Source organism: Cohnella faecalis (assembly GCF_003570905.1).
Taxonomy (GTDB): domain Bacteria; phylum Bacillota; class Bacilli; order Paenibacillales; family Paenibacillaceae; genus Cohnella; species Cohnella faecalis.
The window spans coordinates 115343-171830 of sequence record NZ_QXJM01000037.1 but is presented as its reverse complement, the minus strand read 5'-3'; the positions used below and the strand labels follow the sequence as shown (position 1 = coordinate 171830).

Sequence of the window (56488 nt, the reverse complement as noted above, 5' to 3'; positions counted from 1 at the left end):
GGCGAGCACGTCGGCTTGATCGGCGCCAACGGCGAAGGAAAATCGACGTTTATGAACATCATTATGAACAAGCTGGAGCCGGATGCCGGCAAGATCGAATGGGCGCGCAAAGTGCGCGTCGGCTATCTCGACCAGCACTCCGTCCTCCAACAAGGGATGACGATCCGCGACGCGCTCAAGGGCGCGTTCCGTTACTTGACGGATATGGAGGCGGAAATGAATCAGATGTACGAGGAAATGGGCAATGTGACGCCGGAAAGGCTGGAGGAGCTGCTCGAAGAGGTCGGGACGATCCAGGATCTGCTCACGAACAACGACTTCTACTTGATCGACGCCAAGGTCGAGGAAGTCGCGAACGGACTCGGCTTGTCCGATATCGGGCTCGAACGCGACGTTCACGATCTAAGCGGAGGCCAGCGCACGAAGGTGCTGCTCGCCAAGCTGCTGCTGGAGAAGCCGGACATCCTGCTCTTGGACGAGCCGACCAACTACTTGGACGAACAGCATATCGAATGGCTGAAGCGTTATCTCCAGAACTATGAGAACGCCTTTATTCTCGTCTCTCACGACATTCCGTTCCTGAACAGCGTCATCAATCTGATTTACCATATGGGAAATCAAGAGCTGAACCGTTATGTCGGCGATTACGACACGTTCCTTCATCAGCACGAAGCCAAGAAGCAGCAGCTCGAATCGGCTTACAAGAAGCAGCAGCAGGAAATTGCCGATTTGAAGGATTTCGTCGCCCGCAACAAGGCGCGCGTCTCGACGCGCAATATGGCGATGTCGCGCCAGAAGAAGCTGGACAGCATGGACATTATCGAGCTGGCGAAAGAAAAGCCGAAGCCGGAGTTCCGCTTCAAGGAAGCCCGTACGAGCGGGCGGCTTATCTTCGAAGCGCGGAATTTGGTTATCGGCTACGGCGAGCCCCTCTCCCGCTCTCTGGATCTCAAGATGGAGCGCGGCCAGAAAATCGCCCTCGTCGGCGCGAACGGCATCGGCAAAACGACGCTGCTCCGCAGCATCCTCGGGGAAATTCCGGCGCTGTCCGGCACTGTCGAGCGAGGGGAAAACCAGTATATCGGCTATTTCGAGCAAGAGGTCAAGAGCGGCCAGGACGAGACCTGCATCGAGGCGGTATGGAAGGAGTTTCCTTCGTTCACCCAATTCGAGGTGCGGGCGGCGCTGGCCAAGTGCGGGCTGACGACGAAGCATATCGAAAGCAATATCTCGGTGCTCAGCGGCGGAGAAAAAGCGAAGGTCCGTCTCTGCAAGTTAATTAACCGCGAGACGAACCTTCTCGTATTGGACGAGCCGACGAACCATCTGGACGTCGACGCCAAGGATGAATTGAAGCGGGCCTTGCAAGCCTATAAGGGCAGCATCTTGCTCATCAGCCACGAGCCGGAATTCTACCGGGACGTGGCGACCGATATTTGGAACTGCGAGGCTTGGACGACCAAGGTGTTCTAGGGGGCGCGCTTCGGCAGCACCTGAACGTACTGGTCGGACAGCGTCATAAGCTTCATCACATAATCGTAATCGCTTCGATACTGGGCGATATCGCTGACGGGCTGCAACGTCTTAAGCGATATCGCCTTTCCGTCGTCGAACGACTTGCCCGGTATGAACAAGACATCGTCGTTGAAGAACGAGCCCGTCGGCAAATAATAGCGCATGCCGAGGACGTTGCGATCGATGTTGAGCAAATCTTGCCCAAACGCCGTATATTTGTCTTCCTTCAGCGACACGCCAAGCAGATTGGCAAGCGTCGGCATAATGTCGAGCTGCCCGCCTACGCGGTCGATCACTTTGCCGTTCTTCTCGCCCGGCACCCGGATTAACAGCGGGACGTTGAAACGGCTGACGTTCGGCTCGTACGTTATGCCGAGCTCCTTGCTGACCATCGCGGCGTCGTTATCCTTCGGCTGCAAGCCGAAATGGTCGCCGTAAGCGACAAGCACGGTATTGTCCCACAGACCGTTTGCCTTCAATCGGTCGATCAAAGTTCCAATGGCGTAGTCGGTGTAGTTGACAGCCGCAATATATTTGCCAAGCTGAGTGCCCTTCAAGGAATCCGGCAGCTCAATCCGCTGGCGATCCTTCGGCACGTCGAACGGAAAATGGCTCGACACCGTCACGAATTGCGCGTAGAATGGCTTGCCGGTTTTGGCTACCTCGGTCAGCTTCTCGACGCCTACACGGTAAAGCTCTTCATCCGATGCTCCGAAGCCGTTAAAGTTGTCGTTCGTATAGTACGGCTTGTCGAAGTAATGGTCGAAGTGGAGCGCCGGGTACAGCTTGTTGCGATCCCAGAACGTCACTTCGTTGACATGGAACGTATCCGCCTCGTAGCCGCGCGATTCCAGCAGCCTTGGAAGGCTTGGCAGCTCGCGGTCGCCATAGCCGGTCGACATAGCGACTTTGCCCGTCGGATAAATCGAAGTGTTCGACATGAATTCCGCATCGGACGTATTGCCTTGTCCGATCTGCTGAAAAACGTGCGGGAAATAGAAGCTTTCCTTCATAAGGCCGTTCAGCACCGGAGTCACTTCTTGTCCGCCGATGGATAGATTGATCGGAAAGTTCTGGAACGCCTCCATCTGGATGACGATAACGTTGCGTCCTTTTTGCGTGCCGAAGTAGACCGGCGGCTTCTCCGATGGAACGGTGTACGGATACGTTGCCTTCAGCTGCTCGATCTGCTCCGTCAACGAAGCCGGCGTCTCGTCCGATACGGCAATGCTCTCTTGCTTGGACTTGATCGCCGCCGAAATCTCGTAATTGATAAAGCCCTGGTTTTCCGCTGCGGCCAGCTCATTGTCGATTTGGAGGCCGCTTTTAATAAAGAGAGCCGAGAACACGATGCCCAGAATGCCTGCGACAATCGTGCCCTTCTTCCATACGGCCCGCGCGGCTGGAAGCTTCCGGTTGTTCAACCTCAGCAGAATAGCGCCGACCAGCGCGAGAACAATGTCCGCGAAGAACAAATAGTGCGATAGCTCGATCGTCGCCTTGACGCTGTCTTTGATTCCGGCCACCTGGTTTAATTCCATCAAAGCGGTATAGGTCGGAACCGATCCGAAATGCGCAAAATAGACGGATGAAGAGAACAACAACAAGGAAACGATAAGGTTAACGATCCAAAATACAATTCTTTTGGAACGAACCGGGGTAAGCAGCTCCGCCACGCATAACAGCACGACGATAGCCGCCAAATCGGACCCGAGCCTTCCCCATGCGACTCCTTCGAAGAAGAAGTAGCGGAGGAGCAGCATTTTCAGAAGAAGCAGTATTGTAAACGAATATAACGGTGCGCCTTGCACACGGAATCTGCGATTGCGTTCCGTAGGAGGCGATTGATTCGCTTGATTGTGAAGCGGCAGTCGTTCCATAATAAGTTCCCCCGTCTCTCTATATATGGTTGTTTCGTATTTCGTTTTTTGACATTTCTCCATGTTAGCACATTCGAGCCAACGAGAAAACGACGCGCAAGCAACTGCCAAGGGAAACCGAAGCATTCCAACGGCTGGAATAAACAAAAAAAGCGTTGATACAGAGTTTACACTCCGAACCAACACTTTTACAAATATAACATTACGCGCGCGATTTCCCCGGACGGGTCAAAGACGGGATCGTCCTGCCATTCTCGGAGCTCGAGATAAGCTCGGTCAATCGCTTGGCTCTCGTCTCTTCCTTCTTCGCGCTTATGATTTTCCAGACGGCCGCCTTTCGGTACCAGCCCGCTTGCGCTTCGAAGAATGCCCATGCCTTCTCGTTAGCGCGAAACAATCGCTCGTCCTCTTCCGCGAGACAGACATTTTCTTGTTCGAACGAATAGATGCCGGATTTGCTTTCCGTCCTCTTCGAGTAAGCGGACAGCCCCGCTTCCGTCATTCGTCCGAGCGCAGTCAGCTCTTCCACTCTCTTCCTATTGACGGCGCTCCAGATGCTGCCCGGCTTACGCGGTGTGAAACGAATCTTGTAGCTCTCTCCGTCGATGGATTTGCGCAAACCGTCAATCCACCCGTAGCAGAGCGCTTCGTCCACCGATTCGGGCCATGTGACGCTTCGCTTGCCGGATCCTACCTTGTAATAACCGAACCATTGCTCGCTTGCCTTGTCGTGATTGTGCTCCAGCCAACGCCGCCACTGTTCCGGCGTCTCAAAGAAGAGAATCCGCTCGTCCACGTTCGCGCCTCCTTAGCCTGCTCGGCTGCTAAATCGTCGGCATAACGTTGCCGCCGTTAACCGGTATGAAGGCTCCGGTAATAAAGCTCGCGAGATCGGAAGCAAGGAAGACGACGGCGTTCGCTATCTCCTGGTCGGTTCCTCGGCGGCGGAGCGGCACGGCGCTCTCGTAGCCTTCGCTGCGTTCCGTGTGGTTCTCCCGGTCGCGTTCGCTAATCGTCCAGCCCGGTGCGACTTGATTGACCGTAATGCCGTGCTTGCCGATTTCCTTCGCGAGCACGCGATACACTCCGTCCATCCCTCGTTTGCCTGCGACATACGCCGATTGTGTCGGGTCGTTCTGCATGGCGCATTCGGTATTGATGCCGATAATTCGTCCCCAGCTTCTCTCGATCATTCCCGGTGCGAACGCTTTGGCCAAATAGACGCTCTGCATGACGCAGGATTCGAACTGGCTGACGTAATCTTCCGGTGCCTGCTCAAGCACGGAGGTCCACGCATATTGAACGACCGCATTGGCGATAACAATGTCGACGGGGCCGAGTTCGCCTTCCGCCTCGCTCTTCATCGCAAAAATCGCTTCCTTCTTCGTAATATCCGCACGGACGATCGCGGAATGGCGTCCGAGCGAGCGAATCTCGTCCCGCAGCTCCAGTGCCTTCTCTTCGTTGCTGTTATAATGGATGACGACATTCGCTCCGCACTCCGCCAACGTCCGAACCATAACCCTGCCGAGCTGTCCCGTTCCGCCCGTCACGAGCGCCGTTTTCCCCGACAAATCGATATTGACCATTGTGCCGCTCCTCCTCTTCTTAGTCCCTCTCGTAAATCGAACCCGAACGGCTGGCGAAAAATTCGGCGTATACTTTCTCCGCATAGGCATCCGTCATTCCGGAGATATAGTCGGCAACGAGCCGTTCCCACGTCCATTTGCCCTTGTGCCGCTCATAGCTTTCGAGCCAGTCCGGCGGAATGATCAGTCGTCCCGTCTCGTAATCCCGGAAGCTCGTCCAGAGACGCCCCACCATCACTTCGCTTCGCTTGTGCAGGCGTTGAACCCGAAAATCTTTAATTAGCGTTACCCAAGCAAGCTTCTTCAGCACTTCCATCGTGCGCAGAAGATCGAAATCCTGCTGCCCTTCCCGTACGAACGTCACCTTCTTCCAGCTCTTCGCCGGATCGTCGATAATGCCGACCTGACTGGCGAATTTGCGAACCCAACGGGCCTTCATCTCGCGCCGCGTTCGCGACGGTTCCCGGCCGCATTCGTCATAGATGGTCGCCCATTGCTCGTAGAACACCTGAAGCACCTGCTTCACTTTGGCGTTCATGTCGACCTGCTCCCAGCTCGTGCCCGTATTCGTCTGATCGCTTACGATTTCGTGGATGACGTGCTCGACGAGCCGATCGTCTTCGAAGAAAGCCCGGTCCATCTGAATTTTACCCGCGCGGATTCCATCCTCGAGATCATGAGTGGAATAGGCGATGTCGTCGGACAAATCCATCAGCTGCGCTTCCAGCGTCGCGCAGCCTTCCGGCATGCCCCACGTCTGACGAAGCTGGGAGATCGCCTCCCATTCCATCCGGTACAGCCCTTTGATTCGTCCCGGCTCGTCAATACAGTAAGGATATTTGTTAATTCCGAGCAGTACAGCCGCCGTCAGATCAAGACCGAGGTCGCTTCCCGCCCGTTTCTCCAAAAACATAAGAATTCGATAGTTTTGCGCGTTGCCCTCGTATTTCAAGGCATGCTCCGTCTGAAGGAGCTCGTTGAGCACTTCTTCTCCCTTATGTCCGAAAGGAGGATGGCCGAGATCGTGAGCTAGAGCGGAGCATTCGACGACTTCCGGCTCGATCATGAGACCGGGGTGCTCCTTCCGCGCCAGAAACGGATCCGTCTTCCCCAGTCGGCGGGCAAGCTCGCGTGCGATTTGCGACACTTCCAGCGAATGGGTCAGACGAGTCCTGTAATAGTCGCCGGAGCCCGCACCGAACACCTGGGATTTCCCTTGCAGTCTGCGAAAAGCCGGGGATTGGATCAGCCGCGCGTAATCCCTCTCGTATTCGTCCCTATCTTCGCTGGCGTGCAAGCTTACGGCGTCATGCAGACGCATTTTGCGAATGTTCATCGTAGAGTGTCCTCCTGCTGTCGTTGCGCCATACGACCTTTGCGCCGTTCGTTGCAAAGCGCGATTCGTTACCTAAATTAATTAACGGCATTAATCATAAATGAACCGATCTTGCTTCTCCTCTTGCATCCGCGAGTCCCTGCCCTGCCGATTGAAGATCTAATCGGTTCTTTTTGTTTCATTTATTTTACTACAAAACATGGTAAATAGGTACGGATAGGAGCTTCGCAAACCGGCAGTAAAATTCGCGCGAACTTCGATACGTTCCAACTCGTCATCCTGTATAATAAGAGCAACTACTAAACCGTATTCGGAGGCTGTCTCATGAGTCAGGATATGTCCTACACGACCGAAGAAATCGCGAAGCTGCTCAAAATATCGAAGCTCACCGTCTACGATTTGATCAAAAAAGGGGAGCTCCGCTCTTACCGCGTAGGCAAACAGATGCGGGTCGATGCTTCCGATCTGGAGCAGTACAAGCTAAGAGCCAAGGGCGGTGCGCTCCCTGCCGCTCCCCGCCCTATTTCTCAAGCGGCTTCGGGCGGTCCCGTCAGACAACTGGTCATTACCGGACAAGATATCAGCTTGGACCTTTTGGCCAAGCATCTGGAAAAGCAGGCGAGTGACGTTCGGCCGCTTCGTTCTTTTGTAGGAAGCATGGAGAGCTTGGTGGCGCTGTACCGGGGAGAAGCCGATATCGTAAGCGCTCACCTGATCGATGGGGATACCGGCGAATATAACGTCCCCTACGTCAGCAGATTGCTCACGGGCCACTCCTATCTGATCGTCAACTTGTTGATCCGTACGGCGGGCTTCTACGTCGCTCCGGGAAACCCCCGAGGCATTCAAGGGTTTCAGGATCTGGCGAAGCCGGGACTGCGTATCGTCAATCGGGAGAAAGGCTCCGGCGCACGCGTCTTGCTGGACGAGAAGCTGCGTCTTCAACGAATATCTCCGTCCGTTCTCGACGGATACGAGCAGGAAGAAAGCAACCATATGGCCGTCGCGGGAAAAGTAGCCTCGGGAGCCGCCGACGTGGGCATCGGTACCGAGAAAGCGGCCCTCATTGTCGGCAAAGTCGACTTTATCCCTCTCGTTCAGGAACGAGTCGACCTCGTTATGCTCAAGACGCCTCGAAATCTCGAATGGATCGAGGCCGTGCTCTCGATATTGCGCTCGGAAGCTTTTCTGGCGGAGTTAGGGGCCATATACGGCTACGATCTGTCCCGGACGGGACAGATCGTAGCCGAGACGTAAATGAAATTATTGCGGCGGGCGGAATTCGAGGAGTCCCATCCGCTGCACTTCCTGCATATGAATTTCGGACAATGCCTCCAGCATCGTCATCCCATGCTCCGTCACCTGAATAAAAACGCTGCGCCCGTCCTGGGGATTGGGGAATTTCTTTACGAGCTCAAGCTCTTCGCAGCGCTGGATGAGCTCAACGCAAGCGTGCTGCGTAATTTGCAGACGCTCGGCCAATTCGGTCGGAGTCGCGTAATCTCTGCCCGGATAGCCTTTGATGGAGAGCATGAGCTGGTGATATTGCGGAGTAAGTCCCTGTGCGCGCGCCGCCTCTTCGCTGAACCGAATAAACTTCCTGATCCGATATCGAAAGTGCGCCAACGTTTCGTATATATACTTCGGAAGCCGTTCCGTTTCCTGTTCGATTCTAGTGTGCTCAGACACGTTGCCACTCTCCCATAAGCTTGTCAAATTCGAATTAGTCGAACCATTCCGCGTATTTGCCGTAACCCTCTTGCTCAAGCTTATCTTTAGGAATGAATCGCAACGCTGCCGAGTTAATGCAATAACGCTGCCCCGTCGGCTCCGGCCCGTCGTCGAATACGTGACCGAGATGCGAATCCGCCTCCCGGCTGCGTACCTCTACCCGGAACATCCCATGTGAAAAATCCTCGTGCTCAAGAACGCCGCTCTCTTGGATCGGTCTCGTGAAGCTAGGCCATCCGCAGCCGGCGTCGAATTGATCCTTCGAGCTGAACAAAGGTTCGCCGGACACGATGTCGACGTATAAGCCCTCTTCCCGATTATTGTAAAATTCGTTGCGGAATGGAGGCTCGGTTGCGTTGTTCTGAGTTACCTCGAATTGAATCGGGGTCAATCGCTTGCGAAGCTCCTCCTTGTCCTTTTTCGTGTTCCAATGACTTTTGATGAACGCATCGCGGCCCGAGCCGCTCCGGTAGTACCGATAGCGCAGAGGGTTTTTCTTATGGTAATCCTGATGGTACTCTTCGGCGGGATAAAAAGCGGACGCCGCTTCGATCGCGACCGCGATCGGTTTGTCGAATCGGCCAGAAGCGTCAAGCGCCGCTTTGGATGCTTCGGCTTCTTCGCGCTGGCTTTCGTTATGAACATAAATAACGGGCCGATACGAATGGCCGCGGTCGTGGAATTGTCCTCCTGCGTCAGTCGGATCGACGGATCGCCAATAGATATCCAACAGCTTTGAATAAGGAAACAAATCCGGGTCAAACTCGATTTGCACCGCTTCGGCGTGTCCCGTCGTTTCCGAGCATACTTCCTCGTAGGTCGGGTCGACCTTATGTCCGCCCGTATAGCCGGACACGACACCGTGTATACCGGGCAATTCCTCGAAAGGAGTAACCATGCACCAAAAGCAGCCTCCTGCGAACGTTGCCAATTGTTTCATTCTCGTCACCTCGTCTATTTCGATCCTTTTCTCTATTGTAATGAAAAAACACTCCCTGTTCCAATAGAAAAAGGAGTGTCCCTTTATTGTTGCTTACTACCGCTTCGAATAGCCATTCGCCAAAAGCAGCATAACGAAGGACAGCAGCACCATCGCAATGCACCAAGCCCATGCCAGATCCTGCTTGCCGCCGTCGATAGCCACGTAAATCGCTGTTGGAATCGTCTGCGTCCGATGCGGGATATTTCCGGCGATCATTAGCGTTGCTCCGAATTCGCCCAGCGCGCGGGCAAATCCCAATATGAAGCCGGCGACCAGAGATCTCGATGCGAGAGGTGCCGTCACGTATCGGAACACTTGCCACTCGTTCGCTCCAAGAACTCGCGCCGCCTTTTCCAGCTCCGGGTCGACGTCCTCGAATCCGGCCTTCATCGTCCTATAGGCCAGCGGAAAAGCGATGACGACGGCGGCGATAACCGCCGCAATCCAGGAAAATACGATCGGACTGTCTACGAACCATTCGTAAGCTTCCCCGATCCAGCTTCTTCGCCCGAGAAGCATAAGCAAGAGGAAGCCGATAACGGTCGGCGGCAGGACGAGAGGCAGCAGCAAGACGGTCTCCAACAGACTTTTGCCCATGAAGCGGCGTTTCGCCATCCATCGAGCCGTCGCTGCCGCAAGGACGAATACGAGTATACTTCCGATAAGGGAAACTTTAAGCGACAGCCATACGGGGGCGAAAAAGTCGTTCCAATCGATCGCCATGCCAAAACCTCCTACGCCGAAATAGGCTAAAGAATATTTTAGCATAACGACTAGTCGTCGAACCAGAATGAAATATATCTAAATATAATTAGTTATAACTGTTTATTCTCATCATAATTCGACAATTTCATAATGCTCCACCGTCGGAAATGGATCGTAATAGTGGTGAAGCAGCTTTTTCCACTCTTGGTATCGCTCCGATTGGCGAAAACCAATCGTATGATCCTCTAATGACTCCCACTTAACCAACAATATATATTTATTCTCATGCTCCATACATTTCTGAAGCTCATGACCGATATATCCCTTCATGGAAGAAATAATCCGCGACGCTTGACGGAAGTCGGCTTCGAACGAAGCGCTTAAGCCGGGCTTGACCTGTAATGAAGCGACTTCGAGTATCATGTGAGACGGCCTCCCCGTTCTTTTTTCATTTCAACAAAATGAAAATTCCGAAACCGAGCAAAATAACACCCGACGAATAGTTGATTGCCTGCATGAGCCGCGGACTCATCATCCTTCTAAAGAAGCCTACCGCCATACACAGAACGAACCACCATGCAGCCGAGCCGAGGAACACTCCCGCGACTAACGAAACGGCAGATCCCCCTTCCCCGCCTGCATTCATTCCCGAAAAAACGGCAATAAACGAAAAGACAGTCATCGGATTCGATAGCGTTAGAAGAAAGGTCGTCGCGAAGGTACGAACGAATCCGAAGGACGAGGCCGAGTCCGTTCCGGCTGTTGCCGTCGGCTTGGATCGAAACGTCGTTATTGCCAAATAACACAAGAAAGCGCCGCCGAGCCATTGAAGCCAAACCGAATGGTCAACCAAAGCCGACGTTATGAACGACAGTCCGAATGCCGCGACGCTTCCATAGATAGCATCGGCGGTCGCGGCGCCCATCCCGGATACAAAGCCCATCCTTCTACCTTGATTAAGCGTCTTTCGTATGCATAGTATTCCAATCGGCCCCACAGGAGCCGCGATAGACAATCCCAGAATGAAGCCTTCAATAAGCGAATGCATGCTATCTTCCCCTACAGTCTGGAATTCCAGGTGGTTACGTCTTAGGCTCTGAAAATCGCAGCAGAATGTTATTGGAACTGGCTAATATGCAAAATAGCGCCGTTCTCGATGTCGGAGGAGGCTATCACGCTGAGCAGCTTATCGGCCGCATACTCCGGCGTTAGCAGCACTCCTTCTTCTTTGAGCGCAATAAATCTCTCAATATCGCGAAAATACTCCTTGCCCGTCGAGCGGATTTCCTGCTGCATCGCCGTATCGACCACCCCCGGTGCGAACGAAACGACTCTAACGGGGTATTCCTTATCCTGTTGTTCAACCGCGGCGCATCTCGTATACATGTCGAGGCCCGCTTTGGCGCTGCAATAGCTGCTCCACCCGAAGTAAGGCTTTTTTCCCGCTCCGGATGAAATATGAACGATTTGCTTGTCGGCCCGAATGTCGGCGGCGAGTGCGATGAAGCTGGAGGACAAAATCATCGGAGCGACCAGATTAATCTGGTTATTCAAAATGATTTCTTCGCTGGAGCAGCTTTCAATAGGCTTGATGGGAGCGAGTATGCCGGCGTTGTTAATGAGAATGACAGCTTCCGCGTTTTCCTTATCGATCTTTGCGAAGATCGCGCGCATGACCGCTTCGATCTCGTTCGATCGGGACAAATCGAAGCTAATGTAGTTAAGCTCCGCTCCGCGATCTTCTGCAAGCTTCACGAGCCTCTCGTTCGCGCCTCTTGAGATGCATGTAATATGGTTGCCGGAAGCGATTAGCTTCTCTGCAATAGCCTCTCCCAGTCCCCGGGACGTTCCCGTTACGATGTAGTACTTCATCCTGTCACTTCCTAGACCATTAGATAATGTTTATTGTCTTTCATTTTCCTGCGGACATACTTCGCTGCCCGCCATACTATTATAGCCAAAACAAGAAGAACTCCGAGAGGAATCAGTTCCACAGCCAGCATCGGCATGGTAGCGAACAAGTAAACCGAAATTTCATACAGAAAAAAGTAGTCGACCACGCCTATTACGAATACAGTGAGCAGGATGTGCTGAATCTGCTGATAGTAATGCATCAGCGTAAAAATGAATCTCTTGAAAAAACTATGCAGCCACATTCATTACCCATCCCTTCGAAATTAACGATGTTCAAGCCTGTAAATCCTTCACATAGACAGCCGTCCCTGCGATGTAGATGCACATTCCATCATGCTCGCTTCTGATAGCCTCGACACCCACTCTTCCTTCCTTGCCGATCTCTTGCCCTTGCTCGACAACGAATGCCGCCGAAGGCAGCTCGGGATTCATATACTCCAGATAGTAAGCCCCCATTACCCCGGACGCGGTACCTGTAACCGGGTCTTCAATCGTACCCGAAAAAGGCGATGAGAAATGTCTGGCATGCATTCGAGCGTCCGTGCTATAGGTTTCCAAGCAAAATGGGTGTACGGAAGCTTTCGGCAGCTCGGTCAGCAGCTCTGGGAACTTTTCGTTTTGCGGCTTCATTTCCCTAAAGCTCTGCAAGCTCTTGATCGGAACCAACAAGGTCCAAGTTCCCGTGCTTCCATAAACGATTGGCAGGCTTGAATCCAGCTCCCGAACATCGAGCCCTATGGCGTTGGCCAGCTTCTCCCTATCGCCCTGGAACGGCAGAAATCGCGGATTGTCTTGCTTCATCTTAATCGTCCAGCTGCGATGAACGCCTTCCGTTTCCGTCAGTTCGATCGGCAATACGCCAACGTTCGTCTCGATCGTAAGCCGTTGTGCATCGCCCAGTTTTCCTCGCGTTTTCAAGGCGTACACGGCAGCCATCGTCGCGTGCCCGCATAATGGGATCTCATGTCCTGGCGTGAAATATTTGAGCTTGACTGTTGCCTGCTCCGACCGAACCACGAACACAGTTTCGTTAAAACCGATATCGAAAGCGATCCGCTGCATATCTTGTTCGCTCAGATGATCCGCATCCAGTACGACACCTGCCGGATTGCCTTGATTCGGGTACATCGAAAAAGCATCGTAATGATGCACGATCGTTTCGTTCATACGAGACACTCCCATTAGACAGCCTATCCTCTCCGATTATTGGGAACGCTAACGGTTGAGTAGACTCCTTCATAATAGATAAGACCGTTCAATTGCATTCCATAGGCACAGCCGCCATCAATTCCGATTTTACCGTCTCCGAACCATACATCCGGCGATTGCTGCAGCTCGACCGTTCTCGTATGACCGAAAATGACGGTCTTGCCGACAGACAGCTTGGCTTGGTGGAACTCCTTTTTGATGTACATAAAATCGTGCTCGGGCTGATCTCGCCAATTTTTGAAATTGGGATTCAGCCCGGCATGAACGTAAATATGATTTCGATCTTCATGAAAAAGAGGCAGCGAGCGAAGAAAATCGATATGTCGGCTGTAGTTGTGACTGACATGAGCTCTAGCCGAACGAATAACTTCGGGATCGACGACTTGGTCGCCTGTCAAATCGCAATAGCTTTGAAGCGTCTGTATACCGCCGTGCTCCAAAAACTTAGCCGTCAATTCCTCGCTGTCGGCTCGAATCAAGTCCGCGAATCGTTGATCGTGGTTGCCCCTCAATGCGACAGCTCCGTCATTCTCTACCAATTGCATGACTCTCTCGACGGACTCCTTACTCTTCGGTCCTCTGTCCACGTAGTCGCCCAGCAAAATGAGATCGTCAGCTACGGGATTGTAGGATACGGCTAACAACAGCTCATCCAACTGGTCTACGCAACCGTGGATGTCGCTCACTATAAGTGTTCTCCTCATCCCCATGCTCCTTACTTACGTCGGGTAGGTATATCGATAGTAGCTGATTGGCAGTTCATGAAATTGTTCTCCGTCATCGGCAATTACGAATGTGTTTTCCCCTTCCGAGCCCCACCATTCGATACTTAAGGCCAAACCATCCGAGGTTTTGGCTGCAAATAGTAACGAAAACATGTCAGGCGTCACTTCCCCGCCATCATCGACTCGCCATACGGAAATTTCATCCTTTGTTTTCGCCGGAAAGTCGTTGAATAGGAGCTTATCCTCTCTTTGCAGCACTAAGCTGAATAACATATCGTCGCCCTGTCTTTTGAACTTGACCAAAAATAACTTCTGACTGTCGGAAAATTGAGCGATCTGCCAGATGTTAGTGATTGGCCTTTGCTTTTTGGCCGATATTTCTTTAGCTATCAAGCTGTCATTTTTTAGAGCATCTTCCGTCTTCTTAATCGGAAGCAGCGCTTTAAGATCGAAATCGTTTTCATTGATTAGAAAATACGTCTCGTTAGGGGTCGAGCTTCCTTCCTTAACGTTAAATATGTAGCCGGCCATGTTCTCAAAGTTGTATGATGTGTCTCTACCGCTGCTCTTGTCTATGTTGCCTTTTTGATAGGTTGCATACTTTACCGACAAAACCTTGCCGCTCTCGCCGATCGCTTTGTTCCACTTGGACATGGCGGCCTCTTGACCGACGCCCAGCCCATGAACGATTATGGACGTGCCATCTGCATTCGTAAAGCCAAATACCCCTTCCATGCTCTCGGTGTCGATAACATGAACAGGTTCGGATACAGGGGTTTGAAAAGAACCTAAAAAGAGACTGAACAATAAAAACAAAATGGCCCCGATATTCATAGATAGCTCGCCTCGCTCAATAGGTTTCTTTTGAGAATAATACGAGTCAAAATCAACTCTCGTTGCGAGTGCACTTTCCCTATTTCCAACTATCTATCATTATCCTCTGGCAGACTCATCTCACTCTCGTATTTTTCATCGCTTTTCTTGATTGTACAGGACGACGTCAACTATATTCGCCGTATATCCCCCGTTTCGTGAAGCGACTTACCAAACCTACCGGTCGAAGTGCGCCATTGCGTAATAACGCCCGCAATTACCTTCTTCACCTTCTCCTGCCTCCCGATGCTAGTCCAGATGAACTTCCATATCCTTGCTCCTCATCGATTCAAATAACCATTTTATTTGCTTCTCCGTGTTTCGTTCGACGGATAATTCGGGCAAGCTGTCTTCAGGAAAAAAATCGACCTGCAACGTTTCCATTCCGGATTCCATTTGGCCGCCTATGATTTCACAAAGTACGAATATCTTATAAACATGCCACGGAGATGGCGGATGGTCGTGAAACTTCTTATCAAAAATTCCTAACAGCCTTACAGGCGTCACATCGAGTCCGGACTCTTCTTTGACTTCCTTCTTGACGACTTCCTTCGGCGACAAACCAATATCCGCCCATCCGCCAGGCAGTGCCCAAGCGCCATCCAATCGTTCCTTGACCATTAGAATTTTGCCGTCGCGAAATACGACTCCCCTAACATCCACCTTCGGAGTCGCATAACCTTTTTCGTTAGCGAACAGCTCTCTTACCTTATCATGCTCAATCCCCGAATATTCGCTTAAGATTTCGATACTTAAGCTCCGGAGAAGCTCAAATCGCTCCAAATCATACATATCCTTCGAATATTCCAGACCGGCCTGGCTAATAGCTTGAATCTGCTTGGCCCACTCCAGCCATTTCAATTGCACGAGCTGCCTCACTCCTTTACGTTTCGAACGTTTTCTCCCACCGTCTTCCGAGACTATTCAACATCTCTTGCGATTTATCCCTTCGTTTCCAATCCGCTCATTGCCGGTTTTAGCAAATCTTTATCAAGCCTCTTGCTGTTGTTTCGCTTCCAGCTTCTTGATGAATCGGTATCCCGTTATTTCAAAGCCCATCTGTTTATACAATTCATGAGCCGGCTTTCTTTCCTCTTTTATTCCGCTAGTCAAATAGAGAACGTTCATTCCTTCGCGAACGGACCATTCTTCGATAAAATGAAGCAGTTTTTTCCCGAAGCCTTGCCCTCGACACTTTTGCTTGACGACCAGGCATGAAATATACGTAAGGAAATCGTCCGTCTCGTAATTGTACAGTCTCTTAACCCCAATCATTCCGATGACTTCGCCCGAGAGAGAAGCTACGAACGTATGGGCTTCCGGATCGGCTGTCATTCTGTCCATTCTTCGTTCCATGTCCGAGATAGAGGTTGGATACCCCAGTTCGGCCATCAACTCTACGAGAGCTTCCAAATCGGACGAACCGTAAGCGCGAATTTGCAACGTACAACCCCCTCCTTTTCAACAAGTCAGCTTTATTTTTCTGAAAAAGCAAGTCCTTTTGTCCTTAGCGCTTGACGAAGCAGCTCGACTGCCTTCGGGCCTATGCCGTGCAATTGGTTGAGCTCCTCTTCGCTAAGATGAGAAATCTGTTCCAAATTCCTCAGGCCGGCATTGGCCAGCGCACGCTGCGCAGGCTTAGCCAGCCCCGTTGGAAAATCGCTGTCAGGTTTATTATGCGTTATCTTAGTCACTTCGTTCCCCCCGTTAATCGGACTAGCCGATACGATACGCCCAACACACCATTCGTGTAAGTTCTCGCGTCTACAAGCTGGAGCGGCAACGGACTGTCTAAATCATCGAAAAGACGCAGACCCGTTCCTGCCACGACCGGGCAAATATTAAGATTGAGCTCGTCCAGCATCCCCAGTCGGAGCAGCGACCTTACCAATCTCGGACTCCCAGGAATTTGAATGTTTTTTCCGGGCTGCTCCTTGAGCTTCGCGACCTCTTCGGCGAGGTTGCCTTGGATAAGCGTGGCAGGCTGCCATTCGAGATTGTCGGGCGTATGGGACACGACATATTTGCGCGAACGATTCAGAAAACAAGCCATCGGAATATCGTCGCTTTGATGCTGCCAAAATTGCGCCAGCAGCCGGTAAGTTCGCGGACCTAACAGCACCGTGTCCGCCTGTGCCACGCCTGCGGCAATACGCTCGGCCATTTCGGCGTTGCTCCATTTCTTAGGCGAATTCGCCGGCGAATCCACAATACCGTCCAGCGTTATGAATAGTCCTGCAACGAGCTTTCTCACTCTTATCTCGCCCCTCGGCCGTTATGACCTACCTCGTTATAACGGCGTTAATTTGACTTTTGTGATGCTCATCATGCTCAATAAACTCCTCAATAATATAGATCAAGCTGTAAGGACGTCCTGTATGAGGGCAGACGCTTACTCCGTTAGAAGTTGTAGGCTTATCGATGAATTCAAGGGAATTCAACAGCATCTCGGATAGTTTTTCTCGTGCGGAGTTAAATTCCTGGAGGATGAGACTTCTCGGTTTATTCTTAACATACGCGTAGCCCGCTTTATTGAACGTATCGAAATCGGGAAACTCCATTCCCCCTCCGTTCTTGACAGTAGGAATGACTGTTTCTATCAAGTAGTTATCCCAATTCAATAGATGCCCGATAATTTCCGCTACGGATGCCTTCCCTTCCGCTATCGGTTTATTCCAAGTGGAGTCGTCGAATTCATAGCCGAACCAGTTATTCGTATAGTTTTCGATGATTTGATGTGCTTCGCTTCTTTGATCTTTCATATACAGGCCCCCAGCTCTCGGATTCTATTGCACCGTTACCTTCTTCGATTGCAAATTCATCATTAATAACGGGTCTATACTATCTTTATTGTTAGAGCTTAATAATGAAGCCCGTTTTTAAACCCTTTACAAATCCGGCACTTTCATAAAACCGGTGAGTTTCTTCTTTTTTCGATCCTGTCAATAACATGACTTTATAACAATTGTGCTCTCCCGATAGCTCTATCGCCTTATTCAATACAATTTTTCCAAACCCTTTCCTCCGATGGTCGCTATGAGTAACTACGTTCTCAATGAGTCCATAAGGTCTAGCATTCCTCGTAAGATTTTTTAGAATATTCAGCACGCAGGAAGCCAGCAATTGTCCATCCTGTTCCAGTACAATAATTTTCATGCCACTATCGCCCAAAATCTCTTTCCAGAGCGCTTCAAGCCGATCGTCATGCTCTAGTTCCGGGTCTTGATCATGCAGATGCTTGTACAATTCAAGCAGCTTTGGCAATTCGTCTTCTTGAATGATTCGAACTGAATAGGCAGACATATTGGTTGCACTCCTATGAATCTATTCGAGATTTCATTTCTCTAAACGTTCGCTATGATACGATTTGTCATTTTGCTCCCTTACCGCTCAAACTGGCGCGATGCCCCTCGAAATCTCTTTTCAGGATGGCATACATCTTTTGATTAACGTACTCTCCTTTTATTTTCAGTTGCTCCCTAAGAATCCCTTCAAAGTTCATGTCCAGCTTTTGCATGACTCTCTCTGATCCTATATTGTCCTCATTGCATCGGGATTCGATCCGATTAACTCCCAATTCCTCGAAGCCATACTCTATGATGGCTCTTGTCGCTTCTGTCATTATTCCTTGCTTCCAGTACTCCCTTGAGACAACAAACCCTATTTCAGTGGAATCATGAGTATGATCGAAACGAATAAAACCGGTTCGGCCGACGACCAATCTATTTTGTTTATTATGAATAGCCCAATGATAAGCTGTTTTCTGCTCATATTTGTTTTCGAGTTTGTCCAAGTACGCTTTCGTATCCTCGACGGTTTCATGGAAGCTCCACATGGTGTGCGTTGCGATGAGAGGATCTGAGGCAAAATGAAAATACTCGTTGGCATCTGCGGGCTGCAATCTTCTTAAGATCAATCGCTCCGTTTCCAAAACAGGCTGAGAACTAAACAGATAACTGATGTTCAAGATGGCCCCCCTCTTGGCTTCGTCCAATTCACTGCTAACATCCCATAAATAATGTGATCTACATAGTAATCATATAGCCACTCAGCTTGTCGCGATGTACCTTCGTTCGCAAATTGAAGCCGCTCCGGGATTGCTCTACTTTTGGCATTCAAAACAGCGGCTCTGATCTCTACTCGATTCAGGGCCAGATCATGAAAGAGGTAATCGATCAGCGCTTGACATGCACGGGTCATTAAACCGCGTCCCTGAAATTCCTCGGCCAACCAATAACCGATAGAAGTCTTCTTATTGGCCCAATCGATATAGTGGAGACCTATGCAGCCAGCTATCCGATCTTTGTAAAAAACACCTAATTGGAATCCGTTGTTTTCTGCAAATAAATGCAAAGACGATTGGACAAAGCTTTTCGTCTGCTCTATGCTAATCGATCCGTCTACCCAAGGCAGCCATTCTCTCAAATATGCTCTGTTCTTATCTATCAGGCCGAATAGCTCATCTACATAGCGGTGATCTAGCATTTTCAATTGAATATCATCGTTAATTTTATGACTTAGCAGGGAGATCCCCCCATTTCAATTCATGAGCATAGGCTTTGGAAAAGACCGTTCTGTTAGGTCTGTTTTATCTGTATCGATCGCTTACTTTATTTCCCATAAAGAATGCTGTAGTAAGCAGTCCGGCTGAAACAAACAGATGAATCCCCCAACCAATGAACGGCAACCAACTAATCGGTGAGCTAATGATTGCCGCTAGGCTAGGAACCTTAGGTGCTTTTTTATCATAACAAATGGAGAATGTGACTACATGAAGTAAAAAAGTCGCCAGTAAGGAATAAGGAAGGTACTCCCAAATAAGCATATTGCCCAAAAGGGGATCCCCAGCAATAATTCATAGATTCCGGATGCAATTAATAAGGCCCTGGCGAGTTTCATCTTCTCCCCCCTTATGAAGAAGTATTAATTTGCTGTGGAACATGATTTTCCAAATCTCCATCTCCCAATATCGATATCGCCTATTGAGCGAGCAAAACGATTCCGATTGTTATCAATATGGAAGCTATTATCCGACTTCTTCCTTGCGATTCTCGCAACATGAATACCCCCATGAGCGTTCCAAATACGGTTCCTATCTCGCGCATCGGCGCCAACTGAGACACTGGCAAAATTTCTAATGCTTTCAAAAATAAAATATAACCGCCTGGAGCTAGAATTCCGCCTAACATAATGGTTTTCCAATTCACAAGCCATTCCCGCTTAAGTCCCTTTGATTTCAGTGCCATAAAGGTAAGAATCAACAAATTGCCTACATTGGTTGCTTCATTAAGCGTAATCGCTGGAACATATTGAAGAGTTACTTTATCCACTACCGTATAAGAAGTAATCATGATACCTACCAGAAATGCCAAAATAATAGGTCCCGACAAAAATTCTCGATGGTCTTTGAATTTAAAACTTCCACCGAGGAAAATTCCTACTAGAATCACAACGATGCCGCTCCATCCCAACATCTTTAGATTCTCACCCAATATCAATACGCCAATGACTGGGACTACCAATGGACTAATCCCTCGCATGATCGGATAAACCTGCGACAGATCGCCGATCGTATAGGCTTTGGCAAGCAATAGAACATACGCTCCATGCAAAATCATGCTCGCTGCCATTAACAGCCAGCCATTCGCCGGCAGTGATTCTATCGTCCTTGCATCTATCCACGCCAAGGGTAAAAAAAGCAACACGGCCGCCCACTGACAGTACCACAAGAACACGATTTTATTAATACTTTTCTTCGCAAACAGATTCCATATCGAATGAATGAATCCAGATAATATTACTAATAAAATAGCTAATATGGCCATCCAATTGCTCTCCTCCGAAATTACGCTTCAGAGTACTTAACTAGCTTTCCCGGTGCGAATTTCTTTTCGATGATGGTTAACAACTGCTTGCCGAGACTTTCCGTCGACTGTAATAATCCCGATTGATAGGCTTGATCAAAATATTTCGCCATTACGAATTCCCGCTCGTTTTTTCCTCGGGCAACAGACTGCAATTCGGTGTCGACCATGCCCGGATCAACGGCTATTATTTCAATGGGATGTTCACGCATCGATTGCTCTAGGCCGACACATTGAGAAAACATGTTTATTCCTGCTTTAGCGCTGCAATAAACGCTCATTGCAGGGGCTGGATAAGTTCCCGAACCTGATGAAATATTAATAATTTTTCGTCTAATTTGATCGTTGTCCGACCGCTTGATGAAGCAAGAGGTCAGGATCATCGGAGCGACTAAGCTAATTTGCAAGTTTTGGTTGATTTCCTCTACTTCGCATTGATCAATTGCGTTCAAGGGCTCAAGCATAGCAGCATTATTAATAAGACAGATCATGTCTGCGTTATCGGTATCGATTTGTGCGAAAATGCCGTTCATCAAGCTCTCAATTCCCATGATATTGCTCAAGTCGAATGGGTAATGGGAATATTTTTTGTACGAATCTAACGTGTCCGAATTGCCTCTTGAAATTCCATAGACAAAGCTGTCGCTTTCAAGAAGCAATCGCGCCAATTGTTCGCCGATCCCCCTCGATGTCCCGGTGATAATGAAATGGCTTCTATTCATCTAGATACCCCCAGCTTTATCCCTTCTTATTAGTCGATTGATTTGAGATAAGGACCAGAACGGCGCCCACAACCAAAGTTACCAATGTTACTGTGATATAAAATAATACTTCATCCTATTCATGTACGCGATGTACCAATCTGGACAACATAAATAATTCTATTAACAAGGCTGCGATCCATAGGTACACCAATCCGGATTTAGCATTCATCTTGTCCTGTCCCTCCTAGTTGATCTTCTCTATCAAGAAATTCATAAAAGATAATTCGATTGCCAAAAGGATCAGTCACAACGCATTCTTCGCTTTGCCACGGGGTCTTCTCAATTCCGGTCTTGAATACGGATTCTTCTTACTTATCAGTTGTTTTTGAAAGGATCTAATGCCCTTTACTCCAATCCGTATGGCAGCTCCCGGACAACAGTCACCATGATGCTCGCTTAGATGAAGCTTAATCCCACTCTTCGAAAGTTGCATGTAAAGAGGCATACCGGGCTCAAATCGGTGCTCCCAATCGAGATGGAAGCCAAGATAATCCAAATAAAACTCTTTCGCCTTCCGTTCATCGAATATCCGCAATATCGGAATGATTTCTTGAAGCATGATTCGACCAAGCCTCCCATTTAACTACTCAAGACATCGTACCCGGCTTTCGATTCACTAGTCTCTTAGGGGCAACGCTGCTCCAAGCTTTATAAATCAATCCTCTTGCCTCTTCGGGCTCTACTTGATTAATGTTCATATGCATATAACTCAACTTAGCATAGGCATCCGGTATACGATATGTCGTCGGGTCTAGTTCCGTATAGATGGCTCGGTCATCCCCTATTGTTTTGACGGTTAAGGTGCGACCATCCTCTTGCAGTACGACAAAAATCTTGTTTTTAATTCGAAACGAAGGCTTGCCCCAATGCTCCACTTCTACCGTTTCCGGCAACGTTAGAACATAACTTCGAATTTCGTCGACTGATATCATTAGGAAGTTCCTCCATTTCCGATTATCCACCCTCACTGAAATCATTACGAAGCTTTTCGATCCATTCCGCATTCCCTTTTACTTTGATCATACTATCAAGAAGCCATTTCTTTGACTTGGTATCTTTAACTCGCCCTCTGTAAACTCGAAAATCATGTTCGTCTTCTTCTCTCGTACTTAAACTTTTAAATAAAAGTTGCCATGCCGGATTTACGTATAATCTTGGTAAGTGTCCTCTAATAAAGTCGCTAATATGCATATTAATTTCTCTATTTTTTCTGAAAATAACTTCTTCTTTTCTGCGTTCCGTTAATAGAATTTCTAAAAACTCGTCCCCCTTGAATAGATGCAAACAATATCTCGGAGGATTTAAGTCACCTAATTCGTTTACACGTTCCAGACGATGTTCGCCAGGTACTGCAACATGAACGTCCCATCCCTGAAAATGCTCAAGAGCATACTCAACATCTTCTCTAAAGATACAGATATCCATATCTTTATGATTTCTAGTTTTTTCACCTACTGCTAGGTCAATCGACCAACCCCCGGCAATAAACCATGGTCTAGTAAATGTCTTCATAACCGATTCAATATTATCTAGAACAGGCGAGTTGATTACGTCCGTCTCTTTTACTCCCACGTAAGTGTACCCCCCTTAATTTCGAAGCAGATCGATTTATCTTCATTATCTGAAATGCCCGGATCGATCCAATCTCAAACGAAAAGCATTGCAACTAAATTCGCGATTGCCTTAACCGCTATAAAAACCAAGAAATATACTATAGCTGCTTTCCATTTTTTCTTGAATTTTTTCGAGAAAAAGGCAACAAAAACAACCGTCATTATCAGAATCCATATCGAATCTTTAACTAACTCAACTTTAGTCAATTAGAGCTACCTCATTTTTCAAAGTTAATTAAGTCTTTCAAAGTCCTTCAATTCTGTTTTCGTTTGAATGTAACCTAATTTTCTTAGAATCGACTCTGTGAATGAATTAATTTCAGCTATTGGTTCTTTGAGTGTAAAATAACGCAGTTCAAGTCCCTCATCGTCATTTATGGTAGGTGTGCCTTCTACATCTATCGCTTCATAGACAGCCAATACATTATAAACTTCGTCTCCATGCGGATATTTGTAATACATATCCGCTCCGGAAAAAACGGTTATAAACTTAAAGGCTTTTGCTTTTAACCCAGCTTCTTCGAACAACTCACGCGCGGCTGCTTCTTCTAATGATTCCCCTGGTTCCAGTGCCCCGCCGATCGTGCCCCAGTCCAGACTGTCCGTGCGCCTTTGGAGTAATAAGTGTCCCTGTTCATTAAAAATTAGAACACATGCACCGACCATAATAAGAGGACGAGTTCCAACAAATTTTCTTAGTTCCATAATATATCCCATTGGATTCTCCAAATCTCCTCTACAGAAGTTCTGCCATTCGATTATGATTCTACCCTCTTTACAAATCTATATCCCGTTACCTTAAATCCCTTTTTCTTATAGAACTCATGTGCCTTTGTCCGTTCTTCTTTAGAGCTTGATTCGATAAGCTCCATTCTCTCTATCAGATGAAATATACCGACGAATTTCTATCATTAGAAATCCTCCCTTTCTACCATTCAACAATTATTAATTTATCCCACTGGCCTTTCCAACGTCTGACCTTATCCTCATAAATCTCTTTTGTGATCTGTGCTTTATTCGGTCTAACAATCATTCCAAACAAATCTTCAAGCCCAAACGGAGCATACACGTCCCAATCGCTACCCGATATTCTCGCTCCTAATGCAGTTGCCGTAGTTGGCCATGTATTTATCGCGTCTTCCAGAGATCGGTATGGTTTTATTTCATATCCAAACCGATCCTTGTACCAAAGATGCACTCGTGCCTGATTTTTCACATCTATTTTGAAAGGCAATTCAGAAAACAATCGTTCCACTTCACTTTTCGTTTCTTCTTCTCTTTGCTCCGATAAGTCATCATCAAAATAAACAAAGTCAATATCCTTAATTCCATAGGACAGTGGCATTCCGCATAAGTGATTCCATACCGTTTGAGTGATACAACCAGCACCTATGTAATAGTGATTGATTTTTAGTTTTTGGACTTGATTAAGAAAATCGTATACCAATTTGTTTTGTTCAATAATTCGTATTAAATATTGCTCCAAATGATCTGAACTAAAATGAGTCATGAAATGGCTCCCCGCTCCTTCTTCAACACTAAGTTTCGAAGCCCGTTCTCAGTGAACTCTTGTTCATAATATTCCTCCAGCTCATATTTTCGCGAGAGCTGCTTCTCTGACCATTTATGAACGGGACCCGTTTCCTTGAGGAGATCCCTTTTGGCCAACCGCGAAGACAACTCTTCCCAGAAGCTATCATCGTCATATTGTTCAACGACGGGCATCATCCCATCTTCAAAGAAGCTTGTTGTATAGTAGCTATTCGTCCGCTTATCCAACGCAATTATGTCCTCGGATTTGAACATTTTCGATTGCTTGTAGAGAAGCTGTTCCAGCTTGATGTAATCCTGGTTCATCTCTTCTTCCGAAAGCTTTGTTGCATTAGCGATCCATGAGCCAAGGTAAACGAGTTCTATCAACGTGCGATACTGCTCATCGGATAATTCGATAGATTTAGGCATAGAATTCACTCCTTATCTTCATTGTTAGCCGATTTTTTCCTTGATGGAATTGTATCCCATTTCCCTTCTGATGGCACTAAAGATTTCCTTAATTTAAGACGTTCAAAACAAACATACAAAAACCACCAAACGCAAGGTTCCCCTGTGCTCTCTTGGTGGCTCAACTAGTTTTCCTTCAAAAGTTTATTAATGATTCCAAAAGTCCTCTCGGTACTTATTTCCCAAATGTTTTTTCCATCTTGCTGTAGCGTTGTTTGTGCCCCACGAATTCGTAGATCCATCCGAATCCGGTATGACAAGTCGTACAGAACAAACGAATCGCCGGTACGTGCAGAAAGGATTTCCTCTTGAAGACTGACAGATGGCGTACGGTTCGCGTCCCATTGGTACCTTTGCGAATCACGTGCTGCACCGACAGGCAGATCGAGCAGCTTTGAAGAAGGGAGACGGGAGTGGCGGCGATATGAAGTTCATTGTGATCGACAAACAGAATCTGGCTTACGTGTAACTCTGGTATGTTGAGAAGTTCGTTGATATACTGGGTTTGCATCTGCTTATTCCTTTTGTTGTGGTTGGGGAATTACAACAATACAGGAGTGGCAGGAATCAAGTAGACCGATGAATTCCCGGATCGACTTTCGTCTAAATAAACGAAGCCATCAATGACAACGAACCAATTTGACGATGAGGTGTTTAAAAATGGCATTAATGTCCACATTCACGAGCTTCAATCTGCCTGTAAACAACGTAGAACAATCGAAGGCGTTCTTCACCGGACTCGGATTCGAGCTCAACCCGCAATTCCCCGAGAATGAAAAGTCGGTAGCCATCGTGATCGGCGACAACCTGCAGGTCATGCTGCTCACCAAAGAACTTTTAAAGTCGCTCACGCAGAAGGAAACCGTTGATACGGAAAAGTATGCGCAAATGACGATCGCATTGGCCTTCGAGAGCCGAGAAAAGGTGGATGAAATCGTGAATACTGCGGTCTCCTTGGGCGGGAAATCGTACGAAGAACCTGAGGATTATGGATTCATGTATCATTGGGCCTTCGAGGACTTGGATGGCCATATGTGGGCAATCAACTACATGAACACGGATGCAGCTCAAGGTTAAGGATAACGGAGAGCGCACTAATACTTGGATTAACAAGGGAAGATGCCGGGCACCTTCCCCGGCGTCTTCATAGGCTTTGAAATTGTCCATAATCGCTTGCCAGCCTGCTTGCTGGAGCTCGACGGGGTTGGAGCTTTCCGCGTCGAACGTTTCAATGACCTTCGTCTCATTCCCTTGATCGACGAAAGTAATGTCTCGGTACCTACTGGAGTGCAATCGGCATCGCATGGGGACTTAGCCGTCAAGCACTGATTTTAAGGTTGAGCCATCTTTTTCAATATATTTGTAGTATCCAAGATGATCTAATTCTTCGATAAGCGGTGTTATATCAGTCCGATCGAATCGTTTGCTTTTATTGATGGATGTTCATTTTGTATAACCTACAATTTGAATTCTTCTCCTTCTTTCTTCTCTTGAATACATGAACCACCCAATCAACAGAAATGGAATAGAAAACACAAGAATAATGCCAACTCTCTTAAAGCCGTTAAAAAGCTCTTTCGTAAAATCATTAACCAAACTTATCGTAATCTGCTCTTTGACTTCATCAATCGTTTTTATCTCAACGCTATATTTTCCTTCTTCCAAAACTTCAAAGCTGTATAGCGACTCACCTTTAATATCGTCCAACGTGAATGATGTTGAGGATTCCTTTACGATCTTCAAGACCTTACCGTCTCTTACATCGGATATTTTCACAGATATTAATTCGTAAGGATCGTTGAACTTATTTTCCCTTTTTAACTTGATAATCCCTGCATCATAAACTTTTGAACTGTATTCGTAAAACAAATCGTATCTTCCCGGTGCTAACAATACTTCTTTCGTATCAGGTGCAATTATCTTGACTCTGCTGCCGAGAGAATTATTATTCAAAAAATCGATTACGGTATAACCAATTCCAGAAACAATAATTAAACCACCGAGGATAAGGAAAAAATACTGACGAATGTATGGTTTCATTAATAACTCCTAGCAACATTCTTTCTCAAATATCGTAAAAGAGATGTTCTTAATTTATAAAAAAACCATGTAGTCAATAATGATTCTGTTTGTTTATGGGTGGAAATCTTATTGATGTATTCAAAGTCTTCTTTACATACACATAATCTAAGCATTGGCTTGACCTCTTGCTTGCTGACCCATTCATCAAAATAAATTTTAGAAGTGCTTGTTAGTTCAAAAGTTTCTGAGAGCATGAAATAAATCATCCCAGTAGTCCATGGGTTTCTATCCAATGTTTGCTTGGTTAATGAAAAGAAGTAGTACCTCTTTTTACTCCTTGTCTTAATGCACCCGTTTCTAAAATTGCTTACTAACTTTCCTCTATCAAAAACAGCATAGAAAATTGGCCAAATACCATCTTTGCTAGCAAAGATGGCGTCAACCAGCTTGCCGTTGTACAAGGTTTGCCTTCTGGTTTCAAAACTTTCAATTCCCATGTTATTAGAACCGTGAGCTACCGCGTTTTTTTGTTGAATGATGTAATCAATAAAGCGATATTTGGGGAACACAGAATTGAAATTTACTAATCCACCGTTTTGATGAGCTTCAGAAAACATGAGCTCAAACTGATTGATCTCCTCAACAGTAAAAGCTTTATCCGATCTTTGATAAAAAAGCATACTCATAAGGAAAGAAATCATTGGCAATCCCCTTATTCATTGCATACTTATTATTCTTTACATACTTACCCATTTATCATCCTTTGTCGGATTGATCCTGGTTCCCCTTAATTCTAAGGACGGGTAAACCCGAATTATGAACCATTTAGTAATCGGGGTGCCTTAAACTAAGCGTTCAACCGCTATTCGCCGCGAATAGAAACCGTGATTGTCTTAAACCAATCTCCGGCCGGTAGCGTCAAGAAGTTTGTGTAGTAGGTTTTTCCATCGGGATGATGGACATGATTTTAGGTTTTAGAGTTGGCGGAGAGCGCAGCTCAAGCGAAGGCGCGGGAGATTGGTTTTTGTGGCGCTACTCCTCGGATGTTATCTTGTCCGAATATCGTGCCTCAAACATCTCGGTTAACTTCTTCTTCACTTCAGGATCTGCAAACCCACGTATGGCGCGACTTTCGTTACGTTCGTTGTAGTCGATTGCCTGCAAGTAAACGATCTTCTCTGCCGCATCCATGTTCGTTAAACTATTCATCGGCTTGAGTCTCTTGCGGATTTCCTTATTCATCCGCTCGATTGGGTTGGAAGTGTAAATGGCTTCCTTGATGAGGCTGGGAAATTTGTAAAAGGTCAGCAACGTAGGCAGTTGCTCCTTCCAAAGTTCCATCTCTTTTGGATACAATTTGCCCCACTTTGCGTAAACCGTGTCGAAGGCTGCTAATGCAAGATCTTTGTCCTCAGCCGTGTAAACCGTTTTGATATCCTCGATAACTTCCGTTCGATGTTGCACCCGGATTTTTGGGAAAGTAGCACGGACTTTGTGCACCACACAATGCTGCACGTCGGCTTTCGGGTAAGTCTCGCGGAAGGCTGCTTCAAGCCCTGTCAGGCCGTCAAACACGCCGAGCAGCACGTCTGTCGCCCCGCGTTTATAAAGATCTTTGAGTACTTCCCGCCAGCCATTTGAACTCTCTTGGCCGCCAATGTAGAAGCCAAGGATTTGCCGGTGACCATCTTCGTCGATCCCCATCGCAAAGTAAACGACTTCGCCACTTACGGTGCCGCGTTTGAGTTTGACGTAAAGACCGTCGAGATAAATAACCGAGTAACGTTTTTTTAGCGGGCGCTGCAGCCAGATTTGAATGTCCTCCAACACTGTCGCTGTAATATTACTGACGGTCGTAGGCGAATATTGGCTACCAAACATGCTTTCAATGAAACGGGCGACGTCTCGTGTGCCCATACCGCTTTTGTACATCTGAATAACAGCTTCCTCTAGCCAACCATCTCGGCGCTGATACGGCTCGAATACGCTGGTTTGGAATTGGCCATTACGGTCACGTGGTACCTGGAGATCTTCAATGTGACCATACTTCGTGTGGAGGGTGCGCGTGTAATAACCGTTCCGGCTATTACGCTGATGTTCTTCCTGCTCCTCCAACATGTGTTTGATTTCAGCTCGCATGATCGTCTCAATGTTCTGTTTCACAAACTGTGTGACAAGATTTTCAAATAGATCGTTAAGCATGTTTTCGGGTATAGTAGTCATCGAGTAGGGCTCCTTCTTGGTGGCGTCGTAACCCCGAGAATACCCTACTTTTTTTTGTTTTGGTAAGACTCCAAAACATGGTACACAAACAATTTTACGTCATCCTCCGGCCCGTCATCCGTCACAAATAGTAACTGTGGGTATCTTAAACCAAGCGTTCATCCGCCATCCGCCGCGAATAGAAACCGTGAGTGCCTTAAACCGAGCGCTTGCCCGTCATCTGTCACAAATAGTAACTGTGGGTGTCTTAAACCAGGCCTTCATCCGCTATCCGCCGCGAATAGGAACCGTGGGTGCCTTAAACCAATCCCCCCCCCCCGTCATCCGTCACGAATAGTAACTGTGGGGCTTCAACAAACTACTTACCGTAAATACTCGTTCAGTTTATTCACATTATTTGTGACTAATAAGATTTCTCTGCCCTTCTTTTTAAACAAGACATAGAACGGTTTAGCACTTATTTCTACTCTTTCATCAGGAACATTTAATCCATACCCATTGACTAAATGATTTGGATCTTTTATTTCACTAATATATTTTTCGGGTACTTCACCATAAATTGTAATGGTATAGGAACCATCCTTTTCAACATAGCTTGACAGAATAACAAAAATAATAAACAAAACGAAAATTCCTAAACCCAAATTGTAAAGGTACCTATTTACCTTGCTCTTCATTTACTCTCCGCCTATTGTAAGATGTTGGGTTATAGGGGTAACCAATCTCACTCCAAGCTTTTAATGAAAGCTATGACCCTGCCCGCTTCTTTAAACCCAATACTTGTATGGAACTTATAGCTGATCCTATTATCTATACTAATGTCAGAGCCAATCTGTTTGCAGCCTTTGTCTCTCAACCATAGCTCTCCAGCATTTAATAGCATTCTCGATATTCCCATTCTTCTATAATCAGGTTTTACATATATTCCTTCTACATATCCCGTCGGACTAAACTCCGATCCTTCAACATAATCTGATCTAATGGACAGATGTATAAAAGCAACAGCTTCACTACCGATAGAAAACAATAACACCTTATTTTTTTCCGAATGAAGGTTGATCAGGAAATCTGCTTTTAGGTTCTCAAAATCATTTTCCGGCCATAAATCCAGCGCCATACTAACCAATTCGTCGATGAACTGCTCATTGGCTTCAATGATGGATCTCATTTGTTCACCTGCTTTGAGTTTATTAACTCCCATAATCTTAGAGATTCTCGGCAAGTATCTTCAACCGAAAATTGCGATGCTCTAAAAAGCGTTTCATATACTTCTTCAAAACAAACCTCTCCGCTACCTTACCTATCATTCCAAACGGAGCTTCAAAAACTAATATATCCTTCATTAAAGTCATTCCATTGCGTTCCTCGAATAAATGCTCATGCCGTAAGCTTTTAAACGCTCCGTTCATCATTTCATCAATAAAATAATAAGGGCTCTTCATTTCCGTTATCTTTGAAGTCAATTTCTGCCTAATGAAAAAGTGTGTAGCTTGAAAAGTAACGGTCTCACCTTCATTTATCAATCCGTTTATAGTGCCGGCTACTGCTCTTTCTTTTGTGTGCCGCCACACCGTTTGAGTATGTACATCGATATTTCTAGCTAAATCAAAACAGACTTGAATCGGCGCATCGATAATCATCTCCGTTCTGACTGTAACCAAAGGCAACACCTCATTCGCGGTATGTTAGAATTAACGCAAGATTTCAATCGATTTCGCATATGGAGGGTAAAATGGGACAACGAGCATCGAGCGGAAATAGTGCGATAACACAGCAGCGCCCGGCTACTCTTCAACGACGTCATTTTATCATTTTTGCGGCGGCAACGATCTTGTATTGGTCATCCATGTACATCTATGTACCGATTTTAAGCCCTTATTTGCAGGATCGGAATTTGTCCATGGCGTGGATCGGCTTTATTCTCGGAAGCTACGGATTAACGCAGCTGCTTCTGCGTCTTCCGCTCGGCATCTATTCGGATCGTATGAGCCGCAGGAAGCCGTTCCTTATCGTCGGCATGGTCGCAAGCCTTGGAAGCTGCCTTCTCTTCATGCTTCCCGGTGGGTGGGAAGCGCCTCTTGCGGGACGGCTGCTCGCTGGCATTTGCGCGTCTACCTGGGTTCCCTTCAGCGTTCTGTTCGCTTCTTACTATCCGGCCGACCAAACCCAAAAAGCGATGGGAACGCTCAGCTTCCTTATGGTATCGGGACAATTCGTCGGCATGGCGGCGAGCGGCTTGATCGCCGACCTCGGAGGCTGGAACGCCGCTTTTTGGACCGGAGTGGCAATTTCGCTGATCGGAACGGCTGCGGCTATATTCATTCGCGAGCCCAAGCAACCGTCTCCCTCTTCGAAAGCTGTCCCGAATACGGTCTTCGCGGATACGTCGGAAGTGCTCCGTTCTCCCCGTCTATGGATGTTTGCCATCTTGTCGTTGTTAGCCCATGGCATCCTGTTCATTACGATGTTCGGCTTTACGCCTCTGCAAGCAACCCAGTTGGGCGCTTCGGAAGGACAGTTAACGATAATCGTAGCCGCGTTCATGATTCCGCATGCGTTCATATCGCTCATTTCCGGCCGATCACTGGCGCTTAGGTTCGGCACGCAGCGCGTCATCGTCGTCGGTTTTGCGGCGGCTGCCCTATTCACGGCACTCATACCGTCAAGTACGAATTTGTGGTGGTTGTCGCTTACTCAAGCTTTGAACGGAGCGGCTCAGGCGATGTATTTCCCGCTTCTGCTCAGCCTCGCCATTCGCGGCTTTGCTCCAACCCAACGGGCTACCGCGATGGGGCTATACCAGTCCGTATACTCGTTTGGCATGTTTCTCGGCCCTTATTTAGCAGGAGGACTCAATTCGTACGGCGGCTTAAAAGCAGGATTTTGGTTCGGTGCCTCACTCGGAATAATCGCAGCGATCATCTCGTCAGGCAAAAGTCTGCGCAACGAGCAGCAAGCAACCTTTTAGCGAATCAGCCACAAAACACTTGCGGCAAGGGCCGCGGAAATAGTCCAAGTGCTGTCTTTCCAGCTCCAGCGAATGGTTACCGCCCATGTAGGGTGCTCATTCGTCCCTACGCCTCGGCTTTCGAGCGCGAGCGCCGCGTCCTCTCCAAGCCGGAACAGAGAGAGAAGAAAGGGCAAGGAAACCGTCTTCAGCCGCCTTACGATTCCTTGCGGAGTTATCGACGTTTCTTTCCCCGCGCAAGCATCAAGCGGCGATACCGATTCCATTCCTTCAGCAGCACAGGTACAAATCTTATCGTTAACGTCAGCGTAAGAATAAATCGCTGAGCTATAGGAATCGTTCGGCCTTTCCGCGACAAAAGCTGTTCCAGTGAACGACGCAGCCTAAGCGGGGTGATCGCCGCTGTCATGCCTAAGCCAAGCAGCAGCACGAGCATCGTTCGCGTGAACGGAAACAAGGTTTCTTTGAAGGCTCCTCCATCCCAATTGCCCATGCCGGAACTAAACCCGGCGATTACAGACATAAAAACCGCAAAGTAAGCGAAGTTAATTAACGTCCAACGCCATTTCCACACCGGTATATGTCCGATGAGCAGAATAGACAATACGACGACTGCGCCTATCCCGAGCCCAAGCCAATCGGATTGCGAGAACAAACCTATCGACAGCAGTACATAACCAAGCCATAACGAACGGGGATCCATCCGTATCAATAGACGAGACGCCGTCTCGACTTCCGCAGACGAATTCGAAGACAGCGGCGCATCGTTCTCCGACTGGCATGGCTCATGCGCCAAGTCCGATTGCCTGCCTTTAAGGCCAGTCAACGAAGCGGCCAAATCCCGGGGCTGCCACAGGCGATCGATAGCTACGCCGGAACGCCATGCTTCGTGCGCGATTTCCAGCCACGCGGGAATCGTCATACCCGCCGCTTCCAGCCAATGCGGATGGGCGATCAGCTCGTCTCGGCTGCAAGCTCGAATCGTCCTGTCTCGATCCGCATGAACGATCAACACCCGATCGGCAAGCGGAAGCGCCCAATCCGAATCGTGAGAAACGAGGACGATACCGCGTCCTTCCCCCTTCATGGCGAGCATTTGACGAGCGATCAGCTCATGGCCTGCGCCATCCAATCCCGCCGTGGGCTCGTCCAACAATAACCATCCCGCCGGCGAGGCGAAAGCGCTCGCTAGAGCAGTACGCCGCCGTTCTCCCCCGCTCATCTGGTAAGGGTCTCTTTCCATCCACGAGCGGTCCCAGCCTACCGCCGACAGCGCATCGTCCATCCTCTGTTGTTCAAATCGCACATCCGGCTTATACGGACGCAGCGAGTAGCCGAGCTCTTCTCTTACCGTCCTGGCGAACAGCGAATGCTCGGGAGATTGCGAAGCGTAGCTGTAGCTTCGCAGAGCCCGCGCATTAAGCTTATTGCCTCCGATCCAACGTCTCTTCGTCCACAACGGCTCGTTACCGTATGCAATCCGAAGCCCCTCCGGCTCGCGAAGCCCGGCAAGCTTCTCCAGGAAGGTCGTTTTTCCCGCGCCGTTCGAACCCATCATTAACGTCAACGTCCCCGGCTCCAGCCGCAGCGTCCCCGGCGCGATACCCGATATTCCGCCAACGCTAATCCCGTCGCGGCTGCTTGCAATTTCCCGAAGCGGAATCTTTATCGAAACGCCTGTCTTTTCCGGCTCGTTAACCGGACATTCCTTCATCAAGTTCCGGTCGTCTGCAGAGAAAGTCAGCCGCTCCAACGCACCGCTCCACTCTTCCGCAATCATAGGCGGCTTTCCCTTCCATACGCCTCGATCCCAAAGCTCCATAGCCAAATGCGAAAGATAAGGCAGCCTGAGCCCGCAGCTCGCGCAGGGTGACGGCGAACCGGCCGACTCGCCGAACAGAAACTTTCTTGACTCTCCGTCATAGACGACTCGGCCCGCTTCCATCGCGACGACTCTCTTATCCGGCGAAAGCTCCTCTAGCCGCTGCGTAACCCATACGATGGCGGCTCCTCCCCTCTGCAGCGACTCGGCCATGCGAAGCACCTTCTCGCGGTGCAGCTCGTCGAGCATCGAGGAAGCCTCATCAAAGACGATAAGCGGTGCTTCGCATACGACCGCCGCCGCTGTCGCAGCGAGCTGCTTTTCACCGCCGGACAAGCTGTCCCACGTCATATTCTCTTTTCCCGCAAGACCGGCCGCCGCGAGCTTTTCACCGGCGCGACGTGCCATTTTCTCTGGAGGGATTCCTTGCCATTCCATTGCGAATTGCAGCTCTTCCAACGGCGTCTCGCCGAACAACTGCGCTTCCGGATATTGCAGCACGACGGGAGACGACCGATCGCCGGCGAAGCCGCGTTCGATAGATCCGGTCGTCCCTTCCATATATAAACCCGCCAATAAGCGAGCAACTGTCGACTTCCCGCTTCCGTTAACTCCGACCAAGTAAAGCCACTCTCCCGCATGAAGAGACAATTCGACCTCTTCAAGCCGAGGAATAGCCGTACCCAACTCATCGGCCGCATATACCGAAACATGGGAGAGAACAAGCGGCCGTTGCAGATTCGTCTGCTCCCCATCCAAGGCGAGCCCAATCCCCGGTCGTTCCATAGCCATGAAAAATTCCCTCTTCCCAATTCGCCATTCCCATGCTACAATCCGATTTGTTAACCATTCGACATCATTTAAGTTAACATTCAAAAGGAGATTTGACAATGACTTCATCATCTACGACTTCAACGCTTCATCGAGCGGAATTGACGAATCGCCGCATTAGAGCTACCGTCTTTACGGCGCTTTTTGCAGCGCTCTTCATTGCTGGCAGCTTCATCAAAGTTCCGATCGGTAACTTGATTCCGATTTCCATGCAGAGCTTTGCCGTTATGCTGGCAGGCGGGCTGCTTGGAGCTACATACGGCTTTTGGAGCATCGCTATCGTCGTCGGCCTAACCGCATGCGGCATTCCGCTCATGAACGGCGCAGGCGGACTCGCTCAAATACTCGGACCGACCGGCGGCTTCATCTGGATGTTCCCCATCTCCGCGTTCTTGATCGGCTTCGCAACCGACAAGCTGTTCACGAATCGGCGCAAGCTTGGCCGCAACCGGCAAATCGTCCTTTTGCTAACTTTGTTCCTGTTCGGATCGCTTCTCCTCTATGTAACAGGCGTGCCTTGGTTCATGCACGAAGTGCCCAAATACAGCAATAATCTGTACAGTGCAATGCAAGCCGCAATGTTTTCGTATTTGCCCGGCGACGCCATCAAAGCCGTCGTTGCCACTCTCGTCATTGCGGCGATTCGCCCAGCGCTGCCTGCGCTTCGCCTAACGAAGAAGGCTGCGGCGAAGCGGCCAAGCAAACTCGTCCCGCATTAACTCGAAATCTCCGCATATGCGCTAACTAGGGGCTCCTAACCGGGAGCCCTTTCCTGTATTCCGGCGCGAAGTACAAGCAACGAAACGTGCGACGGAATAAGATAGACCATCTGTGCCATTCTTACTGATTGAAGGAGCGTGCCGTTCCCGGATGACAACCGATCGGATCGATCTTGTTGCAGCAAGTATACCTCCGAACAGCTTGTACCTCACCTTGAATTTTTCGGGCGGCCAATCGGCCTTGTCTCTTATTCCCGAATCCCCCTCAATCGTCTTAAAGCATGGCACATTAAAGCACACCGTCTCGATTGCCAAGCTCGAGGACAGAGAGTGCGTTGCCGACTTTCTCGAAATAAATCCGCTGACTGCCAAGAAGCTCGGTTTGACGCCGAATCGTCGATATGAGATAAACTACTCGGCCGCGAACCGAACTCTTACCCTAACCTCTTCACCTGTCAGCTTGGCCAATGGCGTTATTTTGTCATCACCGAAATTAGGAATGGGAACCGTTAGCATCGGCTATGAGCTGCTGGCGCGTCTTGGCATTCCTGAGCGAAGAGGCTTCCCCCTTCGATTGCAGCTAGGCTCTCAAAAATTCAACCTGCGCTTATTCGTTCCGACAAACTTGGACGAAAATCGACTAACGCTCTCATCCTATTGGGCAAAGAAGCTTCAACTCGTTTCCGGGCATTCCTATTCCCTGCGATATGACCAACGAACTTCCACGATTGCCATTGTCGCCAGATCGGGCTAAGGGCGGTACGAGGCTTATAGTCGATGAATTTCCCTATCCATAAGATAAAGAGCATCTGCCGTCCGCGCTTCAACGGAGGAGGATGCTCTTTCATCGTTCTTGCTTGCAAAATAGGAATGTGCGCCGAGCGCAGTCGAAGCTAATCGCTGCACTCCTCCGACTCTTCCAGCTTCGTTGCCGCTTCGACGTCCAGCTTCTCCGCGACGGTATCGCGAATGACGGAAACGATCGATTGCAGCAAGTAGTTCACGTCCACCTGGCTTTGCTGGAATTGTCTAACGATCGGCATTTCGTCCAGCTCGTCTTGAAGAGCATCGATTTCCTTCTCGATCTTCTCCGCCATAGCCGCATTCTTGAACGTATTCTGGAAGGCGACAAGCTCTTTTTGCTTCTTCTTCAGCAGAGCAATCGTCGACTGAACCTTCTCGTGTCCTTGAATGATCCGCTCGGACTTCTTGTACATATCGACTTCTTCGGAAGTCGTAATGAGCTGGGCCAGCTCCTTCGCGCGGGCCATAATATCTTCCCGGACGATCAAATCCCGGTTATCGAACACCGGCACGGAACAGCCTTCTCCGTGCTCATGATCGTGATCGTGGTTATGTGCATGTGCCGACATTGATCTTTATCCTCCGTTCAACTATCCTGCTTGGCTTGTTTTATCCTGCCGCGACGGCCGAATCCACAACTTCACCGCGAATATACCACGTTTTGGATTCCGTGACGCGTACTTGCACGAATTGACCGATCCATTCCTTCGGACCTTCGAAATGAATGAGCTTGTTCGTTCTCGTCCGTCCTGAGAGGACTTCGGCGTTATTTTTGCTCTCGCCTTCCACTAGAACTTCGACGATTTGGCCTTCCATCTCGCGATGACTTTCGTAAGACAGCTCGGCGATTAGTGCATTCAATCTCGCCAGACGTTTCTTCTTCGTCTCCGCCGCAACGTCGTCCACCATGCCGGCGGCCGGCGTTCCTTCGCGTGGCGAGTATATGAATGTATACGCCGATGCGAATCTAGCTTCCCGAACGAGCGTAAGCGTCTCTTCGAACTGCTCTTCCGTCTCTCCGGGAAATCCGACGATAATGTCGCTCGTAAGAACCGCATTCGGAACGGCTGCGCGAATTCGGCGAACCAGATCCAGGAAATGCTCGCGCGAATATTTGCGGCTCATTCGCTTCAGTATTTCCGTGCTGCCCGATTGCACCGGCAGGTGGATATGCTCCACCAGGTTGCCGCCTTTCGCCAACACTTCGATCAGATGATCGTCGAAATCCCGCGGGTGCGACGTCGTGAAACGAACGCGCGGAATATCGATTTTGCGAATGTCGTCCATCAAATCCCGAACCGGTATTCGCGATCCGCGAAGTCCTTGCCATAAGCGTTCACGTTCTGGCCGAGCAGCGTAATCTCCCGGAACCCTTGGCGCGCCAGCTCTCTCACTTCCGCGATGACGTCCTCCGGCAACCGGCTGCGCTCCTTGCCCCTCGTATATGGCACGATGCAGTACGTACAAAACTTGTCGCAGCCATACATGATATTGATCCAGGCCCGAAGCCCTTCGCGCTTCTTCGGCAAGTTCTCGATTATGTCGCCTTCCTTGGACCACACCTCGACGACCATTTCTTTATTAAAATGCGCGTCTTGGAGCAAATACGGCAACCGGTGGATGTTGTGCGTCCCAAAAATAAGGTCGACGAACGAATGCTTCTGCATGATCCGGTTCACGACGGCCGCTTCCTGGGACATGCAGCCGCAGACGCCCAGCACAAGATCCGGCTTCTCCAGCTTGAGCCCCTTCAGATGGCCGAGCTCTCCGAACACCTTATCCTCCGCGTTCTCGCGAACCGCGCAAGTATTGAGCAGAATAACGTCGGCTTCGCGGCGGTCGTCCGTCGCCGTATAGCCCATTTCCTCGAACAGTCCGCGCATAATCTCGGTATCGTGCTCGTTCATTTGGCAGCCGTAAGTCGTGATGAGATATTTTTTCCCGTATCCGAGGGTACGAAGCGTTTCGGGCACGGCGGTATCGTAGTGGACCTGAATGTTCTCTTTGCCGCGCTGCTTCTCCTGCCGGTAGTCCGGCTCGGAAATAATATGGATATCCCGTCCGTTCAGACGGAACGTACGTCCGTGCTCGTCCTCGGAAATCACTTTGGCGCCGGAGAAATCGAAATATTTGCTATAATCTTTGCTCTCGCCCGCCATTTCAATTCCTCCCTGCAAGTGTCAATCCTTCGTATTATAGCACGAACTCGGCGGGCATGCATCAGCGTCATTCGAGTCCGATTTTTCGCCGCGGCGGCCGATTCGTTCCCTGTTCCGAGCCGCCTCGCGTGCATTGTTAATCGACGATTTCCGCGAAATCGCCGGTCGATACCCCTGCCGCGTTGCCTTCGTCCGTATCGATATGCATGTCCAACGCAAAATGCTCCGACACGCGGGCCAGAACCTGCTCGAACACGACGCCTCGCTCTCCGCCTACCTTTACTCGGAGCAGCTGCTTGTCCGCAATTCCCCACTTGGCCGCATCCGAGCTATGAAAATGGATATGGCGAGCCGCCACGATGACGCCCCGCTCTACCGTTACTTCTCCAGCAGGGCGACAATTCTCATACCGGGTGTTCCTTCCGTTATTCCCGACTCTCTGACCGGGGGCTGAAGGCCGAGAACGAATGCGTCCGTACGCGACACTTCAAGCTGCGTAGCCGATCTTGCAGGCCCTAATATTCGTACTTTAGCGAAGGAGCCCTTCGGTCCAAATACGGCGACAGTCTCGTTCGCGGCGAATTGTCCGGGCTGCGACAGCGGCTTCATTTCCGTCAGCCGAGCTCCTTGACCGAACAAAATCTCGATATGCTCCTGAGTCAAATGAATATGGCGAGCCGATACGCCCACCGGCACTTTTTTCGGTTCCGACACTTCCAATCCTCCCTTTCTATCCCCAGTATAACGCAAGAGACGCACGGGACAAACCCGTGCGCCTCGCCAAAAAACGAATGTTATCTGAACTCTTTGACCAGCTTGTCGAACTCTTCGCGGGTCAGCTCCAGGCTCTGCTTCGCGAGGCCTTGCTCTTTGAAGCCGACGGCGAGATCCTCGTACGGCTTGCGAACCTTGTCCTGATAGATAAGTCCCGTCAGCAAGCCGTTCGTCTCCATAATCTTGTTCATCGCAGCCATTCGATTGGACGGATCGTGCTCCGGGAATTGATCCAGGTTGACGACATGCTCCTTAAACCATTCGTACGTGTTCACTTTATTGAAAGTAACGCACGGGCTGAACACGTTAATGAGTGAGAACCCTTTGTGCTTGAGCCCTTCCTCGATCAGCATCGTCAATTGCTTCAGATCGCTGGAGAACGATTGGGCCACGAACGTAGCGCCTGCAGACAGTGCGATTTCGAGCGGGGACAGCGTCGTCTCGATCGAGCCTTCCGGCGTCGATTTCGTCTTGAACCCCTCAGCGCTCCGAGGCGAAGTCTGGCCCTTGGTCAAGCCGTAAATTTGATTGTCCATGACGATGTACGTCACGTCCAGGTTGCGGCGAATCGCGTGGACCGTATGTCCCATGCCGATTGCGAAGCCGTCGCCGTCGCCGCCGGAGGCAATAACCGTCAGCTCGCGGTTCGCCAGCTTCACGCCCTGCGCAATCGGAAGCGCCCGGCCGTGAATGCCGTGCAAGCCGTATGCGTTAATATATCCGGAAATCCGACCGGAGCAGCCGATGCCCGAAATAACCGCAAGCTGCTCGGGTTCGAGGCCGACGTTGGCCGCCGCCCGCTGAATGGCCGCTTGTACGGAGAAGTCTCCACAGCCCGGGCACCAGTTCGGCTTCACATTATTGCGAAACTCTTTGAATGTAGCCATCTTAATTCAGCTCCTTGCAGGCGTTGTAGACTTCCGAAGGCAGGAACGGCGTTCCGTCGTATTTCAGAACGTTCTTGATTTTGTCGTGGGCGCCGATGTTTTGCTTGATCAGATTCGCAAGCTGTCCCGTCGCGTTGTTCTCCAGAACGATGACCTGCTTGGCCGCCGACAAGTGCGGCTCCAGCATTTCGCTCGGGAACGGGAACATTTGGCGGACCGTAATATGGTTCGTCTTCACGCCTTCTTTGGCAAGCCGGCTGCGCGCTTCGTCGATCGTGCCTCCTGTCGAGCCCATCGCCACGATCAGCAGCTCGGGACTTTCGTTAGGAGCATCGACCTTAATCGCGTTCGTCACGCGCAAGGAAGCGATTTTGCCCAACCGTTTGTCCATCATTTTTTTGCGATTGATCGCGCTTTCGGAAGGACGCCCTTCCTGATCGTGCTCGACCCCGGTTACATGATGGATGCCGTTCTTCGCGCCCGGAAGCACACGCGGGGAAATACCGTCATCCGTCAGCTCGTAGCGTTTGAACAGCTTATGGTCTTCGAGCGCAGGCAGCTCTTCGGTGATTAGCTTGCCGCGATTGATGCGAATCGAATCGAAGTCAAGCTCTTCGCACGACTGCTTGCCGAGCGAAAGCTGCAAATCGGTCGCAATAATGACGGGAATTTGATATTCTTCGGCCACGTTGAACGCTTCGATCATATCGTAGAAGCATTCCTCGATCGTGCTCGGAGCGACGACGACCTTCGGGATCTCCCCGTGCGTCCCGTAGATGAGAGCGTTAATATCGGACTGCTCTTGCTTCGTCGGAAGACCCGTCGATGGGCCGCCGCGCTGCGTGTCAACGATGACAAGAGGGGTCTCGGTCATACCCGACAAGCCGATCGCTTCCATCATGAGGGCGAGTCCGGACCGCCGAAGCGGTCATTGTGCGGACGCCGGCGTAGTTCGCGCCGATCGCCATCGTAACCGCGGCGATTTCATCCTCGGTCTGAACGACCGTTCCGCCGAACTTGGGCAGCTTCTTGATCAAATATTCCATGATTTCGGAAGCCGGAGTAATCGGGTAAGCCGACATCAGACGGCAACCGCCCGCTACCGACCCGAGTCCCATCGCTTCGTTGCCGATCATGAACAGCTTCTGCTTGCCGTCGGCCGGCTCGAGCTTGAATTCTTCCAGCGGTCCGCCGGCTTGTTCGAGCACGAATTCCCCGCCGCGTCGCACCGCTTCGATGTTTTTCTCGACAATGGCTGCGCCTTTGCGTCCAAACTCTTCTTCAACCGCTTTGTTGAACACTTCCATCGGCAAGCCAAGAAGCGCCCAAGATGCGCCGGACGCCACCATGTTCTTCATAAGCGAAGTTCCCAGCTCTTCGGCGATCGCCGTAATCGGCACCGCGAACAAGCGCGCATCGATGCCTTCGGGATCGTCGGGGAAAATTTCGCGTCCGCAACGACAACGCCGCCTTTGCGAAGCTCTCCCGCGTTCAAATCGATGCTTTCTTGGTCGAAGGCGACCAGAATATCCAGGTCGTCCGATATCGCGCGAATCGGCTTCGTGCTGATTCGAATCTTGTTGTTGGTGTGGCCGCCCTTGATCCGCGAGGAAAAATGACGATACCCGTACAGGTAGTAACCCAGACGGTTGAGCGCCGTAGAGAAAATACGATCCGTACTTTCGACGCCTTCCCCTTGCTGGCCGCCAATTTTCCATGACAGTTGACTGATCACAGTGCCCATCTCCTCTTGACTATATGCTTCGACAATTTTTCGAAAATTAATTCTCTTTATTAGCCATATAAATTTTATGATTGAATACTGTTAAATGCAAGTTAAATCGTCCTATGGCACGTATAATTCTTTTCGATGAAATCCATAAGGAAATTAGATACTTGACAGCCGGACAATTCACTTAGGCAGATTCTTCTCTAGAAAACGAATAGCGTTTCTTCCGAGCATTCCTCTGACGAGCTCTTCCGGGTACCGCCGTAAAAGCGCTTCCGCGAATCCGGGGTAACAGGCTGGATTTTCCAGCCCGACGATGTGGCGGTCGATACCGTCGAAGTCCGAGCCGAACGCGATATGTAACGCTCCTCCAAGCTCGCATACATGCTCGACATGGCGCAGCAAATCGTCTACGGTCGCCTTCTCCTTGTCCGTCGCGAACCAAGGAACGAACGTCAGTCCGATGAGCCCGTCCGCCACGATAAGCGCCCTGATTTGCTCGTCCGTCAAATTGCGGGGTGATTGCGAATTTCCCTGGCGTTGGAATGTGAGGCGAACAGCTTGCTGTCCCCGGCCTCCGCAAGCTCCCAGAACCCTTTGTCGGACAAATGCGATACGTCGATAATAATTCCAAGCTGCCTGCATTCCTCCACAAGCTGCTTGCCTGCTCTGGTAAATCCTCCTCCGCGGGGCTCCATCGCCCCGTCGCAAGCCCAATTGGCATGGTTCCAGGTCGGACCGAGAAGCCGCAAGCCCAGCCTGAACAACAAGCGAAGCGCCCACAGGCTGCCCTGCAAGGAATCCGCGCCCTCTAGAGAGAATACGGCTGCGATTTTCCCTTCCCGCTCGGCCTGGCTCAAATCGGAAGATCGCAGCGCGAGCTTTATATCCGGATGAGCGTTTATTTGACTGTGAAAAAGCTCGGCTCCGCGAAAAAGAGTTTCCGGCGTATGAGGCAGCGAATCCGCCACGTACAAAGGAAACACTTGCAGAATGATACCGCCCGTCTTCAACCGCTCGGGCGTTGCATCGAATCGGGCCAGCGACTTTTCCGAGTCGGACCATATCCATCCGGGATTCTCCAGCAATTTGCTGATCACATCCGCGTGCAAATCGGCTACACCGTACATCGTATCCCTCCATCGGCATTCTCAAACCATCCGAGACAGGCACAAAAAAACCTGTTTTCGTCAGAGATGCCGCCCGCTCGGCGAAGTCACCCTGATAAAACAGGTCATCTCTTTTACTCAACAGCTTCTTTCGTTAGCGCGGCTCGACAATCAGCTTGATGGCCGTACGATCCTCTCCGTCGATGACGATATCCGTAAACGCGGGATACAGATCAGGTCAACCCCGCTTGGCGCGACGAACCCGCGAGCGATCGCCACCGCTTTGATCGCCTGGTTAAGCGCCCCGGCTCCGATGGCTTGCAGCTCGGCATTACCGCGTTCGCGTAATACGCCTGCAAGAGCCCCTGCAACGGAATTTGGATTGGACTTTGCGGAAACCTTTAATACTTCCATGACCAGTTCCTCCTCGGGAACAAAGGATGGGCCCACTAACCTATAATTATTCGGTAGACCGGGTAATAATTCCTTCTTTATCCCGAGGCTCAGACGCCGTTTATTGCTTAAATTTTCAAATAATTATCGGTTTCAACCGCTGAAATTTCGATATTCTCCGATCATTTGTCAATTATGGAAGAAAAAAGACCGCCTAAACTGACCCTCGCGGGTCTTCCGGGCGATCCTTTTGTACAAAATCGATTAACCCGCCCACAACTGGCTAATTCCTCCGAAGGTGCGTCCACGGAACCCATAGCCCAACTACAGCCGGTTATTTCCTCCGAACGTGCGCACACGGAACCCATAGCCCAACTACAGCCGGTTATTTCCTCCGAAGGTGCGCACACGGAACCCGTAGCCCATCTACAGCCGGTTATTTCCTCCGAACGTGCGCACACGGAACCCGTAGCCCAACTACAGCCGGTTATTTCCTCCGAACGTGCGTCCACGGAATCCGTTGCCCAACTACAGCCGGTTATTTCCTCCGAACGTGCGTCCACGGAACCCATAGCCCAACTACAGCCGGTATTTCCTCCGAACGTGCGTCCACGGAACCCGTAGCCCATCTACAGCCGGTTATTTCCTCCGAACGTGCGTCCACGGAATCCGTTGCCCATCTACAGCCGGTTATTTCCTCCGAACGTGCGCACACGGAACCCGTAGCCCAACTACAGCCGGTTATTTCCTCCGAACGTGCGTCCACGGAACCGGTAGCCCATCTACAGCCGGTTATTTCCTCCGAACGTGCGCACACGGAACCCGTAGCCCAACTACAGCCGGTTATTTCCTCCGAACGTGCGTCCACGGAACCGGTAGCCCATCTACAGCCGGTTATTTCCTCCGAACGTGCGCACACGGAACCCGTAGCCCAACTACAGCCGGCTAATCCCGCCGCCATACAAACGCTCACCCGGCCATCGGACCGCTCAAGTCGCGATCCACGAGTCTTCGTCTACTCGGATTAGGCGAACCTGCTTCGCTTTTCCCGTCGTTTCGTCGATGTCGACAAAAACTCCGCTGAGCACCCATTTCCCTTCCGCAACAGTGAAGCGCGCGGGAAGCCCATTCATGAACTTACGGACAACCGTGTCCTTGTCCATCCCCAGCACCCCGTCCCGCGGGCCGGTCATACCGGCGTCGGTCACGTAGGCGGTGCCTTCCGGCAAAATGCGGTCATCGTTCGTCTGCACATGGGTATGCGTCCCGACGACGAGAGAAGCGATCCCGTCGAGATGCCAGCCCATAGCGATCTTCTCGCTCGTCGCTTCTGCATGGAAATCGACCAGAACGCATTTCGTTTTTCTGCGAAGCTCAGTCACGAGCTCCTCGGCAGCCAGGAACGGACATTCCGATGGCGGCAAAAACGTACGTCCGATCAGATTGACGACGCCGAGTTCCTTGCCGTTCGCCTTCACGATCATGCTTCCGCGCCCAGGAGTTCCCGGGGCCAGATTGGCGGGCCGAATCATTCGTTGTTCATCATCGATAAATTCGAAAATTTCGCGATTGTCCCAAGTATGGTTGCCCATCGTAATGCCATGCACGCCCCACTCGAACAGCTCGCGAGTAATCGCCGCATTAATGCCCCGGCCTCCCGCCGCATTCTCGCCGTTGGCGATAATGATGTGCGGCTGGTACTTCTCGCGCAGCCACGGCAGCAGCCTCTTTACCGTGTCGCGTCCCAAATTGCCGACGATATCGCCGATGAATACCACTTTCATTGTCGTTCCTCCCGCTCAGGCCGTAGCTTGTATCTTATGGATCGTCAGAAAAGAAAGAAGTGGCCGCCAACGACGCAGCCACTTCTCAGCCTTCCCTGCATTAACGAACTTATTTCGCGTATTCGACCGCGCGCGTTTCCCGAATAACCGTAACCTTGATATGTCCCGGATAATCGAGTTCTCCCTCGATCTTCTTCGTGATGTCGCGCGCCAGACGGAACGCTTCGGTGTCATCGATCTTCTCCGGCTGTACCATGACGCGAACTTCGCGTCCGGCTTGAATCGCGTAGGACTTGTCGACGCCTTCGAACGATTCGGAAATCTCCTCGAGCTTCTCCAGACGACGGATATACGTCTCGAGAGTTTCGCGGCGCGCGCCCGGACGGGCTGCGCTGAGCGCGTCGGCCGCGCCGACGAGCATCGCGATAACCGAGGTCGCTTCGCAATCGCCGTGGTGAGAAGCGATACTGTTAATGACGACCGGGTGCTCTTTGTATTTTTTGCCCAATTCTACGCCAATCTCAACATGCGAACCTTCCACTTCGTGGTCGAGCGCTTTGCCGATATCGTGCAGCAAGCCGGCGCGTTTAGCTAGTGTGACGTCTTCTCCAAGCTCCGCGGCCATCAGTCCGGTCAAATACGCTACTTCCATCGAGTGCTTCAACACGTTCTGTCCGTAGCTCGTCCGGAACTTCAATCGGCCGAGAATTTTGATTAAATCCGGATGCAGGCCGTGCACGCCTACCTCGTAGGTAGCTTGCTCGCCGTATTCCCGGATTCGCTCGTCCACTTCCTTGCGGGACTTCTCCACCATTTCCTCGATGCGAGCCGGGTGAATCCGGCCGTCCGCCACGAGCTTCTCCAGAGATGTCCGCGCGATTTCGCGGCGAATAGGGTCGAAACCGGAGAGGATGACGGCTTCCGGAGTATCGTCGATAATTAGATCGATACCGGTGAGCGTCTCCAAAGCCCGGATATTGCGGCCTTCCCGGCCGATGATACGGCCCTTCATCTCTTCGTTCGGCAACGCGACGACCGATACGGTCGTCTCCGCCACATGATCTGCGGCGCAACGTTGAATGGCGAGAGAAATGATGTCGCGCGCCCGCTTGTCGGCTTCTTCCTTCGCTTGCTGTTCGATTTCCTTGATCAGTTGTGCGGTCTCTACGCGTACTTCTTGTTCGACCGTGGATAGAATCAGCTGTTTCGCGTCCTCCATCGACAGGTTGGAAATACGCTCGAGCTCCGTAAGCTGCTGCTTGTGCAGCACCTCTACCTGATCCTGAATTTCCTCGACTCGTTTCTCTTTGTTGGCTACTTGTTCTTCTTTGCGCTCCAACGCTTCAAGCTTACGGTCAAGCGACTCTTCCTTCTGCAACAGCCGCCGTTCCTGGCGTTGAATTTCGTTGCGGCGTTCGCGAACCTCGCGTTCCGCCTCGTTACGAAGCTTATGCACCTCGTCTTTAGCTTCCAGCACCGTTTCCTTGCGGATCGCTTCCGCTTCTTTCTTGGCGCTTTCCACGATCTGCACAGCAGCTTGCTCGGCACTGGAAATTTTGGCTTCCGCTATCGATTTGCGTACGACATAACCGATCCCAAAGAAAACTGCGCCAACAACGAGTACGATCAAGATCCAGAAAATGGGATCCATGGTCTCACCTCCTCGTTGCATCGCCAAAGCCGTCGCTTGGGATACTTATGAAATTGTTGTTGCTCGTTACGGTTTTTAAACCGCTTCAATTCGTTGATTAGGTAAAAAGGGTCGAAAAAACTCGTTCCGAATCATTTTTTGGAAGGGAAAAGGGTTCGGAAAGAATGATGGAATACAACGTCATTGTATCTTTTGCGAAAATGGGTTGTCAAGCAACGCTGGTTCAAGTGCCTTAAGCATCTTTTTTCTGCCTGCGTTACTCCCAACTCTCGATCCCCATGTCGTCCGCGTCGACTTCATCGTCATCCCGGCCAGACTCTTCGTCGCGCAAGGCGGCTTCGTCGACCGCTTGCCTGACGACGCCCATCGGATAGCCTCTCCTTAGCAAAAAAGCGATCAGCTTATGCTTCCTGTTCCGGTAGTCTCCCTTCGTCAGCGGCCAACGTTTGTGAGCAAGCTCGATGGCGGATTGCCGCTCGACTTCGCCGCTCAACTCGCCCACCGCTTCATCCGCGTCCGCCTTGCCGATTCCCCTCTGGATGAGCTCTTGACGAATAAGCCGCCTGCCCTTGCGCTGGGATACCGCACGCTGCTCCGCAAATCTCTTGGCGAACGCGGTATCGTCAAGCATTCTCCTGGAATGAAGCCGTTCTATACAGCCATCGATAACGGTTGGCTCGAACCCTTTGCGCTTCAGCGCGAGCGCAAGCTCTTTGGATGAGCGCGCTTTGCGCTCAAGAAAACCTAGCGCCGATCGATACGCCTCTTCCTTCTCTTCCTCGCGCTTTAGCTCGGTCCACTCTTCGCCTGTCAATCGACGCCCCTTCAGCAGCCGCCAACCGATCAGCGTATCCTCGTGCACTGTTACGAAAGTCTCAAGCTCGGCGGCTGAGGAGCCTGTCGTGACCTCTGCGTCCGTCCCATATTCGGCCTCGTCCGATTGAGCCGGCTTTTCCAGCCGCAAAGCGATCCGATACATACCCGGCCGCTTCGGATGAGCTTCCAGCGACAACACCTCCGCTCCGATGACTTCAATTTCTCTCATCGGCTGAAGCATCTTATTTCCCTCCCCAAGTAAAAACAAATAGCGGCAACAATCTGCCGCTATCGTCAATGTGCTTCTTATTCGTCGGATCCGAACTCGCTATCTTCCTCTTCGTCTTCGGAGAGGGCTCCTGGCGAAGCGACAGCCGCGGAAGACAGGCTTGCGTCGCGAATTTGCTTCTCGATTTCCCAAGAAAGCTCCTTGTTGTCCTTAAGCGTTTGCTTCGCGTTTTCCCGGCCTTGGCCGAGACGTTCGCCGCTGTAAGAGAACCAGGCGCCGCTCTTCTGAACGATATCGAGCTCCACTCCGATATCGACAATGCTGCCTTCCTTGGAAATTCCTTCGCCGTACATGATGTCCACTTCTGCCTGCTTGAAAGGAGGAGCGACTTTGTTCTTCACGACCTTGATCCGCGTCCGGTTGCCGATGACGTCGTTCCCTTGCTTGATCGACTCGATCCGGCGAACGTCGAGACGTACGCTGGCGTAGAACTTCAACGCGCGACCGCCCGGCGTCGTCTCCGGATTGCCGAACATGACGCCGACCTTTTCCCGGAGCTGGTTGATGAAGATGGCGATCGACTTCGACTTGCTGATGGCGCCGGACAGCTTCCGCATCGCCTGGGACATGAGACGGGCCTGCAGGCCGACGAACGAATCGCCCATGTCGCCTTCGATTTCGGCTTTCGGCACGAGAGCCGCTACGGAGTCGACGACGATAATGTCGACTGCGCCGCTGCGAACGAGCGCTTCCGCGATTTCGAGCGCTTGCTCGCCGGTGTCCGGCTGAGACAGCAGAAGCTCGTCGATGTTGACGCCCAGCTTGCTTGCATAGAGCGGATCGAGCGCGTGCTCCGCGTCGATGAATGCCGCTTGACCGCCGGAGCGCTGTACTTCCGCGATCGCGTGAAGCGCGACCGTTGTCTTACCGGACGATTCCGGTCCGTATACTTCGATAATCCGTCCGCGAGGAAATCCGCCGATTCCGAGCGCGATATCCAAAGCCAGCGATCCGCTGGAATACGTTTCGACTTTCATTTGGGCGTTCTCGCCCAGTTTCATTACGGAGCCCTTGCCGAATTGCTTCTCAATCTGGCGCAATGCCATTTCTAATGCGGCGCGACGATCGGACAACACACCCACATCCTTATCTGTTTTATAGTTTGATCATACCATTGTTATACATCGTTGCCAAGCATTTTAGGAACATTTGTTCGTTTTTATTCCGAAAAAAGAACCGCAGCAAAGTAATCTTCGCTACGGTTCTTCCGCAACTTTCATAACAAACCTTATCATATGGCGGGAAATGTGACAAGCTTTTTTGCGAAAATGCATAAATATTGTCGCATATTCCAGCATTCAGCCTTATTTCCGACCGGTAAGAACTTGCCATAACAAATATAAAGCCCTCTTGGACGCTCTCAATCGGATGCCTTCGCGATCTCCCGACAGCTGCAGCTTCTCCACCCGAGTATCCGCCCCTCGCTCGGCTACGCCGATATAAACAAGCCCGACAGGCTTTCCTTCCGACGAGCCCGGGCCCGCCACTCCCGTCACGGACACCGCATAAACCGTGTCCATGGCGGCAAGAACCCCTTCCGCCATCGCAGCCGCGGTTTCCGCCGAGATCGCTCCCGGCGCCCCCTCGCCTTCCAGCAGCCCTTCTGGAACACCCAGCTGCTTGCGTTTGACGCCGTTGCTGTAGCTGACGACGCCGCCAACGAACGCGTCCGCGCTTCCAGGCACCGTCGTGAGCATCCCGGCGATCATTCCCCCGGTACAGCTCTCCGCCAGCGAGAGAGTGCCCCGCAGGCCCGTCAGCAGGCGCAGCACGGCCGCCTCTATTCCGACGTCGTCTTCCGCGTACAAATAATCCGCCGTTCTCCTTCGTATTTCCGTCAGCGTTCCTTCGAGCTTTCTGGCCGCATCCTCGGGATCGGACGCTTTCGTGGACACTCTGACGGCGACCTCGCCTTCTTTGGCATACGGAGCAATCGTCGGGTCGGCCTGTTCCCGAATAAGATCGATTAGCAAATCCTCCAGCGCCGATTCGCCGATCCCGGCGAACTTCAGCATGACGGAGTGCAGAGCGAAGCTGGCGCCGAGCCGCTCGCGCAGCCACGCCGAGCCGTCGTTCGTGAACATCGGCTTCATTTCCCTCGGCGGGCCCGGCAGCAGCAAATAATGAGTTCCCTCCACGGCAAGAGCGTTGCCGACCGCCAGCCCCGTGTCGTTGCGAAGAGGCGACGCCCCATCCACGAGCAGCGCTTGCCGCCGGTTGCTTTCGACGAAGGCAACCCCGCGAGAGGAGAACATCTCTTCGATCTTGTCCATCGTCGGCTGATGAAGGACGATTCCGCGCCCCAAATATTCCGCGAGCGCGTCGCGAGTCAAATCGTCGAGGGTCGGACCGAGTCCTCCCGTGAATACGATCAGATCAGCGCGGTCACGCGCGATCTCGATCGCCTGCTTGATCCGATCCTTGTTGTCGCCCACAACGGTCTGGTAATAAACATCAATGCCCAGCTCTGCCAATGCTCTCGACAGAAACTGGGCGTTTGTGTTTACGATTTGACCGAGGAGCAGCTCCGTGCCTACCGCCACGATTTCGGCTCTCATCTGTACAATCGCACCTCTTAGCGGTCCGTCCGACTATTTGCTTTGCTGAGCGTCGGAAATCGGAATCAGGTTTTTGTTTTTCACGAAATAGTCGATGCCGGAGTAAGCCGTAATGAGAACGGAAGCCCATACCGCGATCAAGTCGACCCGCCAGTTCAGGAAATTGAACGGGAAGTTGTTGAGCAGCAGCACGATGACCATCGCGATTTGAATGGCCGTCTTCCATTTGCCCCATTTGCTCGCGGCCAGAACTGCCCCTTCCAGAAGCGCGACCTGCCTCAGTCCCGTAATGGCAAACTCCCTGCTGATAATAATGATAGTAACCCAAGCGTCGAGCTTATCCATCTCCACCAGCGCGATCAGAACCGCAGCGAGAAGCAGCTTGTCCGCCAACGGATCCAGCAGCTTGCCGAGATTCGTAACGATTTTGCGTTTGCGGGCGATATACCCGTCCAGACCGTCCGTGCTGGCCGCGATAATAAACAGGAGCAGCGCACACAGCTGATTATAAGTGATCGAGTAGTTCCCGATCGTTAGAATGCCCAAATCCAGCTTGACGAGCAGGAAAATGGTCATGATCGGAACGAGAAATATGCGTACGAGCGTAATTTTATTAGCTAAATTCATGCGATTCCCTCCCCGGACAAGTCATATTCATAGGCATGTGTGATCCGGACGCGGCGGATTTCGCCGATCTCCGTGCTGCAGCCCGTAATATACACTTCTCCATCGACCTCGGGAGCGTCGAACTGGCTGCGTCCGACATAGACGTCGCTGCGGCCGTCATAGCGTTCGACGAGCACTTCGATCGTCCGTCCGACGTACTTCGCCGCATTCTCTTTGGCGACCTCGCGTTGAATTTCCATCAGCGCGATCGCCCGCGTCTGCTTCACTTCGTCGGACAGTTGTTTAGGAAGCCTATTCGCCGGAGTATCTTCTTCTTGCGAATAAGCAAACACGCCTAGACGATCGAATTTCAGCTCTCGGACGAATTCGCACAAGCTGTTGAAATCCTCTTCCGTCTCGCCGGGGAATCCGACAATCATCGAAGTCCGAATAGCGACGTCAGGGATGCGCGCGCGAATTTTAGCTATAAGCTCCCGAATGTCCCGCTGACGTCCCGGGCGTCTCATCCGCTTCAAAATCGAGTCTTCGCTATGCTGAAGCGGCATATCGATGTATTTGCAAATTTTCGGATTCGTCGCAATCGTCTCGATCAGCTCGTCCGTGAAAAAGCCGGGATAAGCGTAATGAAGCCGCACCCATGCGATGCCTTCCACTTCGCTCACCTTGTTCAAGAGCTCGGGAAGCTTGAAGCCGTCATACAGATCCGTACCGTAATTGGTAGAATCCTGAGCGATCAAGCTCACTTCCTTAACTCCTTGCGCCGCAAGGCTTTTTACCTCCGACACGATTGATTCGACCGATCGGCTCCGGAACTTCCCGCGCATGATAGGAATGCTGCAGAACGTGCAGGCGTTGTCGCAGCCCTCCGCGATCTTCACGTACGCGGTATGGCTAGGAGTCGAAAGCAGACGCGGCATATTCTCTTCGTATGTAAATACAGGATTCCCTACATATACGGGCTTTCGGCCGCCAAGCGCTTCGTCGATAATGTCGTTGATCCGATGAAAGTCGCCCGTTCCGACAATGCCGTCGATTTCCGGCATCTCCGTCATAAGCTCCTGCTTGTATCGCTGCGTCAAGCAGCCCGACACGATGAGCGCCTTCAATCGCGACGTTTCCTTCAGCTCTGCCAAGCTTAGAATCGTATTGACCGACTCTTCCTTGGCTGCGTCGATGAAACCGCACGTATTGACAATCACAACGGTCGCTTCCTCCGGTTTTTGCACCAGGGAAAAGCCCCGTTGATGGATCAGACCCGACATGATTTCCGAATCGACCAGGTTCTTCTCGCAGCCAAGCGTGACGACGCTGACTTTCTCTGGCATCTGATGACTTCCCCCAAACGTTCGTCCGATCTATTTTATCCCCAACAGTATAAACGCATCGCTGCCGCCTGTCAAAACGACGCAAAGACGGCGGATCGCCCTATTATCGATAGTTTACAAACTGCAATTCGAGCGGCAAATCCGCTCCTCTGAGCAGATTCATGATCGCTTGCAGATCGTCCTTGCTCTTGCCGGTGACCCGAATCTGATCGCCCTGGATTTGACTTTTGACCTTGGACTTGGAATCCCGGATCAGGATGTTGATTTTCTTGGCGATATCCTGTTCGACGCCCTGCTTCAGCTTAATGGTCTGGCGGACGGTAGCTCCGGACGCGGGTTCGATCTTGCCGTAGTCCATATTTCGAATCGGAACGCCGCGCTTTACGAGCTTGGATTGCAAAATATCGATGACGTTCTTGAGCTTGTATTCATCGTCGGAAGCGACGACGAGCGCTTCGTTCTCCAGCTTGATGTCGCTTTTGCTGCCCTTAAAATCGAAGCGCGTTTCGATTTCCTTCAAAGCTTGAGTTACCGCATTGTTAACTTCCTGCATATCCACTTTGGATACGATGTCGAACGAATATTCGGATGCCATAACGATTCTCCCCTTCATTGCCGGCGGAAGCGAATCCGCTTCCGGTCTTTTTCCTTATTATAACACGCGACCCGCGGTTACCGACAAGGCGGCGCAAACAAGAAAGAGGCCAGCCCGAAGGCCTGCCCCCTTGTACGATTGAAACGACGCTTGTCAGCGAGCATGAATCGGTGCCCTGAACATATCGAGAATGCCGAGCAAAATAAACGCGATTCCGAAGCCCATAATGCCATATCCCCAAGAACCGGGCGTGACGTACCAGCCGAACAGACTGATGACTATTCCGAGCCCGGCCACAATCCAGCTTGCAGCCATATGGTGACCTCCGGTTAGGCCTGATGTGTATTCGAGTAAAAGGATTCCCGGAAAAGGCTTTGTTCATACCGCCGCCGCTTTATTGGGGGGTCGCAGCAGCCGGAGTGAACAGGAATTTGCTCGAAACGGTCGGCTTGTCTCCGTCGTCGACGGCTGTCCCGCCGATCGTGATCGCGGCGTTGCTTGATCTTCCTATGCTGACGTACAGAGGCTCCGTCAAGTCGTAGCTTAACGTTTGGGGCTTCTTTATTGTCTCGTACAGAAGCTTCTCGCCGCTTACGCTTTTTTTGCTCACTTGAACCCAGCATTCGGCCGTCACGTCGATTACCAGCTTAGCGCCCTCGGCGTTCGCCACGTCGTAATATTTGATGCTCTTCGACGTCTTGGTTAATGTAAGCGTGACCGGGGTCGTACTTGGCGTAGGAGCGGCCGAAACGGTAGGAGGCGGCGTAACGGTTACGGATGCGGACGGAGAAGGCGTCGGCGACCCCGTTTCTTCCGTTATTTTGCCAGGATCCCGCTCGTCCGTGTTCGGCTCTTTGTTCTGATAGAAATACACATAGATAACGACGGCAATCAATATCGGAAAAAGCCACATAAGCAGCGTAACCGCCGCTTTGCCCCATCTGTCGTTATGCTGGACGCTGCGTCGCTTCGGCCTCATCCGGATCGGCTCCGCCGTCGCTGTCTCCGTACTAGGCGGCTGCGGCAATTCTTTATGATAAAGGCGAAGAACTTCTTCGGCGTCCAGACCGACGGTTTCCGCGTACGTTTTGACGAACGCCCGGACATAGAAAGAACCGGGGAGCACCTTGTAATCGCCCGACTCGATTGCTTCCAGGTAACGCTTGCGGATTTTTGTGGCGTCCTGAACGTCTTCAAGCGAGTAGCCGCGCTGCTCCCGCGCCTTGCGCAGCAACGCACCCAAATCGGACATCATGTTCACCTCCTAAGTGCTTTGCAACATTAAAATTCGTCGCCCAAGCCTGCTGTCGTAAAATTCTCGTATGTAATTTCTTCATCGGGGGAGTTGCGCAGTTCGACGATGCAATCGAACACATCATAGTCAAATCCGGATTCTCGAACGAATATGTCGGGATGCTCGATTACTTTCGTAGACGGCATGGTCATAATATCCTGCAACAGCTGATGGTGCTTCTCGTTGGAGCGGATCGTGCTGACGATTCCGTCGATAATGAACACGTTGTTCGGATTCATCTCTTCCTCGGACAGCATGCTTCTGACTGTCTGCCGCAGCAAGGTAGAAGATACGAACGCCCATCTCTTGTTCGCGCATACGCTTCCCGCGATGATCGATTCCGTCTTGCCGACGCGCGGCATCCCACGGAGTCCGATCGTTTGATTGCCTTCGCGCTTGAAGATTTCTCCAAGGAAATCGACCAGAAGGCCCAGTTCGTCCCTCGTGAATCGGAACGTCTTCTTGTCGTCGGAATCCCTCTCGATGTACCGGCCATGGCGGACGGCCAAAATATCGGTTAATCGGGTGGGGCGCAGCTTGCTGACCGTAATGTTGTCGACTTTTTGCAGCATCTTGCCGAGCAGCTCGATTTTCTCGTCGTCGTTCGTCTGGAGCAGCATTCCGCGAGCGCGGTCCTCAACCCCGTTAATGGTCAAAATGTTCACGTTCAGCATCCCGAGCAAGGAAGCGATATCCCCTAGAAGTCCGGGACGGTTTTTCGAAATCCTATATTCCATATACCACTGTTTCGGTTGTTCCTGTTTTGGCTGTTCCATAACGCACCTCATCGCAATTCCGCAGCTTTGTCAGCCTCTATTTTATTTCAGAAGGAAGAAAATCGTTTGTATTAATCATTCTACTTTATTCTACAAGGCGCTCCAATCTCCTGCTGACAAATCGAAATGAATTGATACAAAAGACCTAGACGCACAAGATGGACAGAAAGCCTCCCATAGGAGGCTTTCCGCTTCTATCCTTTTCCATTCCGTCAAGAAGAGTGATCGGCAAGCTTGACCATGAGACGCGCCATCGTCTTGCGCTCCGACTCGTCGCCGATATCCCAAAGCTCTTTCAGAATGCGTTGCTCGTCGTTTTTCGGATCGACCTTCTGATCGAGAAATTCACCGATTTCATAAGCGAGCTTCGCAATCGCATCTTCTCCGATTCCCAGCTTCTTCGCAGCCTCCACGCGATCGCCCAAAAACTTTTTCCACGTGTCGAAATTTCCAAGAACGGTCGACATTGAGCAGCCTCCTTAACGGTGTTGGGATGATTGCTACACACGTAATATGTCCGTTAAAGAGCCGCGTTATGCGATTCGACCGCCGATGCAAATGAGGTTAAAGCTGCCAACCGCCGTCCACCCGGATCACTTGTCCGGTTATGTAAGCGGCGGAATCGGAAGCGACGAACCTCGCCAATTCGGCGATTTCGTCCGGTCGGCCGAGCCTTCCGAGAGGGATGTCCCGCGCAAGCTCCGCTTTCTCCTCCGCGCTCAGGGAAGCCAGCATATCCGTATCGACAGCTCCGGGAGCGATGGCGTTCACCGTCACGCCGGAAGAGGCAAGCTCCTTCGCCAGCGACTTCGTGAAGGCGTCCAGGCCGCCCTTCGCCGCGGAATATGCAGCTTCTCCCGCAGCGCCGACGCTTCCCCACACGCTGGACAAATGAATAATTCTTCCCCATCGGCGCCAAGCCATCTCGGGAGCGAACAATTTGGCCAGCCGATATGCCGCCTTTAGATGCAGGCTCAGCAAATCGTCCCATTCCTGCTCCCCGGTATCCTCGAACAAGCCGTAATGAGCGACTCCGGCGCAATGAACGACGATGTCCGGATGCCAGCCCGCTTCGTCCAGCTCCGACTTGAGAGCCGCCGTCGAAGAAGACGAGCGCAAATCCGCATATATAGCGAGAGAGCGGCGCCCGAGCGATTCGATGTCAGCCGCCACGCGCATCGCTTCTTCCGGAGATGACCGATATTGAACGACGACGTCGGCTCCGTCCTTCGCCAGCGCTATCGAGATCGCCGCTCCAATTCCCCGGGACGCGCCCGTTACGAGCGCGACACGGCTCAAGCCGGATCGCCCTCGCTTCGTACGATCGAGACGGCCAGCCGATCGGCCGATACGTGCTCGCGCAAGCGCACATTCGCCTCTTCAAGCGTAATGCTCTCATATAACGCGACCAGCTTGAACAAATCGCCGCCTTTGTGGCGATAGCGGGTAAATTCGCTCGCGATCGACTCCGGGCTGTTCATCATGCGGAGGAATCCGCCGATCTTCTTGCGGCGCGTTCTTTCGAATACCGCTTGATCGATCCCGTCCTCTGCCGCCTTCTCAAGCGCATCGGTAACGCGTCTAACCAGCTCTTCGGGATCGCGGGTTTCTCCGCCGATTACCGAGAAAGAG

62 protein-coding genes and 6 pseudogenes (2 of these 68 cut by a window edge) are annotated in these 56488 nt (G+C 50.9%); 6 read left to right on the top strand and 62 right to left on the bottom strand.

The window, feature by feature from the left end:
• Positions 1 to 1473 carry the 3' portion of an ABC-F family ATP-binding cassette domain-containing protein gene (locus D3H35_RS12065; protein ID WP_119149605.1) on the top strand. 84 nt of this gene lie to the left of the window's left edge, so only the last 1473 of its 1557 coding nucleotides appear in the window; the start codon falls outside the window, past its left edge; its stop codon occupies positions 1471 to 1473.
• Here the strand turns inward: D3H35_RS12065 and D3H35_RS12060 are convergent.
• The 4 genes from D3H35_RS12060 to D3H35_RS12045 all read right to left on the bottom strand — a co-directional run bounded on the left by D3H35_RS12060 (position 1470) and on the right by D3H35_RS12045 (position 6320).
• Positions 1470 to 3395, bottom strand: coding sequence for an LTA synthase family protein (locus D3H35_RS12060; protein WP_119149603.1), 1926 nt, complete (start codon positions 3393 to 3395; stop codon positions 1470 to 1472). The two genes, D3H35_RS12065 and D3H35_RS12060, sit on opposite strands and share 4 nt — an antisense overlap.
• A 202-nt stretch (positions 3396 to 3597) precedes the next feature.
• Positions 3598 to 4191, bottom strand: a complete 594-nt coding sequence (locus D3H35_RS12055; protein WP_233567895.1) for a YdeI/OmpD-associated family protein — start codon at positions 4189 to 4191, stop codon at positions 3598 to 3600.
• A gap of 28 nt (positions 4192 to 4219) precedes the next feature.
• A complete protein-coding gene (locus D3H35_RS12050) occupies positions 4220 to 4984 on the bottom strand; it encodes an SDR family NAD(P)-dependent oxidoreductase (RefSeq protein ID WP_119149601.1) in 765 nt (254 codons plus the stop codon).
• Positions 4985 to 5003: 19 nt separating this feature from the next.
• Positions 5004 to 6320, bottom strand: coding sequence for a deoxyguanosinetriphosphate triphosphohydrolase family protein (locus D3H35_RS12045; RefSeq protein ID WP_119149599.1), 1317 nt, complete (start codon positions 6318 to 6320; stop codon positions 5004 to 5006).
• Between the two features lie 324 nt (positions 6321 to 6644).
• Between D3H35_RS12045 and D3H35_RS12040 the strand changes: the two genes are divergently transcribed.
• Complete coding sequence (locus D3H35_RS12040; RefSeq protein ID WP_119149597.1) at positions 6645 to 7577, top strand: helix-turn-helix transcriptional regulator; 933 nt, start codon at positions 6645 to 6647, stop codon at positions 7575 to 7577.
• A gap of 6 nt (positions 7578 to 7583) precedes the next feature.
• Here D3H35_RS12040 and D3H35_RS12035 read toward each other — a convergent pair whose 3' ends face one another.
• From D3H35_RS12035 to D3H35_RS11910, 26 genes and pseudogenes are all read right to left on the bottom strand, one after another.
• Positions 7584 to 8009: a MarR family winged helix-turn-helix transcriptional regulator gene (locus D3H35_RS12035; RefSeq protein WP_233567894.1), complete on the bottom strand. Its 426-nt coding sequence runs from the start codon at positions 8007 to 8009 to the stop codon at positions 7584 to 7586.
• 34 nt (positions 8010 to 8043) lie between these two features.
• Positions 8044 to 8991 (bottom strand): peptide-methionine (R)-S-oxide reductase MsrB, encoded by a 948-nt coding sequence (gene msrB / locus D3H35_RS12030; RefSeq protein WP_119149595.1) that lies wholly within the window; start codon positions 8989 to 8991, stop codon positions 8044 to 8046.
• A gap of 96 nt (positions 8992 to 9087) precedes the next feature.
• Entirely contained in the window at positions 9088 to 9756 is a 669-nt protein-coding gene (gene modB / locus D3H35_RS12025; RefSeq protein WP_119149594.1) for a molybdate ABC transporter permease subunit, read from the bottom strand.
• Between the two features lie 111 nt (positions 9757 to 9867).
• Positions 9868 to 10161, bottom strand: coding sequence for an antibiotic biosynthesis monooxygenase family protein (locus D3H35_RS12020; RefSeq protein ID WP_119149592.1), 294 nt, complete (start codon positions 10159 to 10161; stop codon positions 9868 to 9870).
• Positions 10162 to 10186: 25 nt separating this feature from the next.
• The gene (locus D3H35_RS12015) at positions 10187 to 10786 is read right to left on the bottom strand and encodes a LysE/ArgO family amino acid transporter (RefSeq protein WP_119149590.1); all 600 of its coding nucleotides are present in this window, start codon (positions 10784 to 10786) and stop codon (positions 10187 to 10189) included.
• Between the two features lie 68 nt (positions 10787 to 10854).
• Complete coding sequence (locus D3H35_RS12010) at positions 10855 to 11610, bottom strand: (S)-benzoin forming benzil reductase (RefSeq protein ID WP_119149588.1); 756 nt, start codon at positions 11608 to 11610, stop codon at positions 10855 to 10857.
• An 11-nt stretch (positions 11611 to 11621) separates the two neighbouring features.
• Positions 11622 to 11894, bottom strand: coding sequence for a hypothetical protein (locus D3H35_RS12005; RefSeq protein ID WP_119149587.1), 273 nt, complete (start codon positions 11892 to 11894; stop codon positions 11622 to 11624).
• Positions 11895 to 11925: 31 nt separating this feature from the next.
• Positions 11926 to 12819, bottom strand: a complete 894-nt coding sequence (locus D3H35_RS12000; RefSeq protein ID WP_119149725.1) for a PhzF family phenazine biosynthesis protein — start codon at positions 12817 to 12819, stop codon at positions 11926 to 11928.
• A gap of 23 nt (positions 12820 to 12842) precedes the next feature.
• The gene (locus D3H35_RS11995) at positions 12843 to 13547 is read right to left on the bottom strand and encodes a metallophosphoesterase (RefSeq protein WP_233567893.1); all 705 of its coding nucleotides are present in this window, start codon (positions 13545 to 13547) and stop codon (positions 12843 to 12845) included.
• 33 nt (positions 13548 to 13580) lie between these two features.
• A complete protein-coding gene (locus tag D3H35_RS11990) occupies positions 13581 to 14420 on the bottom strand; it encodes a hypothetical protein (RefSeq protein WP_119149583.1) in 840 nt (279 codons plus the stop codon).
• 288 nt (positions 14421 to 14708) lie between these two features.
• Positions 14709 to 15326 carry an NUDIX hydrolase gene (locus tag D3H35_RS11985; protein WP_119149581.1) on the bottom strand — a complete coding sequence of 206 codons (618 nt, stop codon included), beginning with the start codon at positions 15324 to 15326 and terminating at the stop codon, positions 14709 to 14711.
• A gap of 123 nt (positions 15327 to 15449) precedes the next feature.
• The gene (locus D3H35_RS11980) at positions 15450 to 15902 is read right to left on the bottom strand and encodes a GNAT family N-acetyltransferase (RefSeq protein ID WP_233567892.1); all 453 of its coding nucleotides are present in this window, start codon (positions 15900 to 15902) and stop codon (positions 15450 to 15452) included.
• A gap of 32 nt (positions 15903 to 15934) precedes the next feature.
• On the bottom strand, positions 15935 to 16153 hold the full coding sequence (locus tag D3H35_RS11975; RefSeq protein ID WP_233567891.1) for a helix-hairpin-helix domain-containing protein: 219 nt from the start codon (positions 16151 to 16153) through the stop codon (positions 15935 to 15937).
• On the bottom strand, positions 16150 to 16713 hold the full coding sequence (locus D3H35_RS11970; protein ID WP_158594078.1) for a dihydrofolate reductase family protein: 564 nt from the start codon (positions 16711 to 16713) through the stop codon (positions 16150 to 16152). Before D3H35_RS11970 ends, D3H35_RS11975 begins: the two co-directional genes overlap by 4 nt.
• A 28-nt stretch (positions 16714 to 16741) precedes the next feature.
• Positions 16742 to 17221 carry a DinB family protein gene (locus D3H35_RS11965; RefSeq protein ID WP_119149575.1) on the bottom strand — a complete coding sequence of 160 codons (480 nt, stop codon included), beginning with the start codon at positions 17219 to 17221 and terminating at the stop codon, positions 16742 to 16744.
• Positions 17222 to 17312: 91 nt separating this feature from the next.
• Positions 17313 to 17762 (bottom strand): GNAT family N-acetyltransferase, encoded by a 450-nt coding sequence (locus D3H35_RS11960; RefSeq protein ID WP_119149573.1) that lies wholly within the window; start codon positions 17760 to 17762, stop codon positions 17313 to 17315.
• A 67-nt stretch (positions 17763 to 17829) separates the two neighbouring features.
• A complete protein-coding gene (locus tag D3H35_RS11955) occupies positions 17830 to 18426 on the bottom strand; it encodes a GNAT family N-acetyltransferase (protein ID WP_158594077.1) in 597 nt (198 codons plus the stop codon).
• The gene (locus D3H35_RS11950) at positions 18423 to 18983 is read right to left on the bottom strand and encodes a GNAT family N-acetyltransferase (RefSeq protein WP_119149570.1); all 561 of its coding nucleotides are present in this window, start codon (positions 18981 to 18983) and stop codon (positions 18423 to 18425) included. Before D3H35_RS11950 ends, D3H35_RS11955 begins: the two co-directional genes overlap by 4 nt.
• Before the next feature lie 455 nt (positions 18984 to 19438).
• The gene (locus tag D3H35_RS11945; protein ID WP_119149568.1) at positions 19439 to 20284 is read right to left on the bottom strand and encodes a DMT family transporter; all 846 of its coding nucleotides are present in this window, start codon (positions 20282 to 20284) and stop codon (positions 19439 to 19441) included.
• 20 nt (positions 20285 to 20304) lie between these two features.
• Complete coding sequence (locus tag D3H35_RS11940) at positions 20305 to 21045, bottom strand: SDR family NAD(P)-dependent oxidoreductase (RefSeq protein WP_119149566.1); 741 nt, start codon at positions 21043 to 21045, stop codon at positions 20305 to 20307.
• Positions 21046 to 21245: 200 nt separating this feature from the next.
• Positions 21246 to 21646: pseudogene (locus D3H35_RS32360) on the bottom strand (glyoxalase superfamily protein).
• A gap of 28 nt (positions 21647 to 21674) precedes the next feature.
• Positions 21675 to 22019 carry an MmcQ/YjbR family DNA-binding protein gene (locus D3H35_RS11930; protein WP_119149565.1) on the bottom strand — a complete coding sequence of 115 codons (345 nt, stop codon included), beginning with the start codon at positions 22017 to 22019 and terminating at the stop codon, positions 21675 to 21677.
• A gap of 22 nt (positions 22020 to 22041) precedes the next feature.
• Positions 22042 to 22659, bottom strand: a complete 618-nt coding sequence (locus tag D3H35_RS11925; RefSeq protein ID WP_119149563.1) for a nucleotidyltransferase domain-containing protein — start codon at positions 22657 to 22659, stop codon at positions 22042 to 22044.
• Between the two features lie 272 nt (positions 22660 to 22931).
• Entirely contained in the window at positions 22932 to 23417 is a 486-nt protein-coding gene (locus D3H35_RS11920) for an NUDIX hydrolase (RefSeq protein ID WP_119149561.1), read from the bottom strand.
• 211 nt (positions 23418 to 23628) lie between these two features.
• Positions 23629 to 24210: a nucleotidyltransferase family protein gene (locus tag D3H35_RS11915; RefSeq protein WP_119149559.1), complete on the bottom strand. Its 582-nt coding sequence runs from the start codon at positions 24208 to 24210 to the stop codon at positions 23629 to 23631.
• Positions 24207 to 24662 (bottom strand): hypothetical protein, encoded by a 456-nt coding sequence (locus tag D3H35_RS11910; protein WP_119149557.1) that lies wholly within the window; start codon positions 24660 to 24662, stop codon positions 24207 to 24209. Before D3H35_RS11910 ends, D3H35_RS11915 begins: the two co-directional genes overlap by 4 nt.
• A gap of 699 nt (positions 24663 to 25361) precedes the next feature.
• Here D3H35_RS11910 and D3H35_RS11900 point away from each other — a divergent pair.
• Positions 25362 to 25778, top strand: a complete 417-nt coding sequence (locus tag D3H35_RS11900; protein WP_119149554.1) for a VOC family protein — start codon at positions 25362 to 25364, stop codon at positions 25776 to 25778.
• 366 nt (positions 25779 to 26144) lie between these two features.
• Here D3H35_RS11900 and D3H35_RS11890 read toward each other — a convergent pair whose 3' ends face one another.
• The 6 genes from D3H35_RS11890 to D3H35_RS11865 all read right to left on the bottom strand — a co-directional run bounded on the left by D3H35_RS11890 (position 26145) and on the right by D3H35_RS11865 (position 30607).
• On the bottom strand, positions 26145 to 26741 hold the full coding sequence (locus tag D3H35_RS11890; protein ID WP_119149552.1) for a hypothetical protein: 597 nt from the start codon (positions 26739 to 26741) through the stop codon (positions 26145 to 26147).
• Positions 26741 to 27424, bottom strand: a complete 684-nt coding sequence (locus D3H35_RS11885; protein ID WP_119149550.1) for a hypothetical protein — start codon at positions 27422 to 27424, stop codon at positions 26741 to 26743. Before D3H35_RS11885 ends, D3H35_RS11890 begins: the two co-directional genes overlap by 1 nt.
• Before the next feature lie 331 nt (positions 27425 to 27755).
• Entirely contained in the window at positions 27756 to 28946 is a 1191-nt protein-coding gene (locus D3H35_RS11880) for an IS256 family transposase (RefSeq protein ID WP_119149548.1), read from the bottom strand.
• Positions 28947 to 29308: 362 nt separating this feature from the next.
• Positions 29309 to 29623 carry a hypothetical protein gene (locus tag D3H35_RS11875; RefSeq protein ID WP_119149547.1) on the bottom strand — a complete coding sequence of 105 codons (315 nt, stop codon included), beginning with the start codon at positions 29621 to 29623 and terminating at the stop codon, positions 29309 to 29311.
• Positions 29624 to 29670: 47 nt separating this feature from the next.
• On the bottom strand, positions 29671 to 30114 hold the full coding sequence (gene aac(6'), locus D3H35_RS11870) for an aminoglycoside 6'-N-acetyltransferase (protein WP_119149723.1): 444 nt from the start codon (positions 30112 to 30114) through the stop codon (positions 29671 to 29673).
• A 37-nt stretch (positions 30115 to 30151) separates the two neighbouring features.
• On the bottom strand, positions 30152 to 30607 hold the full coding sequence (locus D3H35_RS11865; protein WP_119149545.1) for an SRPBCC family protein: 456 nt from the start codon (positions 30605 to 30607) through the stop codon (positions 30152 to 30154).
• 71 nt (positions 30608 to 30678) lie between these two features.
• Between D3H35_RS11865 and D3H35_RS11860 the strand changes: the two genes are divergently transcribed.
• Complete coding sequence (locus tag D3H35_RS11860) at positions 30679 to 31914, top strand: MFS transporter (protein ID WP_119149543.1); 1236 nt, start codon at positions 30679 to 30681, stop codon at positions 31912 to 31914.
• Here D3H35_RS11860 and D3H35_RS11855 read toward each other — a convergent pair.
• Positions 31911 to 32180: an energy-coupling factor transporter transmembrane component T family protein gene (locus tag D3H35_RS11855; protein WP_119149541.1), complete on the bottom strand. Its 270-nt coding sequence runs from the start codon at positions 32178 to 32180 to the stop codon at positions 31911 to 31913. The genes D3H35_RS11860 and D3H35_RS11855 overlap by 4 nt on opposite strands.
• Positions 32129 to 34528, bottom strand: a complete 2400-nt coding sequence (locus tag D3H35_RS11850) for an ATP-binding cassette domain-containing protein (RefSeq protein ID WP_158594076.1) — start codon at positions 34526 to 34528, stop codon at positions 32129 to 32131. Before D3H35_RS11850 ends, D3H35_RS11855 begins: the two co-directional genes overlap by 52 nt.
• 98 nt (positions 34529 to 34626) lie before the next feature.
• Between D3H35_RS11850 and D3H35_RS11845 the strand changes: the two genes are divergently transcribed.
• Both D3H35_RS11845 and D3H35_RS11840 read left to right on the top strand, forming a co-directional pair.
• Positions 34627 to 35286 carry a biotin transporter BioY gene (locus D3H35_RS11845; protein ID WP_119149538.1) on the top strand — a complete coding sequence of 220 codons (660 nt, stop codon included), beginning with the start codon at positions 34627 to 34629 and terminating at the stop codon, positions 35284 to 35286.
• Between the two features lie 151 nt (positions 35287 to 35437).
• A complete protein-coding gene (locus D3H35_RS11840; RefSeq protein ID WP_119149536.1) occupies positions 35438 to 36040 on the top strand; it encodes a hypothetical protein in 603 nt (200 codons plus the stop codon).
• A 139-nt stretch (positions 36041 to 36179) separates the two neighbouring features.
• On the opposite strand, the gene D3H35_RS11835 is transcribed toward D3H35_RS11840, so the two are convergent.
• The 24 genes and pseudogenes from D3H35_RS11835 to yfmH all read right to left on the bottom strand — a co-directional run.
• Positions 36180 to 36659 (bottom strand): YlbF/YmcA family competence regulator, encoded by a 480-nt coding sequence (locus D3H35_RS11835; protein WP_119149534.1) that lies wholly within the window; start codon positions 36657 to 36659, stop codon positions 36180 to 36182.
• Between the two features lie 40 nt (positions 36660 to 36699).
• Positions 36700 to 38249, bottom strand: a pseudogene (miaB, locus tag D3H35_RS33500) (tRNA (N6-isopentenyl adenosine(37)-C2)-methylthiotransferase MiaB).
• Between the two features lie 136 nt (positions 38250 to 38385).
• A pseudogene (gene pduL / locus D3H35_RS11825) lies at positions 38386 to 38963 on the bottom strand (phosphate propanoyltransferase).
• Between the two features lie 80 nt (positions 38964 to 39043).
• On the bottom strand, positions 39044 to 39910 hold the full coding sequence (locus tag D3H35_RS11820) for a 2-oxoacid:ferredoxin oxidoreductase subunit beta (RefSeq protein ID WP_119149532.1): 867 nt from the start codon (positions 39908 to 39910) through the stop codon (positions 39044 to 39046).
• Between the two features lies 1 nt (position 39911).
• Positions 39912 to 40811: a hypothetical protein gene (locus tag D3H35_RS33495; RefSeq protein ID WP_267901381.1), complete on the bottom strand. Its 900-nt coding sequence runs from the start codon at positions 40809 to 40811 to the stop codon at positions 39912 to 39914.
• Positions 40756 to 40956 carry a hypothetical protein gene (locus tag D3H35_RS33490; protein ID WP_325050067.1) on the bottom strand — a complete coding sequence of 67 codons (201 nt, stop codon included), beginning with the start codon at positions 40954 to 40956 and terminating at the stop codon, positions 40756 to 40758. Before D3H35_RS33490 ends, D3H35_RS33495 begins: the two co-directional genes overlap by 56 nt.
• Before the next feature lie 231 nt (positions 40957 to 41187).
• Positions 41188 to 41654 (bottom strand): annotated as a pseudogene (locus tag D3H35_RS33485) (2-oxoacid:acceptor oxidoreductase family protein); the annotation flags it as partial.
• Between the two features lie 168 nt (positions 41655 to 41822).
• A pseudogene (locus D3H35_RS11810) lies at positions 41823 to 42769 on the bottom strand (dipeptidase).
• Positions 42770 to 42902: 133 nt separating this feature from the next.
• Positions 42903 to 43162, bottom strand: a pseudogene (locus D3H35_RS11805) (stage V sporulation protein S).
• Positions 43163 to 43679: 517 nt separating this feature from the next.
• Positions 43680 to 44102: a hypothetical protein gene (locus D3H35_RS30340; RefSeq protein ID WP_147355820.1), complete on the bottom strand. Its 423-nt coding sequence runs from the start codon at positions 44100 to 44102 to the stop codon at positions 43680 to 43682.
• Between the two features lie 28 nt (positions 44103 to 44130).
• The gene (locus D3H35_RS11800; RefSeq protein WP_119149530.1) at positions 44131 to 44925 is read right to left on the bottom strand and encodes a TIGR00282 family metallophosphoesterase; all 795 of its coding nucleotides are present in this window, start codon (positions 44923 to 44925) and stop codon (positions 44131 to 44133) included.
• A gap of 109 nt (positions 44926 to 45034) precedes the next feature.
• The gene (gene rny, locus D3H35_RS11795; RefSeq protein WP_119149528.1) at positions 45035 to 46576 is read right to left on the bottom strand and encodes a ribonuclease Y; all 1542 of its coding nucleotides are present in this window, start codon (positions 46574 to 46576) and stop codon (positions 45035 to 45037) included.
• Positions 46577 to 46832: 256 nt separating this feature from the next.
• Complete coding sequence (locus tag D3H35_RS11790; protein WP_119149526.1) at positions 46833 to 47633, bottom strand: regulatory protein RecX; 801 nt, start codon at positions 47631 to 47633, stop codon at positions 46833 to 46835.
• Positions 47634 to 47698: 65 nt separating this feature from the next.
• A complete protein-coding gene (gene recA / locus D3H35_RS11785; RefSeq protein ID WP_119149722.1) occupies positions 47699 to 48754 on the bottom strand; it encodes a recombinase RecA in 1056 nt (351 codons plus the stop codon).
• A gap of 231 nt (positions 48755 to 48985) precedes the next feature.
• Complete coding sequence (locus D3H35_RS11780; protein ID WP_119149524.1) at positions 48986 to 50239, bottom strand: competence/damage-inducible protein A; 1254 nt, start codon at positions 50237 to 50239, stop codon at positions 48986 to 48988.
• 33 nt (positions 50240 to 50272) lie between these two features.
• Positions 50273 to 50866: a CDP-diacylglycerol--glycerol-3-phosphate 3-phosphatidyltransferase gene (gene pgsA / locus D3H35_RS11775; RefSeq protein ID WP_119149518.1), complete on the bottom strand. Its 594-nt coding sequence runs from the start codon at positions 50864 to 50866 to the stop codon at positions 50273 to 50275.
• Positions 50863 to 52191 (bottom strand): 30S ribosomal protein S12 methylthiotransferase RimO, encoded by a 1329-nt coding sequence (gene rimO, locus D3H35_RS11770; RefSeq protein WP_119149516.1) that lies wholly within the window; start codon positions 52189 to 52191, stop codon positions 50863 to 50865. The genes pgsA and rimO overlap by 4 nt, the downstream gene beginning before the upstream one ends.
• A gap of 103 nt (positions 52192 to 52294) precedes the next feature.
• Positions 52295 to 52786: a YajQ family cyclic di-GMP-binding protein gene (locus tag D3H35_RS11765; protein WP_119149514.1), complete on the bottom strand. Its 492-nt coding sequence runs from the start codon at positions 52784 to 52786 to the stop codon at positions 52295 to 52297.
• Positions 52787 to 52939: 153 nt separating this feature from the next.
• Positions 52940 to 53101, bottom strand: a complete 162-nt coding sequence (locus tag D3H35_RS31325; protein ID WP_147355819.1) for a DUF4175 domain-containing protein — start codon at positions 53099 to 53101, stop codon at positions 52940 to 52942.
• A gap of 79 nt (positions 53102 to 53180) precedes the next feature.
• A complete protein-coding gene (locus tag D3H35_RS30745; protein WP_158594075.1) occupies positions 53181 to 54041 on the bottom strand; it encodes a RodZ domain-containing protein in 861 nt (286 codons plus the stop codon).
• A gap of 26 nt (positions 54042 to 54067) precedes the next feature.
• A complete protein-coding gene (locus D3H35_RS11755; RefSeq protein WP_119149513.1) occupies positions 54068 to 54856 on the bottom strand; it encodes a YmfK family protein in 789 nt (262 codons plus the stop codon).
• A gap of 212 nt (positions 54857 to 55068) precedes the next feature.
• On the bottom strand, positions 55069 to 55323 hold the full coding sequence (locus D3H35_RS11750) for a DUF3243 domain-containing protein (RefSeq protein WP_119149511.1): 255 nt from the start codon (positions 55321 to 55323) through the stop codon (positions 55069 to 55071).
• A 97-nt stretch (positions 55324 to 55420) separates the two neighbouring features.
• Positions 55421 to 56155 carry an elongation factor P 5-aminopentanone reductase gene (gene ymfI / locus D3H35_RS11745; protein WP_119149509.1) on the bottom strand — a complete coding sequence of 245 codons (735 nt, stop codon included), beginning with the start codon at positions 56153 to 56155 and terminating at the stop codon, positions 55421 to 55423.
• Positions 56152 to 56488, bottom strand: partial view of an EF-P 5-aminopentanol modification-associated protein YfmH gene (gene yfmH / locus D3H35_RS11740; protein WP_119149507.1) — the 3' portion only. 956 nt of this gene lie beyond the right edge of the window; only the last 337 of its 1293 coding nucleotides appear in the window; the start codon falls outside the window, past its right edge; it ends in the stop codon at positions 56152 to 56154. The genes ymfI and yfmH overlap by 4 nt, the downstream gene beginning before the upstream one ends.

Excerpts from the sequence above, each read along its gene's own strand:
- D3H35_RS12060 (WP_119149603.1), bottom strand. The coding sequence starts at position 3,395 with ATGGAACGACTGCCGCTTCACAATCAAGCGAATCAATCGCCTCCTACG.
- D3H35_RS12050 (WP_119149601.1), bottom strand. The coding sequence starts at position 4,984 with ATGGTCAATATCGATTTGTCGGGGAAAACGGCGCTCGTGACGGGCGGA.
- D3H35_RS12045 (WP_119149599.1), bottom strand. The coding sequence starts at position 6,320 with ATGAACATTCGCAAAATGCGTCTGCATGACGCCGTAAGCTTGCACGCC.
- D3H35_RS12040 (WP_119149597.1), top strand. The coding sequence starts at position 6,645 with ATGAGTCAGGATATGTCCTACACGACCGAAGAAATCGCGAAGCTGCTC.
- msrB (WP_119149595.1), bottom strand. The coding sequence starts at position 8,991 with ATGAAACAATTGGCAACGTTCGCAGGAGGCTGCTTTTGGTGCATGGTT.
- modB (WP_119149594.1), bottom strand. The coding sequence starts at position 9,756 with ATGGCGATCGATTGGAACGACTTTTTCGCCCCCGTATGGCTGTCGCTT.
- D3H35_RS12020 (WP_119149592.1), bottom strand. The coding sequence starts at position 10,161 with ATGATACTCGAAGTCGCTTCATTACAGGTCAAGCCCGGCTTAAGCGCT.
- D3H35_RS12015 (WP_119149590.1), bottom strand. The coding sequence starts at position 10,786 with ATGCATTCGCTTATTGAAGGCTTCATTCTGGGATTGTCTATCGCGGCT.
- D3H35_RS12010 (WP_119149588.1), bottom strand. The coding sequence starts at position 11,610 with ATGAAGTACTACATCGTAACGGGAACGTCCCGGGGACTGGGAGAGGCT.
- D3H35_RS12005 (WP_119149587.1), bottom strand. The coding sequence starts at position 11,894 with ATGTGGCTGCATAGTTTTTTCAAGAGATTCATTTTTACGCTGATGCAT.
- D3H35_RS12000 (WP_119149725.1), bottom strand. The coding sequence starts at position 12,819 with ATGAACGAAACGATCGTGCATCATTACGATGCTTTTTCGATGTACCCG.
- D3H35_RS11990 (WP_119149583.1), bottom strand. The coding sequence starts at position 14,420 with ATGAATATCGGGGCCATTTTGTTTTTATTGTTCAGTCTCTTTTTAGGT.
- D3H35_RS11965 (WP_119149575.1), bottom strand. The coding sequence starts at position 17,221 with ATGAAAGATCAAAGAAGCGAAGCACATCAAATCATCGAAAACTATACG.
- D3H35_RS11960 (WP_119149573.1), bottom strand. The coding sequence starts at position 17,762 with ATGTCTGCCTATTCAGTTCGAATCATTCAAGAAGACGAATTGCCAAAG.
- D3H35_RS11945 (WP_119149568.1), bottom strand. The coding sequence starts at position 20,284 with ATGGCCATATTAGCTATTTTATTAGTAATATTATCTGGATTCATTCAT.
- D3H35_RS11940 (WP_119149566.1), bottom strand. The coding sequence starts at position 21,045 with ATGAATAGAAGCCATTTCATTATCACCGGGACATCGAGGGGGATCGGC.
- D3H35_RS11930 (WP_119149565.1), bottom strand. The coding sequence starts at position 22,019 with ATGATATCAGTCGACGAAATTCGAAGTTATGTTCTAACGTTGCCGGAA.
- D3H35_RS11920 (WP_119149561.1), bottom strand. The coding sequence starts at position 23,417 with ATGGGATATATTATGGAACTAAGAAAATTTGTTGGAACTCGTCCTCTT.
- D3H35_RS11915 (WP_119149559.1), bottom strand. The coding sequence starts at position 24,210 with ATGACTCATTTTAGTTCAGATCATTTGGAGCAATATTTAATACGAATT.
- D3H35_RS11910 (WP_119149557.1), bottom strand. The coding sequence starts at position 24,662 with ATGCCTAAATCTATCGAATTATCCGATGAGCAGTATCGCACGTTGATA.
- D3H35_RS11900 (WP_119149554.1), top strand. The coding sequence starts at position 25,362 with ATGGCATTAATGTCCACATTCACGAGCTTCAATCTGCCTGTAAACAAC.
- D3H35_RS11890 (WP_119149552.1), bottom strand. The coding sequence starts at position 26,741 with ATGAAACCATACATTCGTCAGTATTTTTTCCTTATCCTCGGTGGTTTA.
- D3H35_RS11885 (WP_119149550.1), bottom strand. The coding sequence starts at position 27,424 with ATGATTTCTTTCCTTATGAGTATGCTTTTTTATCAAAGATCGGATAAA.
- D3H35_RS11880 (WP_119149548.1), bottom strand. The coding sequence starts at position 28,946 with ATGACTACTATACCCGAAAACATGCTTAACGATCTATTTGAAAATCTT.
- D3H35_RS11875 (WP_119149547.1), bottom strand. The coding sequence starts at position 29,623 with ATGAAGAGCAAGGTAAATAGGTACCTTTACAATTTGGGTTTAGGAATT.
- D3H35_RS11860 (WP_119149543.1), top strand. The coding sequence starts at position 30,679 with ATGGGACAACGAGCATCGAGCGGAAATAGTGCGATAACACAGCAGCGC.
- D3H35_RS11855 (WP_119149541.1), bottom strand. The coding sequence starts at position 32,180 with ATGGAATCGGTATCGCCGCTTGATGCTTGCGCGGGGAAAGAAACGTCG.
- D3H35_RS11850 (WP_158594076.1), bottom strand. The coding sequence starts at position 34,528 with ATGGCTATGGAACGACCGGGGATTGGGCTCGCCTTGGATGGGGAGCAG.
- D3H35_RS11845 (WP_119149538.1), top strand. The coding sequence starts at position 34,627 with ATGACTTCATCATCTACGACTTCAACGCTTCATCGAGCGGAATTGACG.
- D3H35_RS11840 (WP_119149536.1), top strand. The coding sequence starts at position 35,438 with ATGACAACCGATCGGATCGATCTTGTTGCAGCAAGTATACCTCCGAAC.
- D3H35_RS11835 (WP_119149534.1), bottom strand. The coding sequence starts at position 36,659 with ATGTCGGCACATGCACATAACCACGATCACGATCATGAGCACGGAGAA.
- D3H35_RS11820 (WP_119149532.1), bottom strand. The coding sequence starts at position 39,910 with ATGGCTACATTCAAAGAGTTTCGCAATAATGTGAAGCCGAACTGGTGC.
- D3H35_RS33495 (WP_267901381.1), bottom strand. The coding sequence starts at position 40,811 with ATGATGGAAGCGATCGGCTTGTCGGGTATGACCGAGACCCCTCTTGTC.
- D3H35_RS33490 (WP_325050067.1), bottom strand. The coding sequence starts at position 40,956 with ATGGAATATTTGATCAAGAAGCTGCCCAAGTTCGGCGGAACGGTCGTT.
- D3H35_RS30340 (WP_147355820.1), bottom strand. The coding sequence starts at position 44,102 with ATGGCGGCGGGATTAGCCGGCTGTAGTTGGGCTACGGGTTCCGTGTGC.
- D3H35_RS11800 (WP_119149530.1), bottom strand. The coding sequence starts at position 44,925 with ATGAAAGTGGTATTCATCGGCGATATCGTCGGCAATTTGGGACGCGAC.
- rny (WP_119149528.1), bottom strand. The coding sequence starts at position 46,576 with ATGGATCCCATTTTCTGGATCTTGATCGTACTCGTTGTTGGCGCAGTT.
- D3H35_RS11790 (WP_119149526.1), bottom strand. The coding sequence starts at position 47,633 with ATGCTTCAGCCGATGAGAGAAATTGAAGTCATCGGAGCGGAGGTGTTG.
- D3H35_RS11780 (WP_119149524.1), bottom strand. The coding sequence starts at position 50,239 with ATGAGAGCCGAAATCGTGGCGGTAGGCACGGAGCTGCTCCTCGGTCAA.
- pgsA (WP_119149518.1), bottom strand. The coding sequence starts at position 50,866 with ATGAATTTAGCTAATAAAATTACGCTCGTACGCATATTTCTCGTTCCG.
- rimO (WP_119149516.1), bottom strand. The coding sequence starts at position 52,191 with ATGCCAGAGAAAGTCAGCGTCGTCACGCTTGGCTGCGAGAAGAACCTG.
- D3H35_RS11765 (WP_119149514.1), bottom strand. The coding sequence starts at position 52,786 with ATGGCATCCGAATATTCGTTCGACATCGTATCCAAAGTGGATATGCAG.
- D3H35_RS31325 (WP_147355819.1), bottom strand. The coding sequence starts at position 53,101 with ATGGCTGCAAGCTGGATTGTGGCCGGGCTCGGAATAGTCATCAGTCTG.
- D3H35_RS30745 (WP_158594075.1), bottom strand. The coding sequence starts at position 54,041 with ATGATGTCCGATTTGGGTGCGTTGCTGCGCAAGGCGCGGGAGCAGCGC.
- D3H35_RS11755 (WP_119149513.1), bottom strand. The coding sequence starts at position 54,856 with ATGGAACAGCCAAAACAGGAACAACCGAAACAGTGGTATATGGAATAT.
- D3H35_RS11750 (WP_119149511.1), bottom strand. The coding sequence starts at position 55,323 with ATGTCGACCGTTCTTGGAAATTTCGACACGTGGAAAAAGTTTTTGGGC.